Below are 57,671 nucleotides of genomic sequence, written 5' to 3' on the forward strand. Positions count from 1 at the left end.
TTTCATTTATTTTAATTAAGGATTAGCGCTTTCTGTTTCTGGATTACTGGGCGTTTCGCCTAAAGGAGCAATGCCGCAAGCTGCCCATATAAATTTAAAAATATTGAGGAATTCACATTGGATGTCCCTTTCAGATTGTATTTCGTTTTCCATATTGTACCGTTTTAATCTGATTAATAAACAAAAAATGGCTGGTTTTGTGTTGGCAAAAATAATGCTGTAATGTAAGTACATTGTTGTGTAAATGTTAAGGATATACTTCTATCATTAGCAGTAATTATAATATAAATATCAATTTGTTTCTGGATTTATCTAGATCATCCTTTGCACTCAAATGCTACAGGACGTAGACATCTGTCATTAAAAACAAAAAAAACGTTCTTAAAATAAATCATTTTCATTGAACGCAAGGTGTTTACAGCCCGTAAACTCATTTAAACTATAGTTTAAAATCTTCGCCTTACGTTTTTAAACACCATTTTTTCTATCCAGGTCTGAATTTCAACTTCATTATAACTTCATAAAACTGTACTTATTTCGCTTTCGAATTAAATCATTGCGTAACCATAATTTATTGAAATCAAAAAGTATCTATAAACCGGTTGTAGACAGCTTTTCATAATAACATGGTTGCCGAGGGAAACTAATTAGAGAAAAAAATAAATCAGATTAAAAACCACTCCAAAAAAATGAAAAGAGTTCTCATGTGCTTAAGCTTGTTTACTTTGCTTTACGTAACCAGTTGCACCTCGAAGAAAGAAGAAAAAGAAGAAGTAGCTACTTATGCAGTTACCAGCCCCCTAAGGATGGATACTTCCTTTACCAAAGAGTATGTTTCGCAGATCAAATCTGTTCGCAACATCGAAGTCAGGGCCCAGGAAAAGGGTTATCTCCAAAATATTTATGTAGATGAAGGTCAGCATGTAAAGGCAGGCCAGCTGTTGTTTAAGATTATGCCTAAAGCCGCACAATCTGAATTGCTAAAGGCGCAGGCTGAAACTAAATCGGCGCAAATTGAATTGGAAAACACTAAATTACTTTCCGATAAAAATATTGTTTCCAAAAATGAGCTGGCGATGGCCAAAGCCAAACTGCAATCTGCAAATGCCGAAACCTCTTTGGCCAAATTCCACCTCTCTAACACAGAAATCAGGGCGCCATTTGATGGTACCATTGACCGCATTCCTTTAAAATTAGGGAGTTTGGTTGATGAGGGTGCTCTGTTAACCAGCCTTTCAGATAACAGCCAGGTTTTTGCCTACTTCAACGTATCAGAACCGGAATATTTAAATTATCAGAGTGCTGCAAAAGCAAAAAGCCAGCAAGAAGTAAGCTTATTATTGGCAAATGGCGAATTTCTTAAAGCGAAAGGTAAAGTAGAAGTTATTGAAAGCGAATTTGATAACGAAACCGGAAATATTGCTTTCAGGGCAAGGTTTAACAATAGCGATAACCTGCTCAGAAATGGTGAAACTGGAAAGGTACATATGGTTGTTCCTTTAAAAAATGCCATCATTATTCCGCAAAAAGCCACTTATGATATACAAGACAAAACCTATGTTTTTGTGGTTGATAAAAACAATAAAGTACACTCCAGGGCCATTACCATTGCCGGAGATTTGCCTGACTTATACATTGTAGGCGACGGTATTAACGTTGATGATAAGATTTTGCTTGAAGGTGTACAGAAAGTTAAGGATGATGATAAAATTGCCTTTAAATTCCAGCAACCTCAAGAAGTGTTGAAACAATTGAGATTGAAAACAGAATAATCTAAACCCTCTATACTTAATTTATGTTTAGTAAATTCATACAAAGGCCTGTCCTTTCTATCGTAATATCACTGGTTATTGTGTTTTTAGGGGTGTTGGCCATTAGCTACCTGCCTGTTACACAATTTCCAACCATATCGCCTCCCAAAGTAAATATAACTGCTGATTATCCGGGAGCGAATAACGAATTGTTGATTAAATCTGTAGTGATTCCGCTTGAGCGTGCACTCAATGGTGTACCTGGCATGAAATATATTGCATCTAATGCCGGTAATGATGGTGAGGCATCGGTACAGGTGGTATTTAACCTCGGTACCGATCCCAATCAGGCTTCACTTAACGTACAAAACCGTGTAGCTGCCGTAACTAATAAACTTCCGCCTTTGGTAATCCGCGAGGGGGTAAAAATCACACGTGAAGAGCCAAACATGTTGATGTATATCAACCTGTATAGCAAAGATCCGAAAATGAACCAGAATTTTCTGTACAACTATGCCGATATCAACCTGCTTTCTGAGCTTAAGAGGGTTGATGGCGTAGGGTTTGCCGATATTTTGGGTGATAGGGACTATGCCATGCGGATCTGGTTAAAACCCGATCGTATGCAGGCTTATAAAATCTCGGTTGATGAAGTAATGAAAGCCCTTGAAGAGCAAAGTTTAGAGGCCTCACCCGGTAAAACAGGAGAGAGTTCTGGTAAACGCTCGCAGGCTTTCGAATATGTACTGAAGTATTCAGGGCGCTTCAATACCAAAGAAGGCTACGAAAATATTGTGGTAAGGGCTACGCCTGATGGCGAGTTACTCCACTTAAAAGATGTAGCCGATGTAGATTTTAGTGCTTCAGCTTATAATTTATATTCCACTTTAAACGGAAGAGCATCAGCTGCTATTGTTTTAAAGCAATCATATGGTAGTAATGCCAGCCAGGTTATTAAAGATGTTAAGGCTAAAATGGCCGAAATTAAGGCCGCATCTTTTCCAAAAGGTTTAGATTACGAGATCAGTTATGACGTTTCCAAATTCCTTGATGCATCTATCGAGAAGGTAATCCATACCTTGGTAGAGGCCTTTATTCTGGTAGGTTTGGTGGTATTCCTATTCTTGGGCGACTGGCGTTCAACACTTATTCCAGCCATTGCTGTACCTGTATCTTTAATCGGAACGTTCGTATTTATGCAGTTCTTTGGCATTACACTCAATTTAATTACTCTGTTTGCATTGGTACTTGCCATTGGTGTGGTAGTGGATGATGCGATCGTGGTAATTGAGGCGGTGCACGCTAAGATGGAGCTGGACCGGCATCTATCAGTACTAAAGGCTACACAGCAAGCCATGAAAGAGATCGGTGGCGCCATTATCGCTATTACTTTCTTAATGGCCTCCGTATTTATTCCGGTAGCGTTTATGTCGGGTCCTGTGGGTATTTTTTACCGTCAATTCTCCATCACCATGGCAACGGCAATTATTCTTTCGGGTATTGTGGCTTTAACGCTTACGCCTGCATTGTGTGCCATTATGCTAAAAAACAACCATGGTACCGCTAAAAAGAAAACACTGATTGATCGTTTTCTCGATGGTTTCAACCGTGGTTTCGCTAAATTATCTGGCAAATATGAATTTGTATTAAGCCGGGTGGTGAGCCGTAGATTATTAACTTTTGGTGTATTGGTGGCCTTTTGCCTGGGTGTTTGGGCACTTAGTGGGAGTGTGCCTTCAGGTTTTATTCCTAACGAAGATCAGGGTATGGTTTATGCCATTATCCAAACCCCTCCGGGCTCTACACTAGAGCGTACGGATCAGATTGCAGAGAAACTTCAGAAAATGTGCGAAGATATTGATGGCGTTAAATCGGTTTCATCTTTGGCCGGATACGAAATCCTTAGTGAAGGTACTGGATCTAATTCGGGTACCTGTTTGATCAACCTTAAAGATTGGAGCGAACGGAAACACTCTGCACAGGAAGTTATCGAAGAATTAGAACAAAAATCAAAATCGATACCTGGTGCAACGATCGAATTTTTCCAGCCACCAGCGGTTCCGGGTTATGGTGCTGCAGGCGGCTTCGAACTCCGGTTACTGGATAAAGCCGGTAGTGGTGATTACAAAAAAATGGAAACTGTTGCCAATGATTTTGTACGCGAGCTGAACAAACGCAAAGAATTATCATCTGTATTTACCTTCTATAGTGCCAGTTTCCCTCAGTACATGTTGGATGTTGATAACGATATAGCACAACAAAAGGGCGTAAGCATTGATAATGCGATGAATACCCTGTCTACTTTTGTGGGGAGTGATTATGAAACCAGCTTTATCAAGTACGATCGCCAGTATAGGGTAATTGTACAGGCATTACCTCAATATCGTGCTTTACCAGAAGATATCTTGAAACTTTCGGTTAAAAATAGCCGTGATGAAATGGTACCTTTCTCGGCCTTTATCAAAATGAGAAGGGTTTATGGGCTGTCGGAGATTACCCGTCACAATATGTACAATGCTTCTGAAATCAGCGGACAGGCAGCGCCGGGTTATAGTTCCGGTCAGGCTATTCAGGCCATTACAGAGGTGGCGCAGAAAACCTTGCCAAGGGGTTTCGGTATCGACTGGGCAGGTATCTCAAAGGATCAGGTATCAAGGGGCAATGGTGCCATTTATATTTTCCTGATCTGTTTAGGTTTCGTATACCTGGTATTGGCTGCACAATACGAAAGTTTCATCTTGCCTTTATCGGTAATATTATCATTACCAGCAGGTATTTTTGGAGCTTTCCTGTTCTTGAAATTACTGGGATTAGAGAATAATATCTATTCGCAGGTGGCTATGGTCATGCTCATAGGTTTACTCGGCAAGAATGCGGTGCTGATTGTGGAGTTTGCTACGCAGCGCCAAAGTCAGGGAGCATCGGTGCTAAAGGCGGCAATGGAAGGGGCGAGCGTGCGTTTCCGCCCGATTTTGATGACCTCTTTTGCTTTTATCGCTGGTCTGATTCCGTTGATGATTGCAACCGGACCAGGTAAAATCGGTAACCGTACCATTGGTTCGGCTGCTGCCGGAGGTATGCTTTTCGGTACAATTTTCGGGGTAATTGTGATCCCCGGGTTATATTATATATTCGGATCAATTGCAGCAAAACACAAGCTCATCAACATTGAGGAAGAACATCCGTTAACTGAAGAAATTGAGAATAATGTTTAAGAATAATTTATATAAAGGCCTTGGACTGGTATTGATATGCGCTGCATATACCGCCTGTAAGCTACCGGAAGTAGCACAACGTGCCGAAAATAAAAATACACCTGTGAGCTTTAATGGCTCCCAAGATACGGTAAGTTCTGCCAGCATACAGTGGCGTAACTTTTTTACCGATCCTAACCTGATTAACCTGATCGACACCGCCCTGAAGAATAATCAGGAACTGAATATTACCCTTCAGGACATTGAAATAGCCAAAAACGAAATAAAGGCAAAAAAAGGAGAGCTTTTGCCTAGCGTAACCTATGGTGTGGGGGCAGGATTGGATAAAGTTGGCCGTTACACCAGTTCAGGTGCAGGTGATGCTTCAACAGAAATTACACCTGGCAAACTTGTGCCAGAAAAATTGCCTGATTATCACTTTGGTCTGCAAGCCAATTGGGAAGCAGACATCTGGCATAAACTGCGTAATGCTAAAAAGGCAGCCATTAACCATTACCTTTCAACGGTAGAAGGTAAGAATTTTGTGATCACCAATTTAATTGCTGAAGTCGCAAATTCATATTATGAGTTACTGGCATCTGATAACCAGCTGGAAACAGTGAGAAAAAATATCGAACTTCAAAGCAACGCGCTGGAGTTGATGAAAATCCAGAAACAGGCTACAAGAGTTAATGAACTTGCTGTACGTAAATTCGAAGCAGAGGTATTAAGTTCTAAAAGTTTGGAATTCGATATTCAACAGGATATTATTGAGAATGAAAATAAAATTAATTTTCTGCTGGGCCGTTTCCCTCAGCCCATTCTCAGGGATAAATCTGGTTTTACCGATCTGGTACCGGCAACGGTACACACAGGCTTGCCAGCCCAACTGTTGGCCAACCGTCCCGATATTAAACAGGCAGAATACGAGCTTGCCGCTGCTAAATTGGATGTTAAAGTTGCTAAGGCACAGTTTTATCCATCATTGGGGATTTCTGCTGCAATAGGTTACCAGGCATTTAATCCTTCCTATTTATTGAGAACGCCAGAATCTCTGATCTACTCTTTGGCAGGGGATCTTGCCGGACCGCTGATCAATAGAAACGCCATTAAGGCGGAGTATTCTTCTGCAAATGCCAAACAATTACAGGCTGTTTTTGATTATGAAAAAGCCATTCTAAATGGTTACATTGAAGTAGCCAACCAGTTATCGAAAATCAGCAACCTGCAAAAAAGCTACGATCTCAAATCAAAACAGGTCACAGCACTTACACAATCTATCGATATTTCGAACGACTTGTTTAAAGCTGCCCGGGCAGACTATTTTGAGGTATTGATGACACAGCGTGATGCTTTACAATCGAAATTAGAATTGATCGAAACCAAAAAACAGCAGTTAAATGCTGTAGTTGATATTTATCAGGCACTTGGCGGCGGCTGGAAATAGGCGGGCAATAAGCATGAAGAAAAGTGAAGCATAGTAAAGTTAAATAATCCTTATATTCTGTAAGGCTGTTCCAAACCCGGAGCAGCCTTTTTTGTCTGTCATTCTGAGAAATAATTTATGGTATTAAAATCAATATGAGTGACGTTTTTTCTTTTGCACAAGTCTCGCCTCAGCTACCGATGAAAAATCGGTACAGGTGCGCCGCCGCCGAAGGGCTCTTACTTTTTGGCATCAAAAAGTAACAAAACCGAGGCTTTTGCCGAGTTCATTAATACAAATAAAAAAAGCAGACAACCATTAATAAAATGCCGGCTGAAAATTTATTCATTAATTGATATAGTTTTCAACGGTATTCATGAGGGCTGCGCCGTTTTCTTTTGAAGGCAGTAGTATGGCTGGAACAGTGCAGTCCGAAAAATTTATTAGGCCGGATTGAAGTAGAACGGTGATATGGTGATATGGCCTAGCTATACGGAAATGCATGATGCCAAAATACATTCATTAATAAGTAATTATGAATTAACGTCAATGCTAGTGAAACGAAGAATCTTTATCTTTTCTAATGCCTTTTATCCATGTTGAATACCTTTCGGTATGTACATTTCGAAAGTATTTTTCAGCCGACAACCTGTCCTGGCTTTCGGGAAAACAATCTTTACAATAAGGATTACTTGCATGAAAAATTGCCGGCAGGCCCCTTCGTTTCTCTTATCAGTGGTGTCAGATGGTAACTGATGCACAATTTCTTGTCGCAGCGTCTCCTCAAGTTCATCTTTTTTAAAACAAGGGAAGACAGAGTAACCTATATCCAGGAATTACTTCTCTCATTTATTTATCATAAAATTATTTTGGCAAACAATGCCATTAGCGTGTGGTTATTTTAATCGTAGAATTTATCATCATATCTGAAATAAAATGGGAAAAACAACATTTAAATTTGGCGAATTAGAAGTTAACCGTTTAGGCTATGGCGCAATGCAATTAACCGGGAACGGTGTTTTTGGTGAGGTGGAAGATCGGGATAATGCAATAACCGTTTTGCGCGAAGCAGTAGCAAATGGCGTTAATTTTATCGATACTGCAGAGGCTTACGGACCTAAGTTTAACGAATCGCTTATTGCTGATGCCTTATCACCTTTTCAAAAAGATGTTTTTATTGCCACTAAAGGCGGTTTTGACCGTCCAGGTCCAAACAATTGGGTGCCTAATGGAACACCTGAAAAGATTAGACAGGATATTGAAGGCAGCTTACAACGTTTAAAAGTAGATTCGATTGATTTATGGCAACTGCACCGTATAGATCCTCATGTTGATGTGGCCAAAACTTTGGCGCCTGTAGCTGAAGCCGTAAAAGAGGGTAAAATCAAAAATGTAGGTTTATCAGAAGTATCTATCGACCAGATTAAACAAGTGCAGGACATTCTTCCGGTAGTTTCCGTACAAAATTTATATAACCTTGGTAACAGACAATGGGAAAGTGTTTTAGACTTTACAGCAGAACAAGGTTTAGCCTTTATTCCATGGTTCCCATTAGCTTCCGGTCCGCATAAACTCGCCGATAAGATTAAAGCGATAGCCGAAAAACATAAAGCTACAACTGCCCAGATTGCTTTGGCCTGGTTATTAAAAAGATCATCCAATATCCTTTTGATCCCCGGAACAAAATCTGTAGAGCATTTAAAAGAAAACTTAGAAGCTGCAGAAATTGAATTGACTGAAGAAGAATTTGAAAGTTTAGCGAATTAGCATTGTCATTCTGAAAGATAATTTATGGGATAAAAATCAATATGCTTGACAGATAAATTTTAAGTAGGTATATCTCTATAGAGATTGTCATTCCCAACTTGATTGGGAATCGTAATGCAAGTGATTTAAGATGAGCTTCGCTGACCACTTCGTGTTTCACGCGTTCGCGGGATCTGGCTATCGGATAACGAGCGTGTTAATAGATGCTGGCTATGATAGGAGGTAGAGAGATATCTTTTTTACATCATTGCTGATTTTAGCAACAACTTCATTTTTCAAAACAGGAACCTACTGGTCTTAGCGTATCGCTAAGACCTTTTTTTATTAAAACGTGTCATTCTGAGGAATAATTTATTGGATAAAAATCAATTTGAATGGCGTATACATTTATTTTTTTGCCTTAGGGCAAAGCCTTGCCTCGGCTACCGATGAAAAATCGGTACAGGTCCGCCGCCGCCGAAGGGCTCTTTCTTTTTGATGTCAAAAAGAAACAAAACCGAGGCTTTTGCCGAGCTCATTAATACAAATAAAAAAGCAGACAACTATTAATAAAACACCGGCTGAAAATTTATTCATTCGTTTTTGCATTATTCAGCTGCATTCATGAAGGCTGCGCCATTTTCTTTTGAAGTCAGTGGGATGGCTTTGTCAGTGGAGCCCGAAAAATTTGTTAGGCCGGATTTAAGCAGAACGGAGATGCGGTGCTGCGGCCTAGCTACGCGGAAATGTGTAGGTTCCGCAAGTCGATCATTAATAAATAATTGCAAAATAATGTCAATGGTAGCGCAGCGTAGGATCTTTTCCTGCCCACTTCTATAATTGCGTTTGTAAATAAGCCATGACGGAAGCACTTTAATTACCATTATTCGTATTTAAGTATGATATTTAAAGATGAAACAAATCATGCTAACCACTGCTATACTATTTTCCTTTATTTTTCAAAAAACCATGGCGCAAAATAAACCAGAAAACACACCTGCTATTTTAAATCATATCGCTGTTTATGTTTCCGATCTGGGCAAAGCAACTGGTTTTTACGAAAGTGTATTCAACCTTAAAATAATTCCCGAACCTTTTAAAGATAATAGGCATACCTGGTTTACCTTAGGGCCGGCCGGACAGCTTCACCTCATTCAGGGTGCAAAAGGAAATGAAACTTTTGATAAAAACGGACACTTGTGTTTCAGCGTTCCGTCGGTTGATGATTTTATAAAGAAATTAAACACTAAAAATATCAGTTTCGAAGACTGGGCTGGAAAAGAAAAAGAGATTACGCTTAGGGTAGATGGTGTGAAACAGATTTATTTTAAAGATCCCGACGGACATTGGCTCGAAGTAAACGACGCGAAGTAAATTTTCTACTTCGTGTTAACTTTGTTTGGTCTGATCATTTATCTTTAGTTCTGTAACTCATGAAAATTCTTTTACCTAAGCATCTGTTTGCACTTATTTTACTTGTTGGAATAACATATCAGTTAAAAGCACAGCAGGAAAAAGCTGAAGCAGATTTTAAATCCGTGATGGAAAAATATAGTGCGGTTGGCGCTTCCGTAGCTGTAGTAAAAAATGGCCGGATAATTTATAACCATTCTTTCGGTTTAAAGGATTTAGCACATCAACAACCCTTAACCAACCAGGATATTTTCAGGATTGCTTCAATTTCCAAATCTTTTTCTGCAACAGCGATCATGCAGCTGGTAGAGGCAGGTAAAATTTCACTTGATGATGATTTTGGAGATTTAGTGGGATTTAAAATCAGAAATCCAAAATTTCCTGATCAGAAAATCACTTTAAAAATGGCTTTATCTCACACCTCTAGTTTAAACGATTCGCAGGGATATTTAAATTTCGATGTAATCAACCCGGATAAAAACCCAAACCAGGCCAAATGTTATAATGATGATGCGCCAGGAAGCAAATTTGATTATTGTAATCTTAATTTTAACCTGATTGGTGCCATTATCGAGAAGCAATCGGGCGAACGTTTCGATAATTATATTAAAAACCATATACTAAAGCCTTTAGGACTTTATGCGGGCTATTGTGTCGATTCTTTAGATAGTACACGTTTTGTGAATCTGTACGAATATCATGATGATAGCAAAACTTACACACTTTCTTCAAGTGCTTATGCACCAAGGCGGACAGAAATAGCCAACTACGTGATGGGATATACTACGCCGGTTTTTTCGCCTACAGGCGGAATGAAAATTTCTGCTAATGATTTAGCTAAATACATGATTATGCATATGAATTATGGCACGTCAGATGGTGTTAAAATAATCAGCAAGAAAAGTGCGAAAAAAATGCAGGAGGCTATAACTGCCGATGAAGGCTATGGCTTGGCCATTAGAACTGCAGATCATCTTATACCAGGAATTAAGCTAAAGGGCCATACTGGTTCAGCTTACGGTTTACATAGTACGATGTTCTTTAATCCTAAAGAAAAATTTGGGTTCGTGATTATCACCAATGGAATAAACGCAACTTATACAGACGGTTTGCCCGATTTCAGTCGTGCGGCAATAAACAGTTTATACCAATATTTTATTAAGTAACTTACAGTAGTTTAGACAAACCATTCTTGTGAAAGAACGCGGTTAAAGTTCTGATACCTGCTTTCGGATGGCTTAAATTATTTCCTTTTACTTTCTGGTCTAAAACGCTTTTAACAGGTGGTAAATCACTTAAATGGCTGTACTGGGTAATCGGTTGATCAACCGTTACTGCATTTTTAATTTCATTTTTAAAATCCATCTCTCAATTATTGGTTCACGAAACGTTGATAGGTACTTCCAGATTTAATTTTTTCCATCATAAAATGTTCTTTCAGCTTTGAGAATTCCATGCTATGCAATGCTTTTACCGCTGATTTGAGCTTTTCAGTGCTAATGCCCAATCTACCGGCCCAATAGTTGCGGTCTTGCTCATCTGCAATATCAACGAATTCTTTTCTCGAATTCATCGAATTTATTTGATATTCCATTCTTATAAATTTTGGTTAGTAATTCCATCAATAACAGAATTGTAATTGGTTTGGTTTTTGTATTTTGTCACAAAATTCTCAGAAAAAATAATGATTGGAGATTTTGCAGGTTTAAATTTTCAACAGGCCAGGGTTTAGATCCCGTGTAATCAAATCTTATACGCATAATTAGGCTTTATACGGTATTTTTTTCCTTTCAGCATTATCACTCAAAAGTGTAAACTTCATTGATAAAATATTAGGTTTTATCAATTTACATTTTTATAATTGTATTGTAATATAATTTTTACAAATGCTAAGTTATTTTCTAACTACCGGTCAAGGTCTATCTCCACGTCGTAAATTTTATCAGGACAATCGGTTTGTATTATTTCTCTGGGTATTGATTACCCTGATTTTTGTGATAGATTCATGGATCACAAACCGTTACAATAATTACCTGATTTTTGAAAATACATTTAGAAATCTACTGCATGAGCGTTCACTTTATGCAAATTATCCGGCTTATCATGATGATGCCAATCATTATGGCCCGGTTTTTAGTGTGTTAATTGCCCCATTTGCAATTTTTCATAACTGGATAGGATTATTGTTATGGAATCTGTTCAATTGTTTTCTGCTTTTTAAGGCCGTGCAAACATTGCCTTTAAACGAGGATCAAAAAATAGCTGTAGGATATATTGCCATTCCCTGTTTAATAGAATCTATGCTCAACCAGCAGTTCAATGCAGGCGCAGGTGCATTAATGGTATTAAGTTATACGCTGCTGGATAAAGATAGAGGTATATGGTCTGCACTTTTTGTCGTATTAGGCACCTTTATTAAATTATATGGCATTGTTGGTCTGGTTTTTTTCTTTTTTGCTAAAAATAAGCCATCTTTTATCTTATGGTTGGTTTTATGGTCTGTGGTAATATTCTTACTGCCTATGCTGATCGCTTCTCCCGATTATGTAGTACACAGTTACGTAGATTGGAAAAACTCTTTAATGAATAAAAATATGGTCAATGTTTTAGGAGGAGGGATCGATATTTCTATTATGGGGTTCTTCAGGGAGCTTTTTAATGAAAAGAAAATATCTAATTTTCTATTCCTAAGCCTTGGTGCCTTATTGTTTATTCTGCCTTTTATAAATATATCGCATTTTAAAAAACGCAGATTCCAGTTAATGATTCTGTCATCAGTAATGATTTTTCCAATATTATTTAGCACAGGAGCCGAAGACTGTACTTTTATCATTGCGATTATCGGCGTAGGTGTATGGTATGTAAAAGAAAGGAATGAGTTGATGAAAAAGGTACTGTTACCTGTTTTACTGGTAATTACATGCAATTTTCCCTTATTATTATTCCCGGTATTTGCCAAATCACACCCTTTATCCTTAGCGGTCATTAGCTTACCTTATTTCCTGGTTTGGTTAAGGGTGATTTATAGTGCAACCAATAATAGGCTTTCCTTTGCAGAAGAAACAGAACCAGAAATGGTTGCTGCGTTAATAGATTAAATTTAAATGTTTATTTTTTTAGGTTTTAATATCCGTTTGCAAAAACGGATGTTAAAACCTTTTTTGTTATGGAGCTGTTTTATCACTATCTAATCAAAAAATAGTTATGGATGATAAACAAAAAACAGATCATGCCGATCGCGCAAGGATCAATGTTAACGAAGCTTATGAGCTGGATTATTGGTCTAACAAATTTGGTGTGAGCAAAGATAAACTGAAAGCTGCAGTAGAAACGGTTGGTGCCTCGGCCCGGGCAGTCGAAGATTATTTGAAAAAGTAAAATATTAATCTATGAGTCTGAAAAAGTATGTTTCCAAACGCGATTTCTCAAAAACTGCTGAACCGAAGTCGGGTAAAAGCAGCGATCGGAATAAATTACACTTTGTCATTCAAAAACATGATGCTTCGAGGTTGCATTACGATTTCAGACTCGAAATGGAAGGTGTCCTAAAAAGCTGGGCTGTGCCAAAAGGGCCATCAACCGACCCCAAAATTAAACGACTGGCTATGATGGTAGAAGATCATCCCTACGATTATAAAGATTTTGAGGGAGTTATACCAAAGGGAGAATATGGTGGCGGAACCGTTATTGTATGGGATGAAGGTACCTATGAGCCAATAGCGGCCATTAAGGGTAAAAAAGCACAGGAGAAACACTTATCAGAACAACTAAAAGAGGGTTCTTTAAAAATCAGGCTAAATGGAGAAAAACTTCAAGGCGAATTTGCGCTTGTTAAAACAAATGGCATGGGCGAAAACGGCTGGCTGTTAATCAAGCATAAAGATGATTATGCTTCTGCAAAAGATATTACCAAAGAAGATAAATCTGTGCTTTCCGGTAAAACAATCGAGCGGATGGAAAAAACATCAGACAAGGTTTGGAAAGCAGGGAAAGTGCAGGATTTAAAAACGAAAAAAAAGAGTTCCAAGCAAAAAGCAAAGAAGGAAATCAAACCAGTGGGTGAAGAAGAAGTGGTTGATATTAAAAATATACTTAAAAAAGCCCCTAAAACGCCCATTCCTAAAGATATAAAACCCATGTTGGCTACGCTGGTTAACGAACCTTTTGATGATCCTGATTGGCAGTATGAGGTAAAATGGGATGGTTATCGTGCACTGGCATTTCTGAATAAAGGAAAGATTGATTTGTTATCAAGAAATAATAAATCTTTTAACGGAAAATTTTATCCCATATACGATCTGATTTCGGGTTGGAAAATAAATGCGGTTTTTGATGGCGAAATTTTGGTGCTAAATAACAGAGGTGTATCTAATTTTGGTTCACTTCAGAATTGGAGAAGTGAAGCAGATGGCGAACTTGTTTTTTATGTGTTCGATATTCTTTGGTACGAAGGTAAAAACCTGATGGAGCTGCCGCTTAATCAGCGCCAGGCCATATTAAATGACGTTTTGCCTTCGAATGATGATCGGGTACGTTTAGGGAAAGTTTTTAAGGCCAGCGGAATTGATTTTTTTGATGCAGCCGAAAGAATGGGTTTGGAAGGGATTATCGCAAAAAAAATAGATAGCACCTATAGTAGTAACTTTAGATCTAAGGAGTGGCTTAAAATTAAGGTACATAAGCGGCAGGAAGTTGTTATTGCCGGCTTCACCAAAAATGCTGATACCACTAAATCATTCAGTTCTTTACTTTTGGGTGTTTACGAAAAAGGAGAACTACAATATGTAGGTAAAGTGGGTACAGGATTTTCAGATAAGCTTCAAAAATCGATGATGGAGCAGTTTAAGCCTATTATTGTAGATAAGAGCCCTTTTAAAAGCATTCCGGATGTAAATAAGCCTTCCCGTTTCAGACCCAATCCGCCAAAGGCAAAAGCCACCTGGTTAAAACCCGAATTGGTATGCGAAGTTTCTTTTACCGAAGTAACTGATGATGGTGTTTTCCGTCATCCTTCTTTTAAAGGCATGCGTGAAGATAAAAAAGCTAAAGAAGTGGTAAGAGAGGTGGAAATGCAAACAGAAACAGTTGTTGATGATAATGAAAAGCAAAACCCGCATGCAAAGGCAATAAAAGCACCGGAAAGCAAAGTTCCTAAAACATTATTAAATCCGAAAGATGAAACTCAGGTACGAAAAATTAAAGGCCATGAACTTAAATTTACCAACCTGAGCAAAATATACTGGCCGGAAGATAAGGTGACAAAAAGAGATATGTTCAATTATTATTATCAGGTTGCTGAATATATTTTGCCCTACCTTAAAGACCGTCCGCAATCGCTTAACCGCTTTCCGGGGGGCATACATGGTGCCAGTTTTTACCAGAAAGATGTAAAGGGAAAGGCGCCTGACTGGGCCGAAACTTTCCCTTACGAAAACGGAGAAGGTGAAAAAAAAGAATACCTCGTTGGAAAGGATGAAGCTTCTTTGCTTTGGATGGCCAGTTTAGGCTGTATAGAAATGAATCCTTGGTTTAGCCGGATTCAAAGCCCTGACCATCCCGATTACTGTGTAATTGATTTAGATCCTGATAAACAGTCTTTCGATCAGGTGGTGCAGACAGCATTGGAAACTAAAAAGGTATTGGATGCGATCGATGTTCCCAGTTATTGTAAAACATCAGGTTCAACCGGAATACATATCTATATTCCGTTAAATGCCAGATATAGTTACGAGCAAAGCCAGATGTTCGCCAAAATAGTGGTTAACCTGGTGCATAATCAATTACCGGAGTATACTTCTCTGGAGCGGATAATCAATGCCCGAAAAGGAAAAATGTATCTCGATTTTTTACAGAACAGGCCAGGGGCAACCATAGCCGGGCCTTATTCTCTACGTCCAAAAATTGGTGCAACGGTATCAATGCCATTACATTGGGATGAGGTTAAACCTGGTTTAAAAATGAAAGATTTTAATATTTTTAATGCCATTGATCGCCTAAAAGCAGAAGGTGATCTGTTTAAAGGGGTATTGGGTAAAGGGATTGATTTAGTAAAAGCGGTAGATAAAGCTAAAAGTGTTTTTGGATAAGGCCGGCTTCTTTAATGCTTTCATTATATTTGGCAAAAAAATAAAAATGATAGCACACCACGTTTTATTCTGGCTAAAAGCCGACACCACCGATGAGCAGAAATTTGCTTTTCGCAATAGCTTACAAACATTAGAAAACATTGAAGTTGTTAAAACTTTTCATATCGGTATACCAGCACCCATTGAGCGTGCTGTTGTAGATACCTCTTATACCTTTAGCCTGCTTTTATTATTTGAAGATTTGGCCGCGCATGATGTTTATCAGGTTCATCCATTGCACAAAGCGTTTTTAGATGAATTCAGAATTTACTTTGAAAAGGTTGTCATTTACGACGCAGAATAAATAACCCGCCTCCAATAAACCGGAGGCATTTTTTTTGCATTTTATTACGATATATAGAAAAATTTAGATAGGAGGTTCTGGTCAAAATCCAATAGCGTGCTGTTCGAAGCCTTATTGTAAACAGAAAACAATTAAATAGTCGTAAGTCATTTAAATCAATTGATTTTGCATCAAAACGAATTGATATTTCCCCCTTTTTAATTATGGTTAATAATTAAAAGGGGGAAGCCTTATTCAGTAATAAATATTTAGTGTATGATATTATTATAGTTTTAATATAATTAACACTATAAATAAGTGTTTTTGATACTTATTAGTAAGTAATTTATGTTCCATTGAAACCAAAGTATTTTTGAATGCGTAAATGCTTAAAAACGCAATCATTATGGAAAAAAAAACTACCCTAATTAAAAGAGCATCACTTAACATAAACCAGTTGGACAACATTAAAATTGGTGATATTTTATCCGATGAATATGGTAAGTCCGGGAAGGTATGTGAAATTGAAAAAATAAAGCGTCATAGTGAATATCACTATTACTTTAAATTATCTAAATCAGGTACCATATTAATCATTGTATAATTTTTTATAAGATCAACTGTTCGTTGTCTACCTTATAGCTGGTATTTTATGGCCGTTCGGGTTAGCTATGTTTGCTGGCTGGATCTTCGGCATTTTGATATTACGTCAAGCTCAATGAAAGATGAGCTTGACATCATATATCTAGAATTTCCGCTTGGTGATATAACCTCTGTTTATCGTTAGAATCTATAAGATAATGTGGTCAAAAACTGGCGTGTGGCAATGGGATTTACGCTGTAATTTTCGTGCACAAAATAATTCAATGCATTGGTAAGACTAGAAACTTTTGCCAGAAGCGAGAATTTTTTCCAGTCATATCCTGTCGAAAGGTCGAATGTGGTAAAGGCGCTTAACGGAATCAGCCTCAAGCTTGTTGCATTCTTGGTATCATTCCGGCCCCCATTGCACTTGCCTGTATAAAATGCAGAAGCACCCAATTTTAAACCCATTATTGCTCCGTCCTGCAGCGTATAGAATAAGGTAGCGTTAGCCGTGTTTTTAGTTGTGCCAACCAAACGAACATCCTCAATTATCCCGGTAACATCAGGTGTGTTGGTGAAGCGCATAAAGTTGTAGCTAAATCCTGCAGTAAAATTTAACCCGGTTAAAATAGCACCTGTTAAATCAACTTCAAGTCCATCACTTACAGTAGTTTTGTCGCAAAGAAAAGATTGATAAAAATCATTAATTTAAGAGATTAGCCAAACATTTATGAAGTTTAACTTGTATGATACTTAGTTTATTTGATTTATTCAGAATATGAGAATAATCAAATTTTAATTTCTACGGTAGATATGGAAAGTTATTCAAAGGTTTTAAGTAATGATCAGCTTTTAGAGGTTCTTTTCTTATCAAAAAATGCCACAGCCATATATACTTCAGAGCATATTGTCATTGAAATGGCAAATGATGCCATGATTGATTTTTGGGGTAAAGACCGGTCCGTTATCGGCAAACCCCTGGAAGATGCAGTGCCTGAATTAAAAGGGCAGCCATTTATCAACATGCTAAAAAATGTGTTGCTAACTGGTATTACAGATAAGGGTGATGCGATCCCGGCGGAAACGATGAGGGAGGGTAAGTTACAGACGGCCTACTATACTTACGAATACAGGCCCATTAAGGATGAATCAGGAATACCGTATTGTATTCTTCATACCGCAAGTGATGTTACTGATATGGTAAAAGCTAAAAATGCCATTAAAGAAACTGAATTACAACGTGAAGCACTAGATCAGGAACAGATTTTAATCAGCATAAAGGAAGAGCAGCAAAAAAATGATTTTATCAGTATGGTAAGTCATGAGCTTAAAACGCCCCTGACTTCAATCAGCGCTTACGTACAATTATTGCAGAGCCGGGGCTTAACAGATCTTTTTGTGGTCAATACACTCGCTAAAGTACAAAAGCAGATCAGAAAAATGAGTACATTGATCAGTTCTTTTTTAAATGTATCGCGTTTAGAATCAGGAAAAATTCAATTGAATCTATCGTATTTTGATCTAGATAAAGTGATTTCTGATGTGGTAGAAGATTTAGGATTGATATATCCCACCAATCAGATTAATTTTGAAGCTGGAGACCGTAAACTAATTTATGCAGATCAGGATAAAATTGGTTCCGTTGTTTCCAATCTGATCAGTAATGCTGTAAAATATTCAGATCAAAACAGTGCGGTTTGGGTTCAGTCGGTAATTATGGGCAATGAAGTATATGTTTCTGTAACCGATCATGGCATTGGCATAAAGACCCATGACCTGGAAAAACTTTTTGACCGTTTTTATCGTGTAGAAAGTCTCCAGACTAAAACCATTTCGGGTTTTGGGATAGGTTTATACCTCAGTGCCGAGATTATAAATTTGCATCAGGGTAAAATCTGGGCAGAGAGCGAGTATGGTACTGGTTCTATTTTTCATTTCTGCATTCCTCTTGCTTCGTAGCCCGATAATATTCAAATAAAAAACACAATTTAAAATGCTCGTTTGTTATAATCAAATGAGCATTTTATCTATAAACCCTATAAACGGGTCAATCATAAAAAAATATCAGGAGGATACTGAAAACGCGATTGATCAAAAAATCGGGCAGGTGCACCAGGTATGGTTAAAATACAAAGAAACAGATTTTCAAACCCGTTCCGGATTACTGTTAGAGGTATCAAAGCTCTTAAATGAGCGTAAAGATCAATTGGCCGAATTGATGGCTTTAGAAATGGGTAAACCATTAAAGGCTGGTGTGGCCGAAATACTTAAATGTGCTTCGGTTTGTGAATATTATGCTCAAAATGGTTCAGAATTTTTAGCCGATCAAATGATCAACACCAATGCATCCAAAAGTTATGTGAGTTTTCAGCCAATTGGCGTGGTTTTGGCCATTATGCCCTGGAATTTTCCTTTCTGGCAGGTATTTCGCTTTCTTGCTCCTGCGTTGATGGCCGGTAACGGCGGAGTATTAAAACATTCATCAGGTGTTACAGGTTGCGCGCTCGGAATAGAACAGATAATTGCAGATGCGGGATTTCCCCTGAATATTTTTAAGACGTTAATCTGCAATAGCAAAGCTATTTCCAAGGTAATCGAAAATCCACATATCAAAGCGGTTACACTAACCGGAAGTACCGAAGCTGGTAAAAAAGTAGCTGAACAAGCTGGTAAATTGATAAAGAAAACAGTACTTGAACTTGGTGGTAGCGATCCGTATATTATTCTGGAAGATGCAGATTTAGAAAACGCAGCGAAAGTATGTGCGGAAGCCAGATTAATCAATAACGGGCAAAGTTGCATTGCAGCCAAACGCTTCATCGTAATCAAATCGGTAGAAGAAAAATTTACCCGGCTTTTTAAAGCCGAAATGCAAAATAAAAAAACTGGCGACCCATTAATTACAGATACAGACCTTGGTCCGATGGCCAGGGCAGAACTTCGGGATGAATTACATCAGCAGGTTTTAAAAAGTATAGAACAGGGTGCAAAATGTATTCTTGGAGGAGAAATTCCAGTTATGGATGGTAACCATGCTTATTACCAGCCCACTATTTTAAGCCATGTAAAAAAGGGGGTACTGGCATATGATGAGGAGATATTTGGACCGGTAGCTGCGATTATAACGGCAAAAGATACTGATGATGCGATCCGCATTGCTAACGATACAAATTTCGGATTGGGAGCAGCCGTTTTTACTAGAAATGCGGCATTGGCCGAAGATATTGCCCGGAATAAGCTTGCGGCAGGTTCTTGTTTTGTAAACGAAGGTGTAAAATCAGATGCTGCTTTGCCTTTTGGCGGTATCAATCAATCTGGCTACGGGCGCGAGTTAAGTATGTTCGGAATCCATGAGTTTGTAAATATTAAAACAGTGTACATCAAATAAAAATATCCTATATGAAAGCAGTTAGAATCCATGAGTTTGGTGGTCCGGAAGTTTTATCGATTGATGATATTCCGGTACCCAAACCAGCATCCGATGAAGTATTGATTAAAGTACATGCAACCAGTGTTAATCCGGTGGATTGGAAAATCAGGGAAGGACACCGTAAAGATAAATTTCCGGCTAAATTACCACTAACCCTGGGCTGGGATGTTTCCGGTACAGTTGAGGAAGTAGGTGAAAAAGTAAGTGCATTTAAAAAAGGCGATGAAGTATATGGTAGACCCGATCCTACAAAAAATGGTGCTTACGCTGAATACATCGTCGTAAAAGCCAGTATCATCAGTATTAAACCAACCAGCATAGGACATACCGAAGCAGCCGCTGTGCCATTGGCAGGTTTAACGGCATGGCAAGGCTTATTTGATCACGGTTTGCTAAAAGCCGGACAAAAAGTATTGATTCATGCGGCGGCTGGTGGGGTAGGAACTTATGCCGTACAGTTTGCAAAATGGAAAGGTGCTTACGTAATTGGTACGGCATCAAGCAGCAATGCTGATTTCCTGAAGCGTTTAGGTGCTGATGAAGTTATAGATTATAAAATGGAAGATTTTGAGTCTGTACTAAAAGGTGTGGACCTCGTTTTAGATACCGTTGGAAAAGAAACGCAACTTAAATCATTAAATATATTAAAAGAAGGCGGGCGGGTAGTTACTACTTTAATGCCCGAATTTGCGTCTGAAGCCAAGGCTAAAAAAGTTCACCTGATCGGTTTTATGGCACAGTCAATTCCTGCTCAGTTAACCGAGATAGCCAGCTTGATCGATTCAGGAAAAGTTAAACCTGTTATTGAAAAAGTTTTGCCTTTTACCAGCGCAAAACAGGCCCAGATAGAAAGCGAACAGGGACACACGCGAGGGAAAATTGTGCTGCAGGTAATCTAGAAATTAAGTGCGGGATAAAATCGCTGAAGATTAATCAAGTACCAATTCTTATTATTATCGTCCTCCTGGAAAACAGAAGGGCGATAATCTTTCCCTTCATTAAAAGAAAATCTACTCCAGTTGGATGTCCTCGCTAAAATCATTTTCTTTTACATCAGCAGATTGTGGCTGGATAATCACAAATTTAACTACATCGTACTCTGCTTTAATTTTAGCTCTCAGCCTGTCAATGGCATTGGTTAAATCTGTGGTATTTAATTGTGCGTTAAAGATGAGAATGAGTACCAATAAAACTTCTTTGGGCGATTGATATTGAGACAAAACACTGGTTACCGTAATCACATCCGGATCATTTTCTACCAGATCTTTAATTTTTTGCTGCGTTTCCGGAGTTAAACCTTCGCCCATTAAGAGGCTGCGGCTCTCCCTTGCTAATATAAATGATACGAAAATTAAAAGCGTACCTACCAGAACGGAAGCCAAACCATCTAAAATTGGTAAGTTTAGGTTGTGGCTAAGTACCATGAAAATAAAAACAATCACTAGTCCTAAAACTGCAGCGCCATCTTCAAACAGTACTAAAAAGCCAGACGGATCTTTACTTTTAATGATCGCTTTCCACCAGGGTAAACCTTTGCGTGTTTTATTAAATTCTTTCATCGCAATGAGCAATGAAGCACCTTCGAAAATGAAAGATAAACCCAATACCACATAGTTCCATGTTGGATTTCCTAAAATTTCAGGGTGACGGATGTGTGCGATACCTTGGGATATCGACACCACACCACCTAAACCAAAAATCATGATTGATACGATGAAAGACCAGAAGTACAGCTCTTTACCATAGCCAAACGGACGTGATTTATCTGGTGGTTTTACGCTTCTTTTTAGCCCATAAAGTAATAAAAGCTGGTTGCTGGTATCAACAGTAGAGTGAATGCCTTCTGCAATCATTGAAGAGCTGTTGGTAAACGCCCCTGCAATAAATTTGGTTACTGCGATTAGTAAATTTGCTGCTAAAGCACTATAAATAGAATTATTGGCTCTTGCCATAAATGAAGAAATGTAATAGATTCATTTCTTAAACCCTTATAATCTCATTTGGTTTTAGTGTAATTGATGAAACTATAGGTATTTCCAAATCGTCTTCAGGTCCCGCAAGCGCCCGATGTCATTAAATTAAACGCCATAGTTGTCAGTCTAAGCGTAGTCGAAGACTTCTTTAATTTGATAAATCGCAGGTCAATACCTTCAACTACATGATCATTAACAGACTCCCCGAAAAAAAGATCGTCATCTCGACTGTAGCGCAGCGAAATGGAGAGATCTTTTTAACCGAATTATTAAAACCTGGTTTAAAAGATTTCTCCCCGCCTGTACGGGCAGGCACTGCGGTCGAAATGATACTTCGATACCATTTAACTTCATTAATATCTATCCATTTATATTGATTTTATAAAATGAATTATCCATCAGATGATATTTAGCTGTGCTGAAGATCTAACATAGATTACATTCGATTCCAGCTTGAAGATACGGCTGTTTTTTAACCTAAAATCTCATCAATCAATTTAATTTCAGTTTCGCTAAATTGAATATTATCCAATGCTTTAATTGAATCTGTTATTTGTTCTGTTTTACTGGCACCTATTAATACAGTTGTAATTCTATCATCTTTCAATATCCAGGATAACGCCATATGTGCCAATTTCTGTCCACGCGATTTAGCTACATCATTTAATTTATCAATGATGGATAATTTCTCTGGCGTGATATTACTTTCTTTCAGAAAAATACCGCTTGTAGCCACTCTTGAATCGGGGGGAATGCCATGCAGATATTTATCGGTAAGTAAACCTTGTGCCAATGGCGAAAATGGAATACAACCCACACCATTTTGCGCTAAAACATCAAGCAAACCATTTTCTACCCAACGTTCAAACATCGAATATTTAGGTTGATGGATTAAACATGGAGTACCGTTATCTTCTAAAATTTTAATCGCTTTTTCAGCTTCTTCGGCCTGATAATTCGAAATACCCACATACAAAGCTTTTCCCTGCTGAACCATCAGGCTTAAAGCACCCATAGTTTCTTCCAGTGGTGTTTCGGGATCCGGACGATGGTGGTAAAAAATATCTACATAATCCAGTTTCATGCGTTTTAAGCTTTGGTCTAAACTGGAAACCAGGTATTTTTTGGAACCCCAATCGCCATACGGACCATCCCACATGGTATATCCTGCTTTGCTCGAAATAATCATTTCATCACGATAACCCTTAAAATCTTCCTGAAGTATTTTACCGAAAACTTCTTCAGCCGATCCAGGGGGCGGACCATAATTATTGGCTAAATCGAAATGAGTAATTCCGTTGTTAAAAGCTGTATAGATAAGGTTTTTGCTGTTTTCAAAAACGTTTACATGCCCGAAATTATGCCATAAGCCTAATGATATGGCCGGCAGTTTTAAGCCACTGTTTCCACAACGGCGATATAACATTTTGTTGTAACGATCTGTTGAAATGATTTGATTCATATTTGGGTTTTGGTTGTCGCAATAATAATCAGTTTTAACGGATTTTAGCGGATGTAGGCTAACATTTATCAGCATGCGTTGGGAAGATGGAGTCAACAGGGTGTCTATGGATGCAAATAATTGGCATTGAGATAGCTTAAGCGTGTTTTTCTTCAGGAATAATCACCGGTCATATCTGAAGCTTAATTTATGAAAGTTACGGTTAAGTAATGTAATATCTCTACAATTCATTATCATCCATTGTACAAATCGTATCGTTGCTGATTCATTTTTGATTTACTTGTTAATATAATCTCTATTAAATCTGCTAAATCGTTTTATTTGTAAAAATAAGTAATATATTTATCATAAAATCTAAACCAGATATTCCAATTTATGAAATTAAAATCACTAGCGGGCCTATGTGTTATGGCTGCAACCGGGTTAGCTTCGTGCCAGTCCGAAACCAAAAAATCTGCCTCAACAGATACTTTAAAAAGCGAATCTGTAGCGGTTGTAAAATTAGTTGCCGATTCTTTTAAAAAGGTAATTGATGGTAAACAAACTGCTTTATACACTTTAAAGAATAAAGATGGTGCGGAGGCCATTTTTACCAATTATGGCGGGCGCCTGGTTAGTTTATTAATGCCAGATAAAAACGGTAAAATGGTAGATGTAGTGGTGGGTTTTAAAAGTATTGGCGATTACGAAAAATCTACAGAGCCTTATTTTGGTGCAACCATTGGCCGGTATGGTAACCGGATTGCCAAAGGAAAATTTACACTTGATGGCAAAACCTATTCGCTGTTTACCAACAACGGACAGAACACCCTGCATGGCGGGAAAAAAGGCTATCAATACGTGGTTTGGGATGCCAGCCAACCCAATGACAATACCTTGGTGCTGCACTATTTGTCAAAAGATGGCGACGAGAATTTTCCGGGTAATTTAGATGTCAAAGTCACTTATACGTTGACAGCTGATAATGAATTGAAGATGGATTATGAAGCAAGAACGGATAAAACTACTGTTGTAAATTTAACCAATCATGCTTTTTTTAATTTGAATGGCGACGGAAGTGGCGAGATTTTGAACCATGAGGTGAAGATTTATGCAGATGAATATACGCCCGTTGATTCTACGCTGATCCCGACGGGAAAAATAGAAAAGGTTAGAGGCACACCGTTCGATTTCACCACTGCAACAACTATTGGTAAACGCATAAACGATAAAAATGAACAACTAACCTTTGGTAAAGGTTATGATCATAACTACGTACTCAATAAAACCAAAGCCATGGGTATGTTCCATGCAGCTACGGTAAAAGGAGATCAGTCGGGTATAATAATGGATATTTATACGCAGGAGCCAGGTTTACAATTTTATAGCGGAAATTTCATGCAAAGTAAAAACACCTTTAAAAGTGGTGCCAAAGATGATTTCAGAACGGCGATTGCCATGGAAACCCAGCATTTTCCAGATTCACCCAATCAATCCGCTTTCCCGTCAACAGTTTTAAAACCAGGCCAGATTTATAAAACAAGCTCTATATATAAATTCACAAAATAGTCGGTTTGACGATTGATTGCAAATCATGATTAACATAATACGGCCTGATTAATTCGGGCCGTATTGTTTAGAAAAGTTCCTGTAGAACAGGATCGGTATAATCTTCTATAAAAGCAATAATGTTATGGTAAGCAGAAAATTCTTCCCGGGTATGCATGGTTGTCAGCACTATACATTTCATCCCTGCATGGAGTGCAGCCTCAACACCTTTTGGTGCATCTTCAAAAACGATACAATGGTTAGCTGCAACACCTAAAATTTCGGCCCCTTTGGTAAAGGTTTCCGGATCCGGTTTACTATTGGCCACATCTTCGGCACTTACTATGGCATTAAAGTAAGAACGGATGTTTAAATTATCGAGCACAAAGTTAATATTAAAAGGAATAGCTGCCGAACCAATGGCCATCTGAATACCCGATTGTTTCGCTTTTTCCAAAAAATCGCCTAAGCCGCTTATTAACGCCAAATGCTTTTTATAGGCTGCCTGATACCTGTGTTCTTTTTCGATGGAAATCTGATCTATTTGTTCCTGCGAGAAATGGCCAACACCAAAAACACGTTCCAACAGATCCTGGTTTTTACCGTACATCTGTTTTTTAACGGCATCGAAGCTTATGCTTGCACCTAAATCTTCGGTAAGTATATTATGCCAGGCACGGTTGTGAAAAGCCATATCGTTAATCATGGTGCCGTTAAGATCAAAAAGGAAAGCTTTGGGTTTATCATTCATGGTGGCAAAATTATCAGAATTTTTTATGATTATGTTAAAATATAAATTCTTCAATATAATTTTGGCTTTTATGTTCGTTTTCATGTTTTGGAAATCTGATATCCAAGTGATAACTTACACATTTTCTAAAAACACATGATAAATAATTTGACCGATGCCTACGATGAAGGCGATACATTTATTAAGTATTTAAATGAGCTGCAACCGTTAAGAAAAGAAATAATTGACCGGGGAAAAAAGGAAACTTTCAAAATTGCCGTACGCAAGAATGAGGTTTTGCCCAACTTGAATCATATTAACGGAGATTGTTTATTCTTTATCGTTAAAGGCCTGGTACGCGCTTTTATACTGGATGAAGGGAAGGACATTACGGCCTGGTTGACAGATGAAAATCACCTGATTGGGCGGATCAGAAATCATGGGGCATTTATACCGACCTACCAAGAACAATACCAGGCGCTGGAAGATTCTGAATTGATTATACTCCCATATCGTTTTATTGATGATATGTATGCACAATTTCCGGAGACCAATATTTTGGCCAGAAAATTATTGGCTATCCATTACCACATGTCGCAAGAGCGGTCTATCTTATCACGAATCCCTTCTGCCGAAATTAGATACAAACAATTTAAAACAGGTTATCCAACGATAAAATCCAGAGTTCCACTAAAATTTTTAGCGAGCTACCTGGGGATGCGGATTGAAACTTTATGCAGGGTAAGGAAGAAAGAAAAACTGCAGGCAAAAGCTTAAACTTTTTTCTTTTTAAAATAAAAGTAGCAAAGCGGGAAAAGACATATTAAGCCTAACAAAAAACCACCTACCGTATCGGTAAGCCAATGTGCACCCAGGTAAATTCTGGATGGGGCAATGCTTATCATTAAGAATGCTGAAATATAGGTTACTATATTTCTGGTCAGCTTTGGCACGTCTTTCAGCGTATTCATCAAAATGATTAAAAACCCGAAAAAGAGGGTGTAAGAAAGTACATGCCCGCTGGGATAACTTTGAAATCGGTTCACTTCTACCAGCCGCACGTAAAATGCAGTTGGGCGTGGACGGTTGATTACATTTTTTATGCCCAGAATAATTAATCCCGATAATAAAACTGTTAAAATAAATATTCCTTCACGCTTATATTTCTGCTGATAAAATATGGCGGCCACTATAACTACCGAAAGTAATGAATAGGGGAGTTCGCCGAAAAAACTGATGGCTAGCATTAATTGATCCAACCAGTCTGTGTGGTATTGCTGAATAAATAATGAAGTTTTAATGTCAAAATCGAATATGGGATGTTGTGCAATAAAAAAACTTAAATAAGTAAAAGCAACAAGTAGTATGGCGAGTATAAAAATTAGCGTATTTCGTTTTAAAGGCATAGGTATAACTGATAAAAACCAAAACTATGGATTTTGTGCCAATAGATGCAACAGTTTCCGTTTTTAAAAATTGTTATAATGATTAAATCAGAGCTGTAAAAGTCTGGTTTTGGTGATAAGTAAATGAAAGCAGTAAAAAGATTCATCAAGAAAATTAAACGATCCATAAAGGAAATACACCTATCTGTATAACCTGTTGGGAGATGTTAGAATGATTTTCAATCTTCGAACCAGATAATAAGGATATCTATGCTTACGAAGTTGGCAGGATTAATTTCTGCCAACTGAATAAGCACACTTTTCTGCAATTTACTTCAAATTATACTTTTTGTATTAACGCTTCGGCCCAAGCTCACCTCCTTTAAATGAGGAGGCGCTTAGGGTTTGTCTATTTATCGTGTTTTTGTGCCTGTTTTAAACCATTCACAAATACGTCGGGTTTCCTTAATTATGGATCCCAAACCATACCATGAAGAAGATATTAAAGTTCCCCGCTTTGAAGAAAGAGCTGTTTTTTACACGACCGCACAGCGAAGTAAGAATATGTCTAAAATTAAGGCAAAAAATAGTTTGCCCGAATTAAAACTGCGTAAAGCTCTATGGGCTAAAAATGTCAGTTTCAGGCTGCATCCTGAAAATTTTCCCGGCAAACCAGATATGGTTATCAATAAATACAGGCTTGTCCTATTTATGGTTGGGGATTTTTGGCAGGGTTACAAATGGGGAAAAGAAATCTGCGATAAAGACAAACCCGGGTTTCTGGATTCCGAAGATTGAACGCCATATACAGGCGATAAATATATTAACCAGCACCTAACTACTAAAGATTATACTGTGATGCGGTTTTGGGAGCATAAGGTGAATGAACATTTAACCACTTGTGTTAATCAGGTTTTGCTTGATATCGAGGCCGCAAAAGCTGAAATTATACCGCAATCTGATGATTGATTATTTGGTAATTATTGGTGCTGTTTTTTGAAATTACCGATCGGATATCAGTTAATTTTTGCGGCTATACGGTTAATATCCGTAATTTGGTTTTTAATTTGAACAAGCCAATTTCTAGTACTGATGAAGACCAGGTTATTTTCTTTTATATTTTTCCTCTTATTTGTCGTTCTGCTATATGCAGAATATGCCAATAACATTCAGCTGCGTACTTTTACAAAGCCATTAATAGCTGTTGTGCTTTTAGTGTGGCTTTATCTCAGCACCTATTTAAAGGGACGTTTTCATAAGCGGATTTTTACCGGGTTAATTTTTGCATGTATGGGTGATATTTTGCTCATGATCCAAAACGATAAAACAAGTTTTTTTATATATGGATTAATTGCATTTGTAGTTTGCCATATTTTTTATATCAGGGCATTTACACTCGATCATAAATCGAATCCTAATCACAAAACACCCTATTTTTTATGGGTTGTAGGCGCTTTTGCCATCTTTTGTTCAGGGTTGTTTTTCTACCTGCAGCCTAAGCTAGGCCCTATGCAATTCCCCGTTTTAATGTATGCCATTATTATTACCGTTATGGCTATCATGGCCTTTAACCGATATGGTAAGGTGAACATTTTCAGCTTTAAACTCATTTTATATGGGGCATTGTTTTTCTTACTGTCTGATAGTATTCTGGCCGTAAATAAATTCGCTCAGCCTATACCACAAAGCGGGGCTTTAATTATGGCAACTTATATGATTGCGCAGTATTTAATCGTGTATGGAACCATTTCGCGGCAGTTGGTGGTTACAAGAACGGAGGTTTAATTAACTTGATTTAATTGTTTTGGAAAAAGACTATGCTGATTTCAGGTTTTTAAAAGTTTTATTTGCATTGTTTCGAAAATGATTGATGCATTGGGAGCGCAAATTTCTACTAATAACAAAGTTTCTTCCCGTTTTTCGCTTATACGCTTCGCTGCCTCGTACCTCGTTGCTGCAGGGTATCGCTGCAACCGGGGCTAAATGGCTAATGTAGTACTTCATTTTCGTGGGGGCAGGGCGCGGAAGCCCCTGTGCCTGAACCCGGTTGGAGTGGAAGCCTCCGCTTTTCAGCGGTGCTTGTAACGGAAAGCGGGACAACAAGCCGCCAAGTACCACGAACCAGTCATTTCCTGATATTAAATTATTTAATTGGCGTGCATTCTTAGTAAACCGCAAGTTTCTTCTTTTAGACTACTTGTGTTACATCAGCATAAATACAAGCAAATTTGCTTTTACTTCTTCTCCTTATCCAAAACCGTAAAAACCTGCACCAGCCGCTCGCCATTCTCATCCACCAGAGTTAAGGTATGTTTACCGGGAGGCGGACTAATGGCCAATTGATGAAAATTAGTGGTGGTGCTTACATATTCATCATCAATGTGCCAATATATTTTAGCACCTGGATTTCTGTGCGCTGCGTTAATTACAATTTTACCTCTTGATCCATCCAGTTCCAGGGGGATATAAACTATCGCATTATTTTTAGGGTAAATAACTTCCATCACACTGTTTCCGCCCGAAAGGTCACAGCCAGCTTTAAAGGGGGGAAGCGATTTATAGTCGCTATTTTTTATTTTGTAATAATATTCCATAGCTGGCGGTAAAATAAACCAGCTTTTATGCTGCATTTTTGCGGTACTTTCACATTGGTCCGTAACCCTGAAAGTACCCGTTTTATCTAAATGAACCAATTTGTGGAAAGGACAAACAGCTGTCTTTTCTCCGGCAGCCGGAACAAGTTCTTGAATCACATCTGTACAATATTCTCCTGCTTTATAACCACTTTGTTTACATATGTTAAGTTTTTTGAGTTTGGTTACAGGAGTTTCGAACCATTTTCCATTGGGTAATAATCTAAAAATATCAAAAAGCACCGGTGCAGCAGCTTCTATTCCTACCAATCCCGGCCGGCCTTCGCCATCGGCATTACCCACCCAAACGCATACCACATAATTTGGTGTTAAACCTACAGCCCAGGCATCGCGAAAACCGAAACTGGTACCTGTTTTCCAGGCTACCCGCTGCGACGAGGAAAATTGTTCCCATAAACCTTCATCACCCGGGCGCATTACTTCTTCCATGGCATTAAAGGTTGCCCATATTGCACCATGATCTAAAAATGAGTTACGCTGATAGTCTTTTTCTTCTTTCGTTTTATGATTAAAGTAACTTGCCTGTTTATAATCTTCAGGATTGTAGAGGCCTTTGTAGGTGTTGAAATGGTTCAGTGTACGCACCATGCCCATGTAAGTGTTGGCTAAATCCCACATTGTAACTTCACTGCCACCTAAAATTAACGATAAACCATAATGATCTGCCGGCTGGTTCAATGTTCCTATTCCCAGTTTTTTTAATTTATCGTAAAAACGTTCATACTTATACTGCTGCAACATTTTCACCGCAGGGATATTTAAAGAGCGGCTCAGCGCTTTATCGGCAGCAATAGCACCATCGTAACCCAGATCGTAATTTTGTGGTGAATAGCCGGCTATTTGAGTAGGGATGTCTGGAATTATGGTATGCGGCAATATAAAGCCATCGTTCATCATACTGGCATAAAGCAATGGCTTTAAGGTACTGCCAGGACTCCGTGGAGCTTTAATCATATCTACATGACTTTGCAATTCGGTATTTTCTGGTTGATAGATATTACCTATATAACTTACAACCTGACCGGTTCTGGCATCAAGTACCAAGGCAGAAATATTGTTGATGTCGTTTGCCCGATAGCGGTTGTTATATCTGTTTAATATGGCGTTAACTTTTAGTTGTATATTTTCATCCAATGTAGAAGTAATTCTGGTTGATGAAATTTCAAGGTTTGAGCGTTCTGCTTTAAAACGGTTCAATAAGTGTGGGGCATTTTGAGGCAGGGGCAGGGGTCTGCCCGGAACAGGCTCTAGCTTGGATAAATTTGCTGTTGCCTGATCGATGTATTTTAACTGAGCCAGTTTATCCAAAAGATCATTCCTTTTTTTAACAAGCCTGGTCGAGTTTTTGCCGGGATGAACCAATGATGGGCTGTTGGGAAGAACGGCTAATGTGGCCATCTCTCCCCAGGAAAGCGTTTTAGCATCGCGACCATAATACCGCCAGCTCGCGGCTTCCAATCCCACTACATTACTTCCAAATGGTGCATTAGCTGCATATAGGCCTATAATTTCTTCCTTTGAATATTTTATTTCCAGGCGAAAAGCTAAAATCACTTCCAATAATTTTTGCCAAACCGTTCGGTCTTGTTTTCGTGATAAACGGATGACCTGCATGGTTAATGTACTACCACCGCTTACCACACTTTTAGCTCGCCAGTTTTGTCGCAAGGCTCGGCTCATGGCCAATAGATCTACGCCAAAGTGGTTATAAAATCTTTTATCTTCGAAAGCAATAATGCAATCCTTAAATTTCACGGGTACGCTATCGGCTACCGGGAAGCGCCACTGTCCGTCGCTGGCAATTGCAGCACTTAATAAATGACCATTACTGGCCTCGACAACATAGGAGGTAGGTGTTTTGAAAAGTTTGAATGGCAGTGAAAAAAGGAAAGCCAAAAGCAATGCAAAGCAAATAAGATCAGCAATGAGGAAAGCTTTTGGGATTTTGTTCATGTCGTTTTTGAAAATAAGGAACTTTAAAATTAAAATTTGAGCGGTTTTATTTGTAAATTCATACTCAAGCGTATTTAATTTTTCTCCAAAATATCAAGTAATTTATAATTGATATAAAGCTTTTCTTTTCCCACTTTAGTTGATTTTAAGAAACCATTAGACTCTAATAGAGTAAGATAATTCCCGACGGTTTTAGGTGTTCCTAAATTTGCATTTGTTAGTGTTTGCCGTTTTGTATAGGGTAATTTGAATAAAATTTCAATTAAGTCTTTTGAATACACTTTAGGTAATCTCAATTTAATTTCATTGGCAGTTACATTCATCAATCTAGTAATATTTTCCAATTGGGTAATGCCTGTTTTCGCTGTAACTTCTATCATATCCAGCATATAAATGATATAAGACTCCCAGTTGTTAGTTTCGGTTACAGCTTTTAGATTTTTATAATAATCATTTTTATTCTTGATGATGTATCCGCTTAAATAAATTGCAGGAATGTGTAAAAGCTTACTTATTTTTAAATATAATAAAAGCAAAATACGTCCGGTCCTACCATTTCCATCAGCGAAAGGGTGTATTGCCTCAAACTGATAGTGCATTACCGCCATTTTTATTAAAGGATCAATTTCTTTGTTGCTATTTATGAATTTTTCTAAATCAGCTAATTTTTCCCTAATAATAATTTCGCCTGTGGGTGGCGTGTAAATCACTTCGCCTTTATTGTTTTTTAAAGTTGTTCCTGGTGTGTTTCTAATTGCTGCCTGGTTCTGTTTTATGCATTGTACTATCTCTATACATAAATTTGTGGTGATAAAGGGTTTTCTTTCTAATTTTTTTAAACCTAACCACAAAGCTTCTTTGTAATTTAAGACCTCCTTTGTCAAGCTATTCTCAAACTTATTGTCGGCCACCAGGTTTTTATATAGTTCATCATTTGTTGTAATGATGTTTTCAATTTCTGAGCTGGCTTTTGCTTCTTGTAAATGAATGGTATCTAAAAAAAGTGTTGGGTTTGGTAAATTAACAAGTGCACCATTTAATTGAGCTAGTGCTCTGCTTGCAGAAATTGTTTTAAGCAATATTTTTCTGGTTTCGATATCCTTATTAGGAGGTAATAAGGGTAATTTATTATAAGGTATTTCTCGTTTAAACTTTTCCATAACAGAGATAAATTTTACCTGTATTTGTATAACGAGTGTAAATATAGTTAAATTTTACACTCGTAATTTATACAAGGGTAAAATTTACTCTCGAAATATAAACGGGGGTAAAATAAATTTAATTTTACCCTCATTTTTTAAGTGCCCTAATGATCTGGCTTATCCTACACTATTTATGATCGATTTTGCTAAGCTTAAGCAATTTATAAAATTATTGATCAAGGCCCTTATTTAATATTGTTTCAAAAACTGGTCGAAAATGGATTAACACTTTATCGTTAATGAGTTTGTAATTTCCTTTATCAAAAACCACTTCATCGAATTTGTGATTTTTATAGCCTGGCGCAAAAAGCAGTTTAAAATCATGACTTCCTTTTATGTATCTAATTAAAGAAAAATTATAGAATAACATTGGATGCTTATCATATACTTAATGTGGCTATGCCAAAATCATGATCGAACCCATAAAACATTTGCATTGGATCTGTTATGGTGTACGCATTTTTTTCCTAATAATTATAATTTGATCCAGATTGTTCTTAATGCAGAAATCTTCAGCATAAGCAACCATTTTTTTGTATTTATATCGCTCAGAAAAATACTCAAGTTCACTAAAATCAAAATTTTCCAATTCCTTATTTTCGATATTCTTTCTATTTAAATAAGTTAATAGATTGAAACTAAAGTCATTTTCGGCAAGTACATTTGGTTTGAAATGCACCTTTAAGGTAAACATAACCCATCCGGTAGTTAACGTTGGATACAATTCCTGCTTTTTGTCCAATTGAATATAATGGAACGAGAAAAACTGAGATCATAAATATAATTTTCATTGGGATGGTTGCTGCTTTTAATTGATTCTATTAAGGTCGTAGCGTTTCGCTACGACCATTATTTTGCATAATCTATTTGTGTATATTCTATTTCACCACCTGCACCCACTTACCAGACTCAGTTGCTGAGATATCATTGTTGTACATCGCTTCACATTGAACGGCCGATAAATAGTATTTACCCAGGTAAGAAGCATTAAGGAGTACCTTGTACACCAAACTTTCGCCTTCTCTTACATTAAAATAAGTGAAAACACGGTCATCCCTAATGTCTTGATAGGTGAAAGGAGATGAAGCCAGGATACTTTGGTTATCATTTACCCGGGTGTTGATAATTTCCCACCCTGATGGGAAAATCTGTGTTAAGGCCATCTGTTCGTAGTATCCCATTCTGCCAGGATTTTTTACCGTTACCTCTGCGTAGAAATCTGTTCCTTGTTTTAAAGTAGTCGGATCTAAAATTTTTCCGTTTAAACGCTTGTAGGCCACGCTCATGTCCAAAACATCAGGACGGTTAGGTAAAAAGTTATTCTGACCAGCAACCGGTTGCCCTTCTAAAACCAAACGGACAAAAAGTACATTATTTCCATTGTTGGTAACCGAAGCGGTATTTCCTTTAAAGGTTACCGGTGTACTGTTGATATATTGATTTGAATTTACAGGGGCAGATTTTCCGTCTAATATATATTGGTACTGCAATTTATTGGCAGATTGATTTGAACCACAGAATTTAGCAATAGCCAACAAGCTATAAGCGGTTGTTTGTGTACTATACCAGGTGTTTTCGCCTAGTTTGGCCGCTAATGGCTGCAATAAACTGGCGGCTTTTGCTTTCTGACCAAGCAGGGTTAAGGTTTCTAAAATCATCGCTTCGTCGCGCACATCAGAGCCATAAGTTCCACCTAATTGTTTATAGGCCTGGATGGATGTATCTAAACCTCTGATCATGTTTTGAGCAACCTCATTTTGCCCCGCCAGTTTATAAGCGGCTGCCAAACGCCATTTTGCGGCAACAGATAAATACTGGAAGGCTTTTAAACGGTTCATAGCCGCCATTTCTGGTTTTTTAGCCAATGCCAGCATATACAAACGGTATGCCTGCGATAAATCGCCACCATAAAAATTATTGCTATTAGGGGCCCAGTTGGTGGCTTTCGATTTTTGAAAGCGTAATAGTTCATCTAAAAGTCCAACCGGTAGCGTATACCCGGCATTTTGTGCCTCAATTAAGAAATGTCCGGCGTAATTACTTCCCCACTCGTCAGCTGTTCCTTCTCCAGGCCAGTAAGATAAACCGCCGTCAGTAGTTTGGAAACCTTTGAGCCTGTTTATTCCGGCTTTGATATTTTTCTCTGTTTTGGCTTTCTGTTGTTCGTTTAACGGGCTTAAACGATCTAAAAATAACTGTGGGAATATCCCCGAAGTAGTCTGCTCGATACAGCCATGTGGATATTGAATAAGGTAACTCAATCTTTTGCCAAGGTTGATTGCGGGGATAGAGGATACCTCAAGCGATCCGGAATTGGTACCTGTCATTCCGATCGGTAAATAATTGACAGCCCATTTGGTATGTGGCTGAACGGTTGCAGAAACCACATTGGTTACGTAGGGGTTTGGATTTCTGATATCCATTTCTACATCATAAACTGTTTTTTCTGCTCCGCTTTGTGCAATTACCTTCACTTTGGCAATACCTACGGTATTTGGTGCTTTCACCTCAAAATAGGTCATCTGTTCACCAGTTTGCTTATAATAAAGCTGTTGTTTATTAGTGCCATGAACAATTAAATTACTGGTCTGAAGTTGCACGGATACATTTTTAAGATTTTTCTCTGTAGCAAAAACGGTTACAGGCAAGGTGAAACTTTCGCCAGGGCCAATTACCCTTGGCAGCGTAGCCAAAACCATTAACGGCTTTTTAACCTGAACCGATTTTTCTGCAAAGCCATATGCCGCATCCTGTCCGGCAACTACCATAGCCCTTACGGCGCCGATGTACTGTGGCAATTTAAACTTATGTGTTCTACTTTCGCCTTTACCAATGGTAAATGGCCCCATAAATTTAACTACTGCTTTAAAACGGTTGGCTTTTGCGGGGTTTAAGTTTTTGTTGATGCTTCCATCACCGCCAATACTTAAAATACGTTCTAAATTTCCACCCCATGCACCCAGTACATAGTCAAATAAATCCCATGTTTTAACACCTAAACCTTCGCGGGCATAAAATGCACCATGCGGATCTGGTGTCTTAAATCGCGTTAGGTCAAGCAAACCTTCATCAACCAGCGCAATGGTATAAGTCATCGCTTTGCCGTTCTGCTCGCCCACAGTGATGGTATTTTCGGTTTCCGGTTTAATTTTATCGGCCATTTTAATGGTCGGTTTTAATATGGTTTGCGGATCTTCTATAGCAAGTGGAATAGCGCCATACATTCTAATCGGTAAGTCGTTAACCGTTTGTGCGTGCGGTTGTAATAAAGTAATGTTGGCGAAAACATTAGGAGCCATCTCTTTCTCGGCCTTGAACTTAAATTGCGTTTGTCCGGCTTTGGTATCCACCCAGAAGGTTTTTAAAACGCGGCTTCCATTTTCGATGGAGATGAGTGCCCTTCCATTTTTACCTGTGGGTATGGTTAAGGTAATATCTTCTCCAACGGTGAATTTTTCTTTATTTGCCGTGAAAGATAACATGGAGGCCTCTGTTGGGTTGCTGCCTTGTTCGCGTTGTGCCCAGCCTGGCCAATCGATGTAAACCGATTTTCCGGTAACATGTCCGCCACTTACATCGCGTACCAGAATTAAATAACGGCCCCATTCTGGTTCATCAACGCGCAAATTCCAGCTTCCTTTTCCGTTAAACAAGTTTACCTGATGACTTTCAACTAATTTGTTGTATTGGTTTTGGGTAAAATTAGCATAGGTATACTGATCATCCTGTTCCCACCACCAGCGCCATTGGGTTTTATATAACTCAACCGTAACGGTTTTGGTGCCACTCAATAATTTTCCGTCGGTATTTACATTAACAATTTCCACTTTATGTTCTTTCCCGGTAACCAACATACCACTTAAGCGGTCGCCTTTTTCGGTACGGATGCCTAAATAACTGTTGTACACATGATAAGGAATACTAAAATTATCGATACTGAAATTACCTCCGGGTTCGAAAACTTTAGTCGTAAAGTTTGCCCTTAATACACCGGGCGCGGTATTATTCTCATTGAGATTGGTGTTAATCTGTGCGGTACCGTTTTGGTTTAATGTACCTTCAAAAATGGTTTTAACCTGCGATTGGAAGTTAACTGTAGGATTATCAAAACTAAAACCCTCAAACCCTTTAAACTTAGTTTCAGTAGTGTTTAAGTTTACATCAACCTTTGCTTTTAAGTTTTGTGCAACGGCACCAAACAACCATTTGGCCGATAGGGTAGCGGCTGAAGTTCCAGCGCTTAAATATGTTCTATTGCCAATGTTGAAATCAATTTTCAAACGGTTTGGCATGACGGTTTCAATTTTTAAGGTTTTGGTGAATGTGGCACCACCAGCCTTTACCTTGGCCATCCAGTTACCGGTAGGCGCGGTACTTTCGGTAGCGGTTTTAAAAGTATAGAATCCATTTAAAGGCTTCCCGTTAATCAATCTTTTGTAAAGCTGACCTTTGGGATTATAGACTTCCATCGTTACCGGATAATTGGCCGGCAGTTTTTTAAGTTTATCTTCCAGCACAAAAGATACAAATAAGCTATCGCCGGGACGCCAAACGCCACGTTCTCCATAAATAAAGCCTTTTAAGCCACTTTGAACTACATCACCACCCACATCAAACCTGCTTAAAGGAAGTGAGCTGCCATCGTCTAATTTAAGGTATCCACGTTCTGAGCCATTTTTAGCAATCAATAAAAATGGTTGGCGTTTCAGGTCAAATCTGGCAAAACCGTCACCATCAGTTTTAGTCGTAAAAATGATCTGCTTCTGGTAATCCATTAATTCCAGGTTTACACCACTTAATGGTTTTGCGGTTAATAGATCGGTTGCCACAATCAACATACTGTTATCATTACCGCGTTTGGCTACCAAACCTATATTCGAGGCCATTAAGTTTCTGCTGGCCCAGCGTTCATTGGTATAAAAAGAAGGTGTACATGGATTATCTTTATCATTCCATTTATAATGAGGCGGGTAATAATTGTTGTAGCGCTGCCAGAAATCATCATCCTCATCAATTTTTTCACCATAACCTTCGTAATCGCCATATGCTGCATCTTCATCACTTCCATTGTTTTTTTCTTCTCCGGTTTTACAGTTGTAAGCATTGTATTCCTGTCTGAAAGCAATGGTAACCCTGTACATCGCACCGGGCTCTGTACGAATCATTTTATCCAGATCGAGTGTAAAACGGTTCTTTTTATGGAGGTTAAGTGCCTTATCTTCATCCAGCCGTACCGTTTTTTGCAGAATGGGTTTGGCCACCCTGCGCAATTCGTTACCATCTTTATAACTATTGGTTTGAAAAAACTGCGGGATATTATTTTCGTAAATTTTGATTACCGTAACATCAACGGCCTTTAAATTAATCGCTTCAAAAGGTAAAACCAGTTTTCCGGAGTTTGGTAAAATGGTGCCTGCACCTGCAATGGTAACCGCAGGTAGTTTATCTTCGAAAACAAGATTGGCTACTTTACCACCAGGCAGTGTTTTGCCGTTGATATTTTCAACCCCTGCATTTACACTTAAGGCATAATTACCTTTTAGTTCTTCAGGAGCGTATACTTTAACCTGACTGGCATCAATGGTGTACCTAACATCGCTCAGGTTGCCCAGCGTAATCATCCCGGTTAAATCCTGGCCAACACCAATCGGCTCTGAAAATTGTACCAGGGCATAATCCTCTTCACCCTGAATGGCTTTCATATCGAGGATTTCAAATTTGTTTACTGCCGGAACCCGAATTTCTACCTCACCTTTTTGATCTGCGTCAATGGCATCACCGTCCCATTCTATTTTTAGATTCTGATCGTTACCCGTTTTTTTAATGCTGTCGATGGTGAATTTCGAACTATTTTTAGCAGGGTCATGCTGCCATTTGATTTTTAATTTCTGATCAAAATCCAGGGAAAGTGTTTTTTCTATCTTACTGGTTTCTTCCACATCGGCAGTGGTTACCTCACCGGTGAGTTTCATGTAATCCAGAGAAGTGTTGTTCTGCGAAACCAATCCGTTTTGAGCGAGCATCAGGCCTGGTGTAATGACTTTAAATTCGAAATCAAAATCTTCCAGACCTTTTTCTGTAGCAGAAACTTCCGAAAGTTTAAAGGTGGCCTCGTAGTTTTTACCTGGTTTAAGGTTTTCATCAGGTCTGAATTCAATGGTTTGAGGATCTATCCAGTAGGTTTTTCCCGAAATAGAAGGGGAGAAGTCGAAAAGCTCGCGCGTATCTGCTTTGCCCAGATCCTGCATGCCTGTTGCTGCATTAGCCAGGTGGACACGGATAAAACTCTTTTTAGAAATGGTACCCGAGGTATAAGCTTCGATATATTTTGCATAAGCCTGGTTTTCTTCGTAGTTTTTCTTTTTTCTATTGAAATAGATAAATACAATTGCCGCTATTGAAACAGCAAGCAGGCCAATAAAAATAAATTTCTTTTTTGAGGAAGATTGATAGGTAGATGGTTGTTCCATAAATGAAATTCGTTAAGATAAATGAGATTATAATGCAGCGGTTGGAGCAATTGCTATGCCGTAATTGATGTATTTTAACCGCAAATCCAATATTTAAGGAGAAAATTAACTAAAATCAGCCTTAAACGGAATAATGTTGAAAATTATAACGAATATGTTGCTCATGTAATGGCTTTTGGATAAGTTTACAACATCAATCTTAAATGACCAGATATGATCAGGAAACTCTTAATTTTTTCGTGTTTATTAATTTCTACAACTTTTTCTTTTGCGCAGAAGACTAATGCAGAAAAAGAAGTTAATGAAGCGGTAAATAAACTTATTGGTTTGATGGTTACTCCAGATAGCTTAGGTTTGGATAAATTGTTACTTAATAATTTGAGTTATGGTCACTCCAGCGGGAAATTGCAAACTAAACAAGAATTTATGCATTCACTGCTTTCTGGTGAATCTGATTTTCTAGACGATATTGTGCTGGGCGATCCAAAAACCATTATTCAGGGAAATACAGCGCTGGTCAGGCATAAGTTAATGGCACAAACCAATGATAAAGGCGTGAAGGGAAGTGTAAATCTATATATCCTGCTGATTTGGAGTAAGGAAAAGTCGGGCTGGAAGTTGCTTGGCAGACAAGCGGTTAAGATAATATAATTACATATCTTACAATTTCGGAATTTGATTCCGAAATTGTAAATTTGTTAATGATTCAAAGACTAGCAAAAAAAGAATTATTAGAATTAAGTACGCAATTTTAATCTGTAGCAGTAATTGGCCCTCGTCAATCAGGAAAAACTACATTAACTAAAAGTGTATTCCCTGATAAACCGTATGTATCTTTAGAGAATCCAGATACCCGTTATTTTGCAGAAGATGATCCTCATGGATTCTTGAGCCAATTTCCTGCAGGTGCAATTTTAGATGAGGCACAAAGAACACCTAATCTTTTTTCATATCTCCAGCAAATTCTTGATGAGTCTTCATCACCCGGAAAATTTATTATTACAGGCTCCAACAATTTCCTTTTACAGGAAAGTATAGTTCAAAGTTTAGCTGGCAGAATTGCCTATATAAAACTTTTACCTTTTTCAATTCCTGAACTAAAAGCAGCAAATATTATTTCAAACGATGTAAATGAGTTTCTTATAAAAGGAGGGTATCCGCCAATTTATGATCAAAATATCCCTTCATACAAATGGCATCAAAACTATATTCAAACTTATTTAGAAAAGGATGTAAGGCAAATCAAAAATATTACTAATTTATCTTTATTCGAAAGATTTTTAAGATTATGTGCCGGCCGAGTTGGCCAACTGTTGAATATGAATAGCTTGGGGATTGAGGTGGGGGTTGATAGTAAAACTGTCGCTTCGTGGATTGGAATTTTAGAAAGTAGTTTTGTTATATATCGTTTAAAGCCACATCATCAAAATTTTAATAAACGGGTGGTGAAAATGCCTAAATTGTATTTTTACGATACTGGATTAGCAGCTGCACTTCTTGGTATACAAAATGATTCTCAACTTGATACCCATCCGATTAAAGGAAGTCTTTTTGAAAATATGATTGTTGTCGAAATGCTAAAATGCAGATTTAATTTAGGCTTAAGTGACAATATTTTCTTTTGGCGAGATCATGTGGGAAATGAAATTGATGTGCTGGTTGATGATGGAGGAAAACTTCTGCCAATTGAAATTAAAGCCGGTAAGACAATCAATAGCGACTACTTCAAAGGAATTAATTTTTGGAATAAATTAACTAGTAGTAGAGGCGGACAAATAATATATGCAGGCAATGAAAAGCAATCAAGGAGCAATGATATTAATATCTTTCCCTGGAATAATAATACATATTTTTAGTTGTTGAGCCTTAGTATTTTGATTAAGTCTCAACACTATTTTATCATCACCCCAGGCTTGTTAACCAAAGGTATTTTGATCAGGTTGGAATCGATAATACTTTCGGGCAGAAAAATAAACTTTTTGTCGTAAATGGTACTGCCGATGTAATAGCTTAACCAATATTCGTTGGTTAAACCAAATACTTCAGGATCAATGGCTTCAACTCCTGCAAAAGAATTTGCTTCCATATCACCAATAAAGTGCCTTAAAACAGAAGTTTTTACCTGTTTTCCATCTTTTTCACCATAACCTTTAGAGCTGATCAACACATTTGTGATGGGTTCGTTTTTTAAATTGACGAGATAAACCGTCCAGCTTTTTACTTCAGGTGTTTCCCCCATTAGTACCACGGCCATGGCAATATCTTCAACTGTATTTTCTGGTAAATCTGCTTTCATAATAACTATTTGTCGTCATGCTGAACTTGATTCAGCGTCTTTCTGATCAGATGCTAAAATCAATTCGATAGCTATCGGATCAGTGTGCCGATTTTTGTTTTTATTTCTTCTTCGCTACAGCCTTTTTTGCCGGTGCGGCTTTTTTCTTTGCGGGTGCCTTTTTTTTGGTTTCGAAAGCGTTTGGCACTTGCTCTACAATCATTTTCTTCACGGTTTCCAGGTCAATATCAGCCAGCTCTTCCGGTGTGTATTTTTGCTTGGTAGCCTCATTACTCCTTAATTTAAGCATCAATTTGCCAAAACGGATAAATGGTCCCCAACGGCCATTTTCAATAGAAATTTTTTCGGCATCCCAGGTTTTAATGTATCGGTTGGCCTCTTTCTCTACTTTTTTGCCAATTAAGGTATTAATATCCTCTTGTGTTAAGTTGTCGAAATCGTATCCTTTCGCCGGAATATTGATAAAGAGATCGTTCCACTTAATAAACGGGCCAAAACGACCTTTACCTTTTGTTACACCTAAACCTTCGTAAAAAGCAATAGGCGCATCTGCATCCATTTTCTCCCTGATAATTTCTACTGCTCTTTCGTAAGTTACCGACAAAGGCTCTTCGTTTTTAGGAAGTGAAATAAAACTTTCACCCCATTTCACATATGGGCCAAAGCGGCCAACGCCAACCATTACTTCTTTGCCTTCAAAATCAGGAAGCTGGAAAGGAAGTTTAAACAGTTCAAGCGCTTCATCTAAAGTAATGGTTGCCACAGATTGTGTACGCATTAAACTGGCATACCGGGGTTTTTCCTCTTCATCCAATTCTCCGATCTGAACCAATGGCCCAAATTTACCAACTTTAGTATATACATTTTTACCAGATGCGGGGTCTACGCCCAACAAGCGCTCGCCAGTGGCACGCTCTGCATTTTCGAGCGTGGTTTCTACTTCCGTATGAAATGGATTATAAAAAGAATGCAACATTTTTGTCCATTCTTGTAAACCCTGCGCAATCTCATCAAATTCTTTCTCCACTTTTGCAGTGAAGTTAAAGTCGACGATTCCTTTAAAATGTTCTACCAGAAAGTCGTTTACAACCTCACCAATATCGGTGGGGAACAGTTTTGATTTTTCGGCACCGGTAATTTCGGATTTGATTTCCTTTTTTACCTGTCCATTTGCTAAAACAATAGCCGTAAACTTTCGTTGTTTGCCATCTCTATCTTCTTTAACCACATACCCACGGTTTTGAACCGTAGAAATGGTTGGTGCATAAGTAGATGGGCGGCCAATGCCCAGTTCTTCTAGTTTTTTAACCAAGCTGGCCTCTGTGTATCTGGCTGGAGGACGCGAATAACGCTCCGTAGCCTGCATTTCTTTTAAAAACAGTTCCTGTCCTTTTGCTAACGGAGGTAAAATGGCACCACCTTCTTTCTCTTCGTTTTCATCATCGTCCGTAGATTCCAGGTAAACTTTTAAAAAGCCGTCGAACTTTAGTACTTCACCTTCAGCAACTAAATGTTCTTTTCTGGTTGATGCAGTAATCTGTGCGGTAGTTTTTTCAAATAATGCCTCGCTCATCTGCGATGCGATGGAACGTTTCCAGATCAGCTCGTACAAACGTCTCTCCGAAATATCTCCATCTACGGTATGCCTGTCGAAATAAGTAGGACGGATGGCTTCGTGAGCTTCTTGTGCACCTGCCGATTTGGTTTTATATACCCTGGGTTGGTGATATTTTTCGCCATAAGCCGATTTAATTTCGGCAGCAGCAGCATTAACAGCTGTTTCTGATAAGTTTACCGAGTCGGTCCTCATGTAGGTAATCTTACCGGCTTCGTAGAGTCTTTGCGCTACCTGCATGGTTCTCGCTACCGAAAAACCTAACTTTCTTGACGCTTCCTGTTGCAGGGTAGAGGTAGTAAATGGAGCAGCGGGATTACGCTTTGCCGGACGGGTTTCTAAACTTGTGATATCAAATTTAGCATTTACACAATCCTGAAGATATTTTTCGGCATCTGCTTCGCTTTCAAAACGCTGTGGCAATTCTGCCTTTACCAATTCTTTTCCCTTGCCGGTAGAAAACTGAGCCGTGATTTTGTAGGCAGCAGCTGCATTAAAGTTTAAAACTTCGCGCTCTCTATCTACAATTAAACGTACAGCCACTGATTGTACGCGACCGGCAGAAAGCGATGGCTTTACTTTTTTCCATAACACCGGAGAAAGTTCAAAACCCACCAAACGGTCTAGTACACGGCGCGCCTGTTGTGCATTTACCAGGTTATAATCAATTCCTCGCGGGCTGTCGATTGCTTTTAAAATAGCGGGTTTGGTAATTTCATGGAAAACAATACGTTTTGTTTTCTCTACTTTCAGGCCTAAAGTTTCAAATAAGTGCCACGAAATGGCTTCCCCCTCGCGGTCCTCATCGGATGCCAGCCATACCATTTCGGCTTCTTTAGCTAATTTTTTTAATTCGGCGACAACATTTTTCTTGTCGGCGGGCACCTCGTAGGTTTGGGCAAAATTGTTCTTAATATCAATCGCCATATCTCCCTTAACTAAATCACGGATATGGCCATAGCTAGATTTCACCAGGAAATCTTTGCCTAAATAGCCTTCTATAGTTTTAGCTTTTGCGGGTGACTCGACGATCAATAAATTTTTGGCCATGAAATACGTTTTTGTGCAAATAAAGCTATAATTAAAGCATAAATCCAAACCTGAGGAGAATTTAATACATTTTTTTTATTAAGTAAGCGACAAATATGTTGGTTTACAGTCCGATTTTAACTGGGTTTTAATCTTTGCCGAAGATTTGTAAAGGTTTTTAAAAACCTATAGGTTTAGCGGCAGAGCAACTGGATTTTTATCAACGTATTGTGTTTGGAAATTTTGGTTTTGTTCTAGTGGCGGCCGGTAGTTGTGCTATCGCTTCAAGTCGTCATTCCTCACTCCGGGCTTTTCGCTTTATCAGGTTGAAATACAAAGGTTCGGTTAATTCCATTCCACCTTTTACATCATTCATGATATAATTTACAGCCGCATTACATCAAGACAACCAATTTGTACCTATATTCGTATATAAAATAAAAAGAACGATGATCAGTACAATTCTAATCCTATTAAACTTATTGGTGTCACCGCCAAAAAATGTTTACTATTTTAGCTTTAAAACCATTGACGGTAAGGAGATTAAGCTTTCTAAATTTAAAGGTAAAAAAATCTTAATTGTTAACACAGCATCTAAATGCGGTTTTACACCACAGTATGAAGATTTAGAAAAACTTCAGAAACAATATGGTAAAAAGGTAGTATTAATCGGTTTTCCTGCGGGTAATTTTGGAGGTCAGGAATTTTCTACCAATGCAGAAATTAAAGAGTTTTGTACCGGAAAGTATAATGTTTCGTTTATGCTGGCCGAAAAAAGCAGTGTTAAGGGCGATGATATTAGTCCTTTATTTAAGTATTTAACTGCTCAGACCAATACCGAAGAGCAGGGCGATATCAAATGGAATTTTGAGAAATTTTTAATCAATGAAAAAGGAGAATTGGTACACCGTTTCCGTTCAAAAACGAAACCTACTGACGAAGCCCTTACCAAATACCTGTAAAGAGATGTAAAGTGGATGGATGTAAAGGGAAAGGTTAATTTGATGCTCTTTCTGCTTTGTAAATAATATGAAAGGTAATGTGGTTAACAGCCATTTTACCTTTTTTTGTTTCATTCGTACATGAAGTTTTAGTAAAATTCAGACAAAAGAATGGGGCTTAAATCCATAAGCCCCAAATAAACCAAACAAACTATTTATGAAGTGTATATAAAACGCCTGTTTAAATAAAAAGTTTTTGAAAAAAAAATAAATTTATCATTCAATAATATTGCGTTAGCAGGCGAACCGCAATTTACAACAGAAAACAAGCGATATTGTAACCAAATTGATGGAAAAGAAAGACCGTTTTTGACTTTTTGCTGTTAAAAAAGGTTAAGTTGTGCTGGTTGGTATAAGCCAGGGTCGAAGCGGTAAACTTCAGGTGTATTTTGCGTATTGCTAACATAATAAAGCGCTGTTTCCTCATATCTGGAAGCTACTTTTACAAAAGTATCACCAGCTACATTTTTAAAAAGATTTTCAACAAGGGCGGGGTCGTTATTATCTTTTGATAAATGGCTCAATAATAAATGGCTCATATATGGCGCCTTATGATTAACGAAAAGCTCCAATGCCTGGGTATTACTGAGGTGGCCACGGCCACTTGTAATCCTTCTCTTTAGAAAATAAGGATATTTGCCAGTCTCCAGCATCTGTGCATCGTAATTGGCTTCTAAAAAAGCGGCATGGCAATTTTTAAAATGCGTAATTAAGCGATCGCATACCGAACCTATGTCTGTAAAAACACCAACCCTTACTTCGTTACATTCTATGGTAAAACTATAAGGATCAGCAGCATCGTGGAATTTAGAAAAAGCAGCAATCTTTAAGCTACCGATCTGAACATGTTGTTGATGGCTAAGAGGGAAGGTGTTGTTTGCATCCAGAAGAAGCCTGCTGCTTTTTAAGGTTGGCGCACTAATATAGACCGGGAGTTTATATTTTTTAGCAAAAACAGCTAATCCTTTAATATGATCGCTATGCTCGTGAGAGATAAAGATTGCTTTTACCCTGTTCAGAGGCAAGCCCAGACGGTTCATGCGGATTTCAACTTCCTTACAGGTTAGGCCAATGTCAACCAAAACCGCTTCGTTATCATTACCTATGTAGTAACAATTGCCATTACTGCCCGAATTAATTGAGGTAAAATATAGTGCCATTTTAAGGTTGCAAGATACAGCTTATTTGGTGAAGGAAAAAAGAAAACTATACTCTTGTGCCATTGTGTTCTACCAAACGCGAAAGCAGGGGCAGGAAAGCCTGGATCAAATTGATTTCTTCTGAAGAAAAGATTTTTTCCATAGTTTGTGCCAGCCATTCTTCTTTTATTTTTCTGGTTGCAATAATGTGTTTTTCACCAACTTTGGTTAAGCCGATAAAAACCTTTCGTTTATCTTCTTCACTCGGAAAACGCTCCACACATTTGGCATCGAAAAGGCGGTTGATGATTTGAGAAATAGCTTGTTTAGATACTCTTTCCATGTCGGCCAGTTCTGTAGACAGCATTTTGCCGTGCTGTTCCAATAGCGACATGGTCAATAACTCAGCGTTGCTAAAGTCTGAACTGACGTTCTGTTTGCGTAACTCTCTTGTTAAGCGGGTAACGGTGCTTCTTAACTTTGCGGCAATTTCTTGTGTTTGAGTGGGCATTGTATTGGTAAATAAACTTTACAAATGTAATGTTTTGTTTTTACACTTAAACGAAGGAATATTATAATAATGTCTCAATTTTGATTTTAAAATGATAAAAGGCTACCTTTTTGGCTTTAATGTTGTTTTAATTTTTTATACTTTTGTAAAGTTACTTTACTATTTTAATCATGAGTATTTTTCGTTCATTAAGACATTATAATTACAGACTGTTTTTTACAGGTCAGGCGATTTCATTAATTGGTACATGGATGCAGCGTGTGGCCATTAGCTGGTTGGTTTACCGTTTAACCGGGTCAGCTTTTTTATTGGGACTGATTACTTTTTTAAGTTTAATTCCTTCACTGGTGCTGGCGCCGTATGCGGGTAGTTATGTAGACAGGCATAATAAATATAAAGTATTGGTGATTACCCAGGTAATTCTGATGCTGCAGGCCGGCGCCCTGGCGTTAATGATCTGGTTTAAAGTGTATAATATGTTCTGGATTGCAGCACTTTCGCTGGTTCAGGGCCTGGTAAATGCTTTTGATGTGACCGCCCGACAATCTTTAATGGTAAATTTAATTGATGATAAAGAAGATCTGCCCAATGCCATTGCACTCAATTCTTCTATGTTCAATGCTGCCAGGCTAATCGGGCCGGCACTGGCCGGAGTAATTTTGAGTACCTTGGGCGAGGATATTTGTTTTATCATCAATTTTATAAGTTTTATCGCAGTATTGGGATGCATGGTGATGATGAAACTTAAACTCACCGAGCATCAAAAACCGACAGAAAATATCTGGGTTGATCTGAAAAAAGGTTATGATTATCTCAAATCGTCTCCGGATTTAGCTTCTATGGTATTAATGATGGCTGCGTCAAGTTTATTGGTGATTCCATTTACTACATTATTGCCTGTTTTTGCAAAAGATATTTTTAATGGAAACGCCACAACATTTGGCTGGTTTGAAAGTGCTGCAGGATTTGGCGCTTTCTTCGGGGCGATCTACATGGCTACCTTAAAAGCAAGTCGGAATCTTCAGAAAATCGTCATGATGTCTGGTATTTTATTGGCCATTTCAGTTGTAGCGCTGGCCATATCACCATCTCTTATTCTCGCATTAATCTGTACCGGTTTAGCTGCTTTAGGTTTAATGGCGCAAAACTCCTCTATTAATACCTATTTGCAGACCCATGCTCATGACGAAATGAGGGGCAGGACCATGAGTTATTATATCATGGCTTACCAGGGCGTGTTGCCCATTGGTAGTTTGTTAATGGGATATCTGGCCCATCTTTTCGGTACCCAGGTAGTAGTTGCTTTTGAGGGGGTAGCAGGATTGTTGATTATAGCGGTATTTGTATTTCATGAGCGACACAGGAATCAATTGGATAGCAGTGCAATTTCGTTGAATTAATATTTCGTCCTTTTTTGTGTGAGTAGTCGTTACCCTGAATTTATTTCAGGGTCTTATAGATAAAGGTGCTGACCACGCAGTAGCTACAAGACAATTGAAAATACTACTTCTACTTGTAAAATAAACTCAGCATAACGATCGCTCTGATGTACCGTAGCGCTTAACGCTTATCGCTATGCACCACCAACTTGCAATCCACCATCACTTTCTGATAATTTTCCGGATCAATTTCTTTTTTAATTAACTTAAGCAAGAGTGTAATTGCATTTTCCCCCACCGATTCAGGATTTTCTTCAATAGAGGCGAGAGGGGGCGAATCAAGATAATTGATGAAAGCATTGTTTCCAAATCCTATACTTTCAATTTTATCAAAGTTGGGGTGGTTTATTGATTTCAGGTATTTTATCGCATCGAACAGGATAGGCTCTTTAAAAGCCACCAGTGCAGTAGGCATTTGGTCTGGATCAGTAAATAATTTCTTTATGGCCGAGATGGTGTTTTCTTTATCAAAATTGGTGTAAGCAACTAATCCTGAAAAAAAAGGCACCTCGTTATCTTTTAAGGCATTGATATAACCATTAAAGCGGTCATGCGTAAAATTGGTCATTTTTGGACCACCTAAATAGGCGATCTTGTGGTGACCTCTGTTTATTAAAAACTTGGTGGCCTGGTAACAGCCCTGGAAAGTATTGCACAATACTTTGTGGCAATTGAGGTTAAAACTCGGATTCCGGGTATAATACACCACCGGAATGCCTATGTTTTCGAACTGGTTTAGGTGTGCAAAATCTTGTGTATGCTTCGAAATAGCCACAATTAAGCCATCTACCCGGCTCCGCAACAACATATTTGCAGATTGAATCTCTTTTTCCAGCTCATCATGAGATTGACTGATAATCACATTGTATCCGTTTTGCATAGCAAACTGTTCTATACCATAAATACTTCTGGTAAAAAAGTGATCTAAAAGATTGGGTAAAATAACGCCAATAATGCGCGATCTCTTTTCTTTTAAATTGATAGCTGATTTATTCGGTGTAAAGTGCAGATCCCGGGCCATTTCCTGTACACGCTGCTTGGTGTATGCGTTTATAGTTGGGTAGTTGTTAAGGGCTTTTGATACTGTTGAAACTGACATCTTTAACTTTTCAGCCAAGAATTTCAGTGTAACAGGTGTGTTGTTCGTCATCTTTTCCAATATCGATACATAATTAAGAAAAAAAGCAATTATTTCAAACGTTTGAAATGTATTTTGAGTAGATTTTATGGGGTTTTGGCCATTTTAAAACCATTTAATCTTCTAAGCTTTTCTAAATTCGTTATCGCAATATAAACCAGGCAAAAACAGAATTTTGCTCAAATTTAGGCCAGCGAGAGCGAAAACGTCCGCAATTAATTGTTAGTTTTGAAACGATCAATTAATCATATTAAAACTTAAGTTATGCTAAAAACAACCTATAGCGTATTTTTAATCTGCTTTTCGCTCCTTTCATCATTCAGTTACGGTCAGGTTACGGCTATTCAGAATATTCAGGGCCGCAAAATCCAGAGCCTTAACGGTAAATGGAATTATATTGTCGATCCTTACGAAAATGGTTATTACGATTATCGTCACAATCCATACGATCAGTCTAAAAACGGATCAGGCGGTTTTTATGACGATAAAGAGCAAAAAGATAAATCAGAACTGATTGAGTACGATTTTGATCACTCTCCTCAAATGAATGTTCCGGGCGATTGGAACTCGCAATCAGAAAAATTATCGCTTTACGAAGGCAATATCTGGCTCCGTAAAAAGTTTGATGCAAAGCCCGAAAAAGGAAAAAAATATTTCATCTACTTTGGTGCAGTAAATTACGAAGCCCACGTTTACCTCAACGGTAAAAAATTAGGGGTACATAAAGGTGGTTTTACGCCCTTCCAGTTCGAGGTAACCAATAACTTAAAAGCGGGTGAAAATTCACTGGTACTTAAGGTTGATAATATCCGTAAACAGGATGAAATTCCAACGGTAAATACCGATTGGTGGAATTATGGCGGTATTACCCGTGATGTTTTTTTAGCGGAGTTCCCCGAGCATTTTATTAGTGACTACAAACTGCAGCTGGTTAAAGGAAACAATAATCTGTTAAATTTTTCGGCGAAACTGGCCGATGCAACCGCTGGTCAGGAAATTACGCTTTCAATTCCGGAGCTTAAACTGGAAAAGAAATATAAAACCGATAGCGAAGGGAAAATTGCCGATGAATTTACCTGGAACAATTTAAGTTTATGGTCGCCTGAAACGCCGAAATTATATGCCGTAAATATTAAAACCGATAAGGAAAATATCAATGACAAAATTGGTTTCAGAACCATTCAGGTTAATGGTGATAGTATCCTGTTAAATGGTAAATCTATTTTTTTAAGGGGAATATCGCTCCATGAAGAGAATCCGCTTTTGGCCGGGCGTTTACGCTCCGAGGGCGATATGCGCATGATGTTGCAATGGGCTAAAGAGTTGAACTGTAACTACGTTCGTTTGGCACACTACCCGCATAACGAAGAAATGATTCGCCTTGCTGATGAAATGGGCCTGTTGGTTTGGGCCGAAGTGCCTGTTTACTGGACCATTAGCTGGACTAACCCGGCTACTTATGCCAATGCTAAAAAACAACTGACAGATTTGATTGTACGCGATAAAAACAGGGCAAGTGTTATTGTTTGGTCTATCGGTAATGAAACCCCGCTTAGCGATGCGCGTTTGAGTTTTATGAGTAATTTGGCAGAAGCTGCCCGCGCCCTGGATGATACCCGTTTGGTAGCTGCTGCTTTAGAAGTGCACCGTGAAGGCAATACAATGATTTTAAACGATCCTTTAGGCGAAAAAATCGACCTCGTTAGTTTTAATGAATATGCTGGCTGGTACTGGGGGGGAAATCCATCCGAAATTACCAAATACAATTTCGATATCAAATATAAAAAACCTGTTGTCGTGTCCGAATTTGGAGGAGATGCTTTGGGTGGTTTCCACGCTGATGAAAATACCCGTTGGAGCGAAGAATACCAGGAGGCCTTATATAAAAACCAGCTTACGATGTTGAGTAAAATAGGAGCCTTACGTGGTATGACACCGTGGATTTTAACTGATTTCAGATCACCAAGAAGACAACATCCCATTTATCAGAATTTCTGGAACCGTAAAGGGTTAATCAGCGAAACAGGACATAAAAAGAAAGCCTTTTTTGTGCTGAAAGATTATTACGACCAGGTGCAGTTAAAATACAAGTAGCGAAAATAGGCTTGGGCAAGCTGTTTTCAGCATACTTATGCCAGGTAACAGGAGAACGAAGCAGACAAATGAAAGAAGTAATCGGGAATTTAACTATCTATAACTCATGAATCTGTTTGTAATATGAAGGTGAAATTAATATCAATAATACTAAGTGTATTGTCTATCAGTGTAGTAAAGGCGCAGCAGGTAAATGTAGCCAAAGCTTTTGCATCTGCAGCTAAACAAACTGATGTATTAATCAAAAACGTGGATTCAGCTAGAAAAATTAAGTCAAATCTGGTTTCACCACGTACTGTAGAAAACGGACAGTTTAAAATGGTAACTTCAAAAGATTGGACCAGTGGATTTTTTCCGGCAGAACTTTGGTATTTTTATGAGTACACCAGGGATAAGAAATGGCTTGCATTGGCGCAAAAATATACTGAAGATATTAAGGCAGAGCAATTTAATAAAGGCACACACGATCTGGGTTTTATGATCTATTGCCCATTCGGTAACGGATACCGTTTAACGGGCGATCCGGCTTATAAAGCAGTAATTATCCAGGCTGCAAAATCATTATCTGCCAGGTTTAATGCCAAAGCTGGAGTAATCAAATCGTGGGATCATAATGGCGATAAATGGAAATATCCTGTCATTATCGATAACATGATGAACCTTGAACTATTGTTCGAAACCACCAGATTAACCGGCGATTCCTCTTTCTATAAAATTGCGGTAACACATGCCAATACTACCTTGAAAAATCATTTCAGACCTGATTTTAGTTCTTATCATGTGATCGATTACGATACCTTAACCGGTAAGGTGCTGCAGAAAGTAACGGCACAGGGTTATGCAAACGAATCGGCATGGGCAAGGGGCCAGGCATGGGCACTATATGGGTATACCATGTGTTATCGTGAAACTAAAAATAAAGCATATTTGGCTCAGGCTGATGGTGTTGCCTCTTTTATCTTAAACAATAAAATTACACCGGCTGACGGAATTCCTTACTGGGATTATAACGATCCTAAAATCCCCGAAACATCCAGAGACGCCTCTGCTGCAGCCATCACCGCTTCTGCACTTTATGAACTGGCAAAGTACAGTACCAGCAGTAAAAAATATAAAGCCGCTGCCGATAAAATCATAAATTCACTAAGTACAAAATACACCGCTAAAACGGGTGCAAACTATGGTTTTATTTTAATGCATAGCACCGGGCACCGTCCGGCAAAATCTGAAATAGATGTACCAATCAATTATGCCGATTATTATTACCTGGAAGCTTTGCTTAGAAGTAAAAAAATAAGAGTTTCAGGTTAAGGATGGCGATTTAAAATAATAATAAATACCTGTTAATTAGATACAAAGATACTTCTTATTTAAGTATAAAATTAGCATATAATAGCGTAAAAAAATGAAAAAAGAAATAACAGGCCTGTTCTCGTTAACCAACAAGGTAGTGGTGGTTACCGGTGCTACAGGTGTTTTGGGCGAGGCCTTTATTAACGGCCTGTGTGCTGCCGGTGCCACCATCGTAGTGATCGGAAGAAACGAAGAAGTGGCTAAACAAAGGGTTGCAGACGTAATGGAGGCTGGAGGTAAAGCCATTTACATTATTGCCGATGTACTGAATGAGCAAGACCTGATCGAGGCAAACGCAACCATCATCAAAACCTATGGCCGCATTGATGCATTGGTTAATGCAGCCGGTGGAAATGTGGCTGAAGCCGTCATCCAGCCAGGCAGCGATGTTTTTGAACTGAACGTTCCGGCTTTAAAACAAGCTTTCGATTTAAACCTTTTCGGAACCATTATGCCCACACAGGTTTTTGGTGCAGCCATTGCCAAAAATGGTGGTAGTATTGTCAATATATCGTCGGTTTCGGCCACACAGGCACTTACCCGTGTATTGGGTTATTCCATGGCTAAAGCAGCTGTGGAGAGTTATACCAAATGGATGGCTGTTGAACTGGCTAACCGCTATGAGGATAAAATCAGGATGAATGCCATTGTGCCCGGCTTTTTTATCACTAACCAGAACAGGGCATTATTAACCAATGAAGATGGTTCTTTAACCGCAAGAGGGCAGGCCATTATCGCTAAAACACCATTTAAACGTTTCGGTGCACCCGAAGAACTAATTGGGGCTTTGGTTTACCTGCTCAGTGATGCCGCTAAATTTGTAAACGGCGAAAATATTAAAGTAGACGGTGGATTTACCGCATTCTCCGGTGTTTAAAATTCACATGATCATTTAAATAAATCTGTGTAATCATATATGAAATATAAGAAATTAGAACAAACCTGGCGTTGGTACGGCCCTAATGATCCGGTTAGCCTGCAAGATGTAAAACAGGCCGGTGCTACCGGTATTGTAACCGCATTGCATCATATTCCGCATGGTGAGGTCTGGCCTTTAGCCGATATTCAGGAAAGAAAATCCATCATCGAGGCGGCAGGTTTAACCTGGTCGGTAGTAGAAAGTGTTCCCGTGCACGAAGCCATCAAAACGCGCAGGGCAGATGCAGGCCAGTACATCGAAAATTATAAAACCTCTTTGCGTAACCTGGCAGCATGTGGTATTAAGATTGTCTGCTATAATTTTATGCCGGTGTTAGACTGGACCCGTACGCAGCTCGATCTCGAAATGACCGATGGATCGAAAGCACTTTATTTTAACTGGATTGATCTGGCCATTTTTGATTTATATATCCTTAAAAGGGAAGGTGCCGAAGCTGATTATTCGGCATCGATTTTACAAAGAGCTAAAGATAAACAAGCTACTTTATCGGAACAGGAGCTGGTTGATCTGCGCATCAACGTGTTAATGGGTATCCCGAACGAAAAAGAAATCGAACTGGAAACTTTGCGCAACAGCATTAACGAATACAAAGCCATTGGCACACAGGGGTTAAAGGAAAACTTAAAATATTTTCTCTCGTCCATTGCTGAAGTTTGTACAGAGGAAGGTATCAAAATGACCATCCACCCTGATGATCCACCTTATGCCATTTTAGGTTTGCCAAGGATAGCCAGCACACTTGAAGATTTTAATTACATCATCAAAGCAGTAGACCAGGCTTTTAACGGCGTTTGTTTCTGTACGGGTTCTTTGGGCGCCGGTATGGGTAATAATACATTAGAAATCTTCCATGCGGTTAAAGAGCGGGTGTATTTTGCGCATTTGCGTAACGTTAAAAAGGATGAGGATGGTAGTTTTTACGAAGCCGATCATTTAGGTGGGGATGTAAACATGTACGAAATCATGAAGGCATTAACTGAAGAAAATGCACTGCGCGATAAATCCATTCCTTTCCGCCCGGATCATGGTCACCAGATGCTGGATGACCTGGCCAAAGTAACTAACCCAGGTTATTCTGCTATCGGCCGGTTAAGAGGTTTGGGTGAACTAAGGGGATTGGAAATAGGCGTTACAGGGAATTACTAACCATGAACATCAAAATTAAATAAGCGGTCGTCACCCTGAATTCATTTCAGGGTCTTTCCGGCATGCGTACAGATAAATATTGTTTTATTTGTACGCATTTTTTGTAAGGGCTGGATTTGTTTTCCTCTTTCATCAACCGCCAGATGATTAATCCTCAACTCCAACAGTTAAATAGGCGGCCGTCATCATTCATTTTGTCATTCTGCGTAGTCGAAGGATCTTATTAGCATTTTTGTAATGCCTGCATTTGTATCCACCATCCGCCAACTGCCATACACTTATCGCTACCCTTTATTCTTCAAAAATACACCTCAATTGCCAAAATTTTAACCCTACGCTTCGCTTGTGGCTTGAAATTTGAGTCTTTTAAATGATATGGAAAACAGCAATAAGCCCACGAAGAAAATTTTAACGCCCTCTGTTGTACACAATGATTTGCCGGAGCTTAAAAAGCCAGCACATTTGAAAAAAGCAACAGCCGATCAAGATACTACCTTACCCGAAAATCCGGAAAGAAATTATCACCACGAAGAATTAAAAAACGTAGGTGCTGGTCACAAAAAAATCCGGCACGCGGATGACGACATTTGGAACGGGGAAGATGCTTAATTTGGGGTTTAAACTATAGGTTTACAGACCTGTGCCACCACTACACCTTGATCCATTAATTACACCCTTATTAGATTAAGAGTGGTTATTAAAAGAAAAAGCTTCCAGTTTCACTGAAAGCTTTTTTTGTACCCCGGAAGGGATTCGAACCCCTGACCCACGGTTTAGAAAACCGTTGCTCTATCCAACTGAGCTACCGAGGCCCATTTTTTAATGAGCTGCAAATATAGAAGTTCTGTTTAATATGTAAAAATATATTTTAAACTATTTAGAATGTACTTTTTGTATTTTAAATAAGTGTCTAAAATAGAAGTAATTAAAATTACAGTTTAAGGTTATTAAATCAGTTTTAAATAGCAAAAGAGCCAATTATCCTGCCATATTCAAAAATAATAGCTGGTAGAGGATATGTTGCTCATCTAAACTATCGGCCTTGCAATGAACGGCTTTGATTGAGTATTTTGCAAAGTTTTACCCTCAGTATTCTATTGACTTTTGTTTTAAAAATACCCGATTAAGGCACGTTCTGAAGCATCACATAAAAGGAGCAGCTTGAGAACAAGAAGAATGGCAAAACGGTTTTAAAACTGTCAAAGTGAGATAGAAGAGCTTTACCGCATAATATCCACCTTAACCATGAATTACGAAAAAGCGCTCTTCCTCTACAAAAACGACAAAACCCTCCAACTTCTGCGGGCGGAGCACTTTCCGCTGCTGGTGAGTTTTTTCCATCTCGCCTTCAAACAGCAGGACCGGATTTCGTATTTGCAAACCGAATTGCAAAGCATCCTGGGCGATTATATCTTTTCCCTCCAAAGGCTGGGCATTGAAGATGACCGGAAAGCACTGGTAGATTATTTATCCCGCAGCGCAGTTTGAGCAGGTATTTAAAAAAAATAGTGACTTTGTACCCCCCCTGCAGGTTGCATGATGAGGAAGAATCCGGAACGGCAACCGCTCCGGTATCATTGAGAATTTTATTTTACACAGATAGCCAAGGCTCTGGCATTTTTTGTTCCATCGGTTAACGATGTCTGTATACCGTTTTTCCATGCAATTGCAATAGATTTTAAGGGGCCTGTTTCGGCTATATAGCCTGCGGTAAAAACATCTTGTCCATCAACAAAAATATGATTGGCTATTGCATCGTTTGCAAAGATTGATGATGTTCCGTTTATCCATAACGTGGCATGATCAGTATAACGCGTTCCCGATGATTTATATTCGGTACCTGCCATATATAGGTTGTTATTTGCAGCAAAAATTGAATAAACATCCATTGATTTACCGCTTTCTGCAATAGATGAAAGTACACCGTTTTTCCATAAAAATTTACCGGTTAAGCTACCACCTAAAACATAAACATCGGGGCCATTAATAGCCACAGAAATACCGGTGAGGATACTGGGATTGCCTCCGGTTGGCAAATCACTGTAGCTGTCATTTTTCCATATTACCGGCGAACTGAGGCCGTTTGAATTCACTTTATATCCACAGATGTAAATATCGTTTCCATTAGCCGTAATGCTCTGCGCAACGCCATTCCATAAAGTTAGCGGGCTGGCTACGCCATTTTTCCATAACATGGCCCTGATGCTTCTGGCATCATTTTCAAAGCCGGCAACATATACATCGCTGCCAATAACCGCGATAGCATTTGCAGCGCCATTGGCAGATAATTTAGTGGCTATTCCATTCTTCCAGATGATGGGTGTATAACTAGCCATCGATGGATTAAATTCATTACCCACAACATACACGTCATTTCCCAAAACAGCTACTCCATTTGCCGTAGTTTCTTTAGTGCCATCGCTGAGGTTTGTTGCAACGCCATTTTTCCATAATTTAGCTACCTTGATATAGGAGCTGTTGTTTTCATAACCTGCTACATAAACATTTTTAGGCGGGCTTATTTTGGGTTCTTCTATAATTTCCTGTTGTTTTTTACAGGCACTGGCTAAAATGATTAGACCAAAAGCGATAATTGATGATAAATTTTTCATGTTTTAAATATCAAAAAAAGTTTTCTGTTATTGGCGTTAAAACATGGCC

General features: G+C 38.5%; 46 protein-coding genes and 1 tRNA gene. 27 read left to right on the forward strand and 20 right to left on the reverse strand.

What is annotated here, in order from left to right:
- Positions 1-15: 15 nt before the first annotated feature.
- Positions 16-153 (reverse strand): hypothetical protein, encoded by a 138-nt coding sequence (locus ABEG20_RS06340; RefSeq protein ID WP_406826542.1) that lies wholly within the window; start codon positions 151-153, stop codon positions 16-18.
- A gap of 536 nt (positions 154-689) precedes the next feature.
- Between ABEG20_RS06340 and ABEG20_RS06345 the strand changes: the two genes are divergently transcribed.
- From ABEG20_RS06345 to ABEG20_RS06360, 4 genes are all read left to right on the forward strand, one after another.
- Complete coding sequence (locus tag ABEG20_RS06345; protein WP_406826543.1) at positions 690-1,772, forward strand: efflux RND transporter periplasmic adaptor subunit; 1,083 nt, start codon at positions 690-692, stop codon at positions 1,770-1,772.
- A gap of 23 nt (positions 1,773-1,795) precedes the next feature.
- Complete coding sequence (locus ABEG20_RS06350; RefSeq protein ID WP_406826544.1) at positions 1,796-4,966, forward strand: efflux RND transporter permease subunit; 3,171 nt, start codon at positions 1,796-1,798, stop codon at positions 4,964-4,966.
- Positions 4,959-6,392, forward strand: coding sequence for a TolC family protein (locus ABEG20_RS06355; RefSeq protein WP_406826545.1), 1,434 nt, complete (start codon positions 4,959-4,961; stop codon positions 6,390-6,392). Before ABEG20_RS06350 ends, ABEG20_RS06355 begins: the two co-directional genes overlap by 8 nt.
- Positions 6,393-7,307: 915 nt before the next feature.
- Positions 7,308-8,138: an aldo/keto reductase gene (locus ABEG20_RS06360; protein WP_406826546.1), complete on the forward strand. Its 831-nt coding sequence runs from the start codon at positions 7,308-7,310 to the stop codon at positions 8,136-8,138.
- Positions 8,139-8,725: 587 nt separating this feature from the next.
- Here ABEG20_RS06360 and ABEG20_RS06365 read toward each other — a convergent pair.
- Complete coding sequence (locus tag ABEG20_RS06365; protein WP_406826547.1) at positions 8,726-9,001, reverse strand: hypothetical protein; 276 nt, start codon at positions 8,999-9,001, stop codon at positions 8,726-8,728.
- A 28-nt stretch (positions 9,002-9,029) separates the two neighbouring features.
- On the opposite strand from ABEG20_RS06365, the gene ABEG20_RS06370 reads away from it, so the two are divergent.
- Together ABEG20_RS06370 and ABEG20_RS06375 are read left to right on the forward strand one after the other, a co-directional pair.
- Positions 9,030-9,491 (forward strand): VOC family protein, encoded by a 462-nt coding sequence (locus ABEG20_RS06370; protein ID WP_406826548.1) that lies wholly within the window; start codon positions 9,030-9,032, stop codon positions 9,489-9,491.
- A 59-nt stretch (positions 9,492-9,550) separates the two neighbouring features.
- Positions 9,551-10,696, forward strand: coding sequence for a serine hydrolase domain-containing protein (locus tag ABEG20_RS06375; RefSeq protein ID WP_406826549.1), 1,146 nt, complete (start codon positions 9,551-9,553; stop codon positions 10,694-10,696).
- Between the two features lies 1 nt (position 10,697).
- Here ABEG20_RS06375 and ABEG20_RS06380 read toward each other — a convergent pair whose 3' ends face one another.
- Together ABEG20_RS06380 and ABEG20_RS06385 are read right to left on the reverse strand one after the other, a co-directional pair.
- Positions 10,698-10,895, reverse strand: a complete 198-nt coding sequence (locus ABEG20_RS06380) for a hypothetical protein (protein ID WP_406826550.1) — start codon at positions 10,893-10,895, stop codon at positions 10,698-10,700.
- A gap of 7 nt (positions 10,896-10,902) precedes the next feature.
- Positions 10,903-11,124 (reverse strand): DUF3606 domain-containing protein, encoded by a 222-nt coding sequence (locus tag ABEG20_RS06385; RefSeq protein ID WP_406826551.1) that lies wholly within the window; start codon positions 11,122-11,124, stop codon positions 10,903-10,905.
- Between the two features lie 292 nt (positions 11,125-11,416).
- Here ABEG20_RS06385 and ABEG20_RS06390 point away from each other — a divergent pair, with 292 nt between their 5' ends.
- The 4 genes from ABEG20_RS06390 to ABEG20_RS06405 all read left to right on the forward strand — a co-directional run bounded on the left by ABEG20_RS06390 (position 11,417) and on the right by ABEG20_RS06405 (position 15,959).
- On the forward strand, positions 11,417-12,628 hold the full coding sequence (locus ABEG20_RS06390; protein ID WP_406826552.1) for a glycosyltransferase family 87 protein: 1,212 nt from the start codon (positions 11,417-11,419) through the stop codon (positions 12,626-12,628).
- 106 nt (positions 12,629-12,734) lie between these two features.
- Positions 12,735-12,908 carry a DUF3606 domain-containing protein gene (locus tag ABEG20_RS06395; protein ID WP_406826553.1) on the forward strand — a complete coding sequence of 58 codons (174 nt, stop codon included), beginning with the start codon at positions 12,735-12,737 and terminating at the stop codon, positions 12,906-12,908.
- Between the two features lie 11 nt (positions 12,909-12,919).
- On the forward strand, positions 12,920-15,616 hold the full coding sequence (ligD, locus tag ABEG20_RS06400; RefSeq protein WP_406826554.1) for a DNA ligase D: 2,697 nt from the start codon (positions 12,920-12,922) through the stop codon (positions 15,614-15,616).
- A 46-nt stretch (positions 15,617-15,662) separates the two neighbouring features.
- The gene (locus ABEG20_RS06405; protein WP_406826555.1) at positions 15,663-15,959 is read left to right on the forward strand and encodes a Dabb family protein; all 297 of its coding nucleotides are present in this window, start codon (positions 15,663-15,665) and stop codon (positions 15,957-15,959) included.
- 762 nt (positions 15,960-16,721) lie between these two features.
- Here ABEG20_RS06405 and ABEG20_RS06410 read toward each other — a convergent pair.
- A complete protein-coding gene (locus ABEG20_RS06410) occupies positions 16,722-17,108 on the reverse strand; it encodes a hypothetical protein (RefSeq protein ID WP_406826556.1) in 387 nt (128 codons plus the stop codon).
- 228 nt (positions 17,109-17,336) lie between these two features.
- Here ABEG20_RS06410 and ABEG20_RS06415 point away from each other — a divergent pair, with 228 nt between their 5' ends.
- Genes ABEG20_RS06415 through ABEG20_RS06425 form a run of 3 tightly spaced genes read left to right on the forward strand, consistent with a single transcriptional unit; the run spans position 17,337 to position 20,852 of the window.
- Positions 17,337-18,482, forward strand: a complete 1,146-nt coding sequence (locus ABEG20_RS06415; RefSeq protein WP_406826557.1) for an ATP-binding protein — start codon at positions 17,337-17,339, stop codon at positions 18,480-18,482.
- 55 nt (positions 18,483-18,537) lie between these two features.
- A complete protein-coding gene (locus ABEG20_RS06420; protein WP_406826558.1) occupies positions 18,538-19,911 on the forward strand; it encodes an NAD-dependent succinate-semialdehyde dehydrogenase in 1,374 nt (457 codons plus the stop codon).
- Between the two features lie 11 nt (positions 19,912-19,922).
- Entirely contained in the window at positions 19,923-20,852 is a 930-nt protein-coding gene (locus ABEG20_RS06425; protein ID WP_406826559.1) for an NADP-dependent oxidoreductase, read from the forward strand.
- 111 nt (positions 20,853-20,963) lie between these two features.
- Here the strand turns inward: ABEG20_RS06425 and ABEG20_RS06430 are convergent, their stop codons facing one another.
- Both ABEG20_RS06430 and mgrA read right to left on the reverse strand, forming a co-directional pair.
- The gene (locus ABEG20_RS06430) at positions 20,964-21,905 is read right to left on the reverse strand and encodes a cation diffusion facilitator family transporter (RefSeq protein WP_406826560.1); all 942 of its coding nucleotides are present in this window, start codon (positions 21,903-21,905) and stop codon (positions 20,964-20,966) included.
- 493 nt (positions 21,906-22,398) lie between these two features.
- Positions 22,399-23,388, reverse strand: coding sequence for an L-glyceraldehyde 3-phosphate reductase (gene mgrA / locus ABEG20_RS06435; protein WP_406826561.1), 990 nt, complete (start codon positions 23,386-23,388; stop codon positions 22,399-22,401).
- Positions 23,389-23,763: 375 nt separating this feature from the next.
- On the opposite strand from mgrA, the gene ABEG20_RS06440 reads away from it, so the two are divergent.
- Positions 23,764-24,936: an aldose epimerase family protein gene (locus tag ABEG20_RS06440; RefSeq protein ID WP_406826562.1), complete on the forward strand. Its 1,173-nt coding sequence runs from the start codon at positions 23,764-23,766 to the stop codon at positions 24,934-24,936.
- Between the two features lie 67 nt (positions 24,937-25,003).
- Here ABEG20_RS06440 and ABEG20_RS06445 read toward each other — a convergent pair whose 3' ends face one another.
- Positions 25,004-25,666, reverse strand: coding sequence for an HAD family hydrolase (locus ABEG20_RS06445; RefSeq protein WP_406827381.1), 663 nt, complete (start codon positions 25,664-25,666; stop codon positions 25,004-25,006).
- A gap of 135 nt (positions 25,667-25,801) precedes the next feature.
- Here ABEG20_RS06445 and ABEG20_RS06450 point away from each other — a divergent pair, with 135 nt between their 5' ends.
- Positions 25,802-26,422, forward strand: a complete 621-nt coding sequence (locus ABEG20_RS06450; protein ID WP_406826563.1) for a Crp/Fnr family transcriptional regulator — start codon at positions 25,802-25,804, stop codon at positions 26,420-26,422.
- Here ABEG20_RS06450 and ABEG20_RS06455 read toward each other — a convergent pair.
- Positions 26,419-27,051, reverse strand: coding sequence for a phosphatase PAP2 family protein (locus ABEG20_RS06455; RefSeq protein WP_406826564.1), 633 nt, complete (start codon positions 27,049-27,051; stop codon positions 26,419-26,421). The two genes, ABEG20_RS06450 and ABEG20_RS06455, sit on opposite strands and share 4 nt — an antisense overlap.
- A gap of 450 nt (positions 27,052-27,501) precedes the next feature.
- Between ABEG20_RS06455 and ABEG20_RS06460 the strand changes: the two genes are divergently transcribed.
- Together ABEG20_RS06460 and ABEG20_RS06465 are read left to right on the forward strand one after the other, a co-directional pair.
- The gene (locus ABEG20_RS06460; protein ID WP_406826565.1) at positions 27,502-27,828 is read left to right on the forward strand and encodes a hypothetical protein; all 327 of its coding nucleotides are present in this window, start codon (positions 27,502-27,504) and stop codon (positions 27,826-27,828) included.
- A gap of 294 nt (positions 27,829-28,122) precedes the next feature.
- Positions 28,123-28,815, forward strand: a complete 693-nt coding sequence (locus ABEG20_RS06465; RefSeq protein ID WP_406826566.1) for a lysoplasmalogenase — start codon at positions 28,123-28,125, stop codon at positions 28,813-28,815.
- Positions 28,816-29,264: 449 nt separating this feature from the next.
- On the opposite strand, the gene pbpC is transcribed toward ABEG20_RS06465, so the two are convergent.
- From pbpC to ABEG20_RS06485, 4 genes are all read right to left on the reverse strand, one after another.
- The gene (gene pbpC / locus ABEG20_RS06470; RefSeq protein ID WP_406826567.1) at positions 29,265-31,637 is read right to left on the reverse strand and encodes a penicillin-binding protein 1C; all 2,373 of its coding nucleotides are present in this window, start codon (positions 31,635-31,637) and stop codon (positions 29,265-29,267) included.
- A gap of 74 nt (positions 31,638-31,711) precedes the next feature.
- Positions 31,712-32,797: a Fic family protein gene (locus ABEG20_RS06475; protein ID WP_406826568.1), complete on the reverse strand. Its 1,086-nt coding sequence runs from the start codon at positions 32,795-32,797 to the stop codon at positions 31,712-31,714.
- Positions 32,798-33,284: 487 nt separating this feature from the next.
- Complete coding sequence (locus ABEG20_RS06480; protein WP_406826569.1) at positions 33,285-33,581, reverse strand: hypothetical protein; 297 nt, start codon at positions 33,579-33,581, stop codon at positions 33,285-33,287.
- A 136-nt stretch (positions 33,582-33,717) separates the two neighbouring features.
- Positions 33,718-39,309: an alpha-2-macroglobulin family protein gene (locus ABEG20_RS06485; protein WP_406826570.1), complete on the reverse strand. Its 5,592-nt coding sequence runs from the start codon at positions 39,307-39,309 to the stop codon at positions 33,718-33,720.
- Positions 39,310-39,522: 213 nt separating this feature from the next.
- Between ABEG20_RS06485 and ABEG20_RS06490 the strand changes: the two genes are divergently transcribed.
- Both ABEG20_RS06490 and ABEG20_RS06495 read left to right on the forward strand, forming a co-directional pair.
- Positions 39,523-39,960: a nuclear transport factor 2 family protein gene (locus ABEG20_RS06490; protein ID WP_406826571.1), complete on the forward strand. Its 438-nt coding sequence runs from the start codon at positions 39,523-39,525 to the stop codon at positions 39,958-39,960.
- Positions 39,961-40,076: 116 nt separating this feature from the next.
- Positions 40,077-41,165, forward strand: a complete 1,089-nt coding sequence (locus ABEG20_RS06495; protein ID WP_406827382.1) for an ATP-binding protein — start codon at positions 40,077-40,079, stop codon at positions 41,163-41,165.
- A gap of 35 nt (positions 41,166-41,200) precedes the next feature.
- Here the strand turns inward: ABEG20_RS06495 and ABEG20_RS06500 are convergent, their stop codons facing one another.
- A complete protein-coding gene (locus tag ABEG20_RS06500; protein WP_406826572.1) occupies positions 41,201-41,605 on the reverse strand; it encodes a hypothetical protein in 405 nt (134 codons plus the stop codon).
- Between the two features lie 100 nt (positions 41,606-41,705).
- Positions 41,706-44,270: a type I DNA topoisomerase gene (topA, locus tag ABEG20_RS06505; protein WP_406826573.1), complete on the reverse strand. Its 2,565-nt coding sequence runs from the start codon at positions 44,268-44,270 to the stop codon at positions 41,706-41,708.
- A 428-nt stretch (positions 44,271-44,698) separates the two neighbouring features.
- Between topA and ABEG20_RS06510 the strand changes: the two genes are divergently transcribed.
- Positions 44,699-45,211: a glutathione peroxidase gene (locus ABEG20_RS06510; RefSeq protein WP_406826574.1), complete on the forward strand. Its 513-nt coding sequence runs from the start codon at positions 44,699-44,701 to the stop codon at positions 45,209-45,211.
- A 362-nt stretch (positions 45,212-45,573) separates the two neighbouring features.
- On the opposite strand, the gene ABEG20_RS06515 is transcribed toward ABEG20_RS06510, so the two are convergent.
- Both ABEG20_RS06515 and ABEG20_RS06520 read right to left on the reverse strand, forming a co-directional pair.
- A complete protein-coding gene (locus ABEG20_RS06515; protein WP_406826575.1) occupies positions 45,574-46,410 on the reverse strand; it encodes an MBL fold metallo-hydrolase in 837 nt (278 codons plus the stop codon).
- Positions 46,411-46,456: 46 nt separating this feature from the next.
- Positions 46,457-46,900 carry a MarR family winged helix-turn-helix transcriptional regulator gene (locus ABEG20_RS06520; RefSeq protein ID WP_406826576.1) on the reverse strand — a complete coding sequence of 148 codons (444 nt, stop codon included), beginning with the start codon at positions 46,898-46,900 and terminating at the stop codon, positions 46,457-46,459.
- 170 nt (positions 46,901-47,070) lie between these two features.
- On the opposite strand from ABEG20_RS06520, the gene ABEG20_RS06525 reads away from it, so the two are divergent.
- Positions 47,071-48,300, forward strand: a complete 1,230-nt coding sequence (locus ABEG20_RS06525) for an MFS transporter (protein WP_406826577.1) — start codon at positions 47,071-47,073, stop codon at positions 48,298-48,300.
- 160 nt (positions 48,301-48,460) lie between these two features.
- On the opposite strand, the gene ABEG20_RS06530 is transcribed toward ABEG20_RS06525, so the two are convergent.
- Positions 48,461-49,489, reverse strand: coding sequence for a LacI family DNA-binding transcriptional regulator (locus ABEG20_RS06530; RefSeq protein WP_406826578.1), 1,029 nt, complete (start codon positions 49,487-49,489; stop codon positions 48,461-48,463).
- A gap of 252 nt (positions 49,490-49,741) precedes the next feature.
- Here ABEG20_RS06530 and ABEG20_RS06535 point away from each other — a divergent pair, with 252 nt between their 5' ends.
- From ABEG20_RS06535 to ABEG20_RS06555, 5 genes are all read left to right on the forward strand, one after another.
- The gene (locus ABEG20_RS06535) at positions 49,742-51,571 is read left to right on the forward strand and encodes a glycoside hydrolase family 2 protein (RefSeq protein ID WP_406826579.1); all 1,830 of its coding nucleotides are present in this window, start codon (positions 49,742-49,744) and stop codon (positions 51,569-51,571) included.
- A gap of 159 nt (positions 51,572-51,730) precedes the next feature.
- Positions 51,731-52,882: a glycoside hydrolase family 88 protein gene (locus ABEG20_RS06540; RefSeq protein ID WP_406826580.1), complete on the forward strand. Its 1,152-nt coding sequence runs from the start codon at positions 51,731-51,733 to the stop codon at positions 52,880-52,882.
- A gap of 94 nt (positions 52,883-52,976) precedes the next feature.
- On the forward strand, positions 52,977-53,801 hold the full coding sequence (locus ABEG20_RS06545) for an SDR family oxidoreductase (RefSeq protein ID WP_406826581.1): 825 nt from the start codon (positions 52,977-52,979) through the stop codon (positions 53,799-53,801).
- A gap of 39 nt (positions 53,802-53,840) precedes the next feature.
- The gene (uxuA, locus tag ABEG20_RS06550) at positions 53,841-55,010 is read left to right on the forward strand and encodes a mannonate dehydratase (RefSeq protein ID WP_406826582.1); all 1,170 of its coding nucleotides are present in this window, start codon (positions 53,841-53,843) and stop codon (positions 55,008-55,010) included.
- Between the two features lie 375 nt (positions 55,011-55,385).
- Positions 55,386-55,619, forward strand: coding sequence for a hypothetical protein (locus ABEG20_RS06555; protein WP_406826583.1), 234 nt, complete (start codon positions 55,386-55,388; stop codon positions 55,617-55,619).
- 129 nt (positions 55,620-55,748) lie between these two features.
- Here the strand turns inward: ABEG20_RS06555 and ABEG20_RS06560 are convergent.
- Positions 55,749-55,822 (reverse strand) — tRNA-Arg (locus ABEG20_RS06560).
- A 433-nt stretch (positions 55,823-56,255) separates the two neighbouring features.
- Here ABEG20_RS06560 and ABEG20_RS06565 point away from each other — a divergent pair.
- A complete protein-coding gene (locus ABEG20_RS06565) occupies positions 56,256-56,498 on the forward strand; it encodes a hypothetical protein (RefSeq protein WP_406826584.1) in 243 nt (80 codons plus the stop codon).
- A 98-nt stretch (positions 56,499-56,596) separates the two neighbouring features.
- Here ABEG20_RS06565 and ABEG20_RS06570 read toward each other — a convergent pair whose 3' ends face one another.
- Positions 56,597-57,622 carry a hypothetical protein gene (locus ABEG20_RS06570; RefSeq protein ID WP_406826585.1) on the reverse strand — a complete coding sequence of 342 codons (1,026 nt, stop codon included), beginning with the start codon at positions 57,620-57,622 and terminating at the stop codon, positions 56,597-56,599.
- Between the last annotated feature and the right edge of the window lie 49 nt (positions 57,623-57,671).

The sequence above is a fragment of the Pedobacter sp. KACC 23697 genome, from assembly GCF_045348445.1.
Classification (GTDB): Bacteria; Bacteroidota; Bacteroidia; order Sphingobacteriales; family Sphingobacteriaceae; genus Pedobacter.

Excerpts from the sequence above, each read along its gene's own strand:
- ABEG20_RS06380 (WP_406826550.1), bottom strand. The coding sequence starts at position 10,895 with ATGGATTTTAAAAATGAAATTAAAAATGCAGTAACGGTTGATCAACCG.
- ABEG20_RS06430 (WP_406826560.1), bottom strand. The coding sequence starts at position 21,905 with ATGGCAAGAGCCAATAATTCTATTTATAGTGCTTTAGCAGCAAATTTA.
- ABEG20_RS06535 (WP_406826579.1), top strand. The coding sequence starts at position 49,742 with ATGCTAAAAACAACCTATAGCGTATTTTTAATCTGCTTTTCGCTCCTT.
- ABEG20_RS06455 (WP_406826564.1), bottom strand. The coding sequence starts at position 27,051 with ATGCCTTTAAAACGAAATACGCTAATTTTTATACTCGCCATACTACTT.
- ABEG20_RS06460 (WP_406826565.1), top strand. The coding sequence starts at position 27,502 with ATGGATCCCAAACCATACCATGAAGAAGATATTAAAGTTCCCCGCTTT.
- mgrA (WP_406826561.1), bottom strand. The coding sequence starts at position 23,388 with ATGAATCAAATCATTTCAACAGATCGTTACAACAAAATGTTATATCGC.
- ABEG20_RS06510 (WP_406826574.1), top strand. The coding sequence starts at position 44,699 with ATGATCAGTACAATTCTAATCCTATTAAACTTATTGGTGTCACCGCCA.
- ABEG20_RS06485 (WP_406826570.1), bottom strand. The coding sequence starts at position 39,309 with ATGGAACAACCATCTACCTATCAATCTTCCTCAAAAAAGAAATTTATT.
- ABEG20_RS06345 (WP_406826543.1), top strand. The coding sequence starts at position 690 with ATGAAAAGAGTTCTCATGTGCTTAAGCTTGTTTACTTTGCTTTACGTA.
- ABEG20_RS06365 (WP_406826547.1), bottom strand. The coding sequence starts at position 9,001 with ATGGTAATTAAAGTGCTTCCGTCATGGCTTATTTACAAACGCAATTAT.
- ABEG20_RS06390 (WP_406826552.1), top strand. The coding sequence starts at position 11,417 with ATGCTAAGTTATTTTCTAACTACCGGTCAAGGTCTATCTCCACGTCGT.
- ABEG20_RS06440 (WP_406826562.1), top strand. The coding sequence starts at position 23,764 with ATGAAATTAAAATCACTAGCGGGCCTATGTGTTATGGCTGCAACCGGG.
- ABEG20_RS06360 (WP_406826546.1), top strand. The coding sequence starts at position 7,308 with ATGGGAAAAACAACATTTAAATTTGGCGAATTAGAAGTTAACCGTTTA.
- ABEG20_RS06525 (WP_406826577.1), top strand. The coding sequence starts at position 47,071 with ATGAGTATTTTTCGTTCATTAAGACATTATAATTACAGACTGTTTTTT.
- ABEG20_RS06395 (WP_406826553.1), top strand. The coding sequence starts at position 12,735 with ATGGATGATAAACAAAAAACAGATCATGCCGATCGCGCAAGGATCAAT.
- pbpC (WP_406826567.1), bottom strand. The coding sequence starts at position 31,637 with ATGAACAAAATCCCAAAAGCTTTCCTCATTGCTGATCTTATTTGCTTT.
- ABEG20_RS06370 (WP_406826548.1), top strand. The coding sequence starts at position 9,030 with ATGAAACAAATCATGCTAACCACTGCTATACTATTTTCCTTTATTTTT.
- ABEG20_RS06385 (WP_406826551.1), bottom strand. The coding sequence starts at position 11,124 with ATGGAATATCAAATAAATTCGATGAATTCGAGAAAAGAATTCGTTGAT.
- topA (WP_406826573.1), bottom strand. The coding sequence starts at position 44,270 with ATGGCCAAAAATTTATTGATCGTCGAGTCACCCGCAAAAGCTAAAACT.
- ABEG20_RS06490 (WP_406826571.1), top strand. The coding sequence starts at position 39,523 with ATGATCAGGAAACTCTTAATTTTTTCGTGTTTATTAATTTCTACAACT.
- ABEG20_RS06520 (WP_406826576.1), bottom strand. The coding sequence starts at position 46,900 with ATGCCCACTCAAACACAAGAAATTGCCGCAAAGTTAAGAAGCACCGTT.
- ABEG20_RS06425 (WP_406826559.1), top strand. The coding sequence starts at position 19,923 with ATGAAAGCAGTTAGAATCCATGAGTTTGGTGGTCCGGAAGTTTTATCG.
- ABEG20_RS06420 (WP_406826558.1), top strand. The coding sequence starts at position 18,538 with ATGAGCATTTTATCTATAAACCCTATAAACGGGTCAATCATAAAAAAA.
- ABEG20_RS06375 (WP_406826549.1), top strand. The coding sequence starts at position 9,551 with ATGAAAATTCTTTTACCTAAGCATCTGTTTGCACTTATTTTACTTGTT.
- ABEG20_RS06450 (WP_406826563.1), top strand. The coding sequence starts at position 25,802 with ATGATAAATAATTTGACCGATGCCTACGATGAAGGCGATACATTTATT.
- ABEG20_RS06475 (WP_406826568.1), bottom strand. The coding sequence starts at position 32,797 with ATGGAAAAGTTTAAACGAGAAATACCTTATAATAAATTACCCTTATTA.
- ABEG20_RS06465 (WP_406826566.1), top strand. The coding sequence starts at position 28,123 with ATGAAGACCAGGTTATTTTCTTTTATATTTTTCCTCTTATTTGTCGTT.
- ligD (WP_406826554.1), top strand. The coding sequence starts at position 12,920 with ATGAGTCTGAAAAAGTATGTTTCCAAACGCGATTTCTCAAAAACTGCT.
- ABEG20_RS06570 (WP_406826585.1), bottom strand. The coding sequence starts at position 57,622 with ATGAAAAATTTATCATCAATTATCGCTTTTGGTCTAATCATTTTAGCC.
- ABEG20_RS06500 (WP_406826572.1), bottom strand. The coding sequence starts at position 41,605 with ATGAAAGCAGATTTACCAGAAAATACAGTTGAAGATATTGCCATGGCC.
- ABEG20_RS06355 (WP_406826545.1), top strand. The coding sequence starts at position 4,959 with ATGTTTAAGAATAATTTATATAAAGGCCTTGGACTGGTATTGATATGC.
- ABEG20_RS06350 (WP_406826544.1), top strand. The coding sequence starts at position 1,796 with ATGTTTAGTAAATTCATACAAAGGCCTGTCCTTTCTATCGTAATATCA.
- ABEG20_RS06405 (WP_406826555.1), top strand. The coding sequence starts at position 15,663 with ATGATAGCACACCACGTTTTATTCTGGCTAAAAGCCGACACCACCGAT.
- ABEG20_RS06545 (WP_406826581.1), top strand. The coding sequence starts at position 52,977 with ATGAAAAAAGAAATAACAGGCCTGTTCTCGTTAACCAACAAGGTAGTG.
- ABEG20_RS06555 (WP_406826583.1), top strand. The coding sequence starts at position 55,386 with ATGGAAAACAGCAATAAGCCCACGAAGAAAATTTTAACGCCCTCTGTT.
- ABEG20_RS06445 (WP_406827381.1), bottom strand. The coding sequence starts at position 25,666 with ATGAATGATAAACCCAAAGCTTTCCTTTTTGATCTTAACGGCACCATG.
- ABEG20_RS06515 (WP_406826575.1), bottom strand. The coding sequence starts at position 46,410 with ATGGCACTATATTTTACCTCAATTAATTCGGGCAGTAATGGCAATTGT.
- ABEG20_RS06340 (WP_406826542.1), bottom strand. The coding sequence starts at position 153 with ATGGAAAACGAAATACAATCTGAAAGGGACATCCAATGTGAATTCCTC.
- ABEG20_RS06565 (WP_406826584.1), top strand. The coding sequence starts at position 56,256 with ATGAATTACGAAAAAGCGCTCTTCCTCTACAAAAACGACAAAACCCTC.
- ABEG20_RS06415 (WP_406826557.1), top strand. The coding sequence starts at position 17,337 with ATGGAAAGTTATTCAAAGGTTTTAAGTAATGATCAGCTTTTAGAGGTT.
- uxuA (WP_406826582.1), top strand. The coding sequence starts at position 53,841 with ATGAAATATAAGAAATTAGAACAAACCTGGCGTTGGTACGGCCCTAAT.
- ABEG20_RS06530 (WP_406826578.1), bottom strand. The coding sequence starts at position 49,489 with ATGACGAACAACACACCTGTTACACTGAAATTCTTGGCTGAAAAGTTA.
- ABEG20_RS06410 (WP_406826556.1), bottom strand. The coding sequence starts at position 17,108 with ATGCGCTTCACCAACACACCTGATGTTACCGGGATAATTGAGGATGTT.